This window comes from Enterobacter sp. Lyrl_3 (assembly GCF_051948675.1).
Taxonomy (GTDB): Bacteria; Pseudomonadota; Gammaproteobacteria; order Enterobacterales; family Enterobacteriaceae; genus Enterobacter; species Enterobacter cloacae.
This window is the reverse complement of record NZ_JAYJLI010000024.1, coordinates 1-40999: the sequence shown is the minus strand read 5'-3', so window position 1 is coordinate 40999 and position 40999 is coordinate 1. Positions and strand designations below refer to the sequence as shown.

The following is a 40999-nucleotide window of genomic DNA, read 5'->3' as shown; positions in this document are numbered from 1 at the left end:
TCAGGCTCTGCAGTCGTTGAAGAATGATATGCAACACTTCCTCTTCGTTAACGCGAAACTCATTATTCCAGAACCGTACGACTTCCCATCCGTTGGTATTTAAAAACTCGGTACGATGCGAGTCATACTCCTCTTTATCCTGATGTTGCCCCCCATCCAGCTCAACAATTAGCTTTGCCTTAAAGCAGGCAAAATCCACGATATACGCACCAATTGGCATCTGACGGCGAAACTTATACCCAAAGAAGCGACGACCTCTGAGCAAATACCAGAGGCGTATCTCTTCGGGTGTCATTTGTTTGCGGAGTTGTTTTGATTTTTCCATCCCCACACTCTGCCAGCCTTTCCCTTAGCTGGCAGAACAGGATGCAAAATCCTGAATCAGCCTTCAGATTCTTCGGCGAGGAACAGCTCAAGAAGGGAGTTTAAGAACAGTTTGCCGTGCTCGGTGATCTGCCAGTATTCCTCACATTCCGTGAGATACCCCTGTGCCAGCGCCTCGTCAATGTGTGGGCGAATCACGGTTTCCGGCAACCCGGTATAAAGGGCAAACTCTTTACGCGGCGCGGCTTCCAGCAGGCGGAAGCGGTTCATAAAGAACTCAAACGGCTTATCCACCGCCTCGACATCGTGCTGACGTTCGAGATAACGACCTTCCATATACCCGCGCGGATGGCGCGTTTTTGCGGTACGCAGGATACGCCCGTCAGGGAACGTCACTTTACCGTGCGCGCCGCAGCCAATGCCCAGATAGTCGCCAAAGCGCCAGTAGTTCAGGTTGTGTTGGCACTGGTAGCCCGGCTTCGCATAGGCCGACGTTTCGTACTGCTGATAGCCTGCGGCGGTCAACAGTTGATGGCCCTGTTCGAAGATATCCCACAGCGCATCGTCATTCGGCAGCACCGGCGGACGAGAGCCAAACAGCGTATTGGGCTCGATGGTCAGCTGATACCACGAAAGATGCGGCGGGTTCAGGGCAATCGCCTGACGCAAATCGTCCAGCGCCTCTTCCAGCGACTGATCCGGCAGGCCGTGCATCAGGTCGAGGTTAAAACTGCGCAGACCCAGCCCAGTAGCCAGCTTTGCCGCCCGCTTCGCCTCTTCCGGGCCGTGAATACGCCCCAGTCGTTTTAACTTCGGCTCGCTAAAGCTCTGCACGCCGATGGAAATCCGGTTCACGCCCGCCCGCTGATACTCGACAAAACGGTCGGCCTCAACGGTACCGGGGTTGGCTTCCATCGTAATTTCAGCATCCGCTGCCAGATTCAGGCGCGCACGCACGCCGTCCAGCAGTGACTGCATCGCCGGGCCTGACAGCAGGCTCGGCGTACCGCCACCAATAAAAATGGTCTTCACTTCACGTCCCTGTGCGTAAGGTACATCGGCATCCAGGTCGGCCAGCAGATGCGCAACGTAATCATCGTGCGGCACTTCACCTTTCAGCGCATGCGAGTTGAAATCGCAGTACGGGCATTTCTGCACGCACCAGGGGATATGAATATAAAGACTCAGAGGCGGCAAATTAGCCATTACGCAGGGCTTCCAGTAACAGTTTCAGGGCGCGTCCTCGGTGGGAAATCGCGCTTTTCTCTTCGCGGGTCAGTTCCGCAGCGGTTTTGCCCTCAGTCGGGACAAAGAAAATCGGATCGTAGCCAAAGCCGCCGTTACCGGCTGCTTCACGGGTAATCACCCCCGGCCAGCTGCCGTGGCAGACGACAGGCGTGGGGTCTTCAGCGTGGCGCATATAGACCAGCACGCAGTGGAACTGCGCGGTACGCTGTTCGTCTGGCACATCCTTCAGGGCGACAAGCAGCTTTTCCAGATTCTGCTGGTCGGTGGCGTCCACGCCTGAATAGCGGGCAGAGTAAATGCCCGGAGCACCGCCCAGAAAATCAACCGCCAGACCGGAATCATCGGCAATCGCGGGCAGGCCGGTGACCTGTGCGGTATGGCGTGCTTTCAGGATCGCGTTTTCGATAAACGTCAGGCCGGTCTCTTCGGCGGACTCCACGCCAAGCTCGGTCTGCGCCACCACATCCAGCCCAAAATCATTTAATAGCGAGGCCAGCTCGCGCACTTTACCGGCGTTGCCGGTAGCGAGAACAACTTTCTGCATCGTTTTATCCTGTTAAATCAGAGCCGCGACTTCCGTCGGGATGGATTGCGGATTAAGGATTTTTACCTGTTTATGCCGCCCAAGTTCACCCTTTTCTATGATGACCTGGCTTTTAGCAACGCGAAACTGTTTTGCCAGATATTTGGTCAGATGCGCATTTGCCTGGCCATCTACCGGTGGGGCGGTGATGGCGACTTTTAACTCGTCGCCATGCAGTCCAACAATATTGTCACGGCTGGCTTTCGGCTGAATATACAGCCGTAAAACCAGCCCATCAGTGCAGGTGCTTACTGCACTCATAGCGCCATCCACAGCCCCGGCAGCAGCATATCGCCCGTGGACTGTAACAGCTCGGCAATGCCCATATTAACGACATACAGCAGCAGAACCAGGATCATCGGGGAAAAGTCGATGCCGCCCATTGACGGGAGCAGGTTGCGGATAGGGCGCAGCAGCGGTTCGGCCAGCTGAATCAATGCATATTCCACCGGGCTACGGCCCTGGCTGACCCAACTCATGATGGCCATGACCAGCAGCACCCAGAAGATCAGCAGACCGATGGTTTTAATCAGGATCAGGACGGCAGCAATCCAGATGATCGGCTGGAAGGTGATGACCATAAACAGCACAATCGCTTTGATAACGCTCAGAATAAACGCTACCAGCAGAGATGCGCTGTCAATGGGGCCCATCGCCGGAATAATACGGCGCAGCGGCCCCACAACAGGTTGGGTGATTTTCACGACAAACTGCGAGAACGGGTTATAAAAATCACAGCGGGCCCACTGCATCCAGACGCGCAGCAAAAGCGCCATCGTATACAGCTCAATGACCGTTGAGAGCAGGAAAGTCAACGTCTTCATGGCGTTCCTCAGGTTTCCTTATTATTGGGTGTAGTCGCGCGCACCGAATATTGCCGTGCCGATGCGCACCATAGTGCTGCCTGCCGCGATGGCGGCTTCCATATCATCCGACATGCCCAGAGAAAGCGTGTCTACCGTTTCATAGCGCGCTTTAAGCGCCTCAAATGCTACAGCCATTTGCTGTGCCACGGCAAACTGCCTTTCATAACTTGACTCAGGCGCCGGGATTGCCATCAAACCGCGCAGGGTTAAGCGCGGCAGCGCGGCCACTTCAGCCGCCAGCGCATCCAGCTCGCTCAGCGCAATGCCGGACTTGCTGTTTTCATCACTGATGTTGATTTGAATCAGCACGTTAAGCGCGGGCATCTCCGCCGGGCGCTGATCGTTCAGACGTGTGGCAATGCGCAGACGGTCGATGGTATGGCACCAGTCAAAGTGCTCTGCCACCAGACGGCTTTTATTCGACTGCAGTGGGCCAATAAAGTGCCATTGCAGGCCGGTATTCCCCTGCTCCTGGAAGTAGCGAATTTTATCCACGCCTTCCTGCACGTAGTTTTCACCAAATGCACGCTGGCCTGCATCAATCGCTTCTGCGATGGCGCTCGCAGGCTTGGTTTTGCTCACTGCAAGTAACGTAATTTCTTCTGAAGCACGGCCGCAACGTGTTGCTGCGGCTGAGATTTTGTCCCGGACCTGTGCCAGGTTATGCGCAATGTTGTTCATTTTCCGAGGAGTAATGTATGGATGTGGAAGAAATTGTGGCCCTTAGTGTAAAGCATAATGTCTCCGATCTACACCTGTGCAGTGATTCGCCACCGCGCTGGCGCAGAGTAGGCCGCCTTGAACCGGCTCCCTTTCCCTCTCCCGATGTGGATGCGTTACTGAAAACGTGGCTCAACGATGAGCAGCAGGGGGCATGGTGGGCAAGCGGGCAGGTGGATTTTGCCGTGACACTTACGGGAAACCAGCGCCTGCGCGCAAGCGCCTTTAAACAGATGAAGGGCAACTCCATCACGCTACGCCTGTTGCCCCGGGCCTGTCCGCAGCTCTCCGCCCTGGGGGTACCCCGGGCTATCCCGGAACTCTTATCCCACGACAGTGGGCTGATACTGGTGACGGGGGCAACCGGCAGCGGCAAATCTACCACCCTTGCGGCAATGGTGGATTTTCTTAATCACCAGACGGATGGGCATATTCTGACGCTGGAAGATCCGGTGGAGTTTGTCTATCAGAGCGAACGTTGCCTGATTCAGCAGCGGGAGATAGGCCTGCACAGTCCCTCATTTGCCGAGGCGCTGCGCGCTGCGTTGCGTGAAGATCCGGATGTCATCCTGCTGGGAGAACTGCGCGACAGCGAAACGATCCGCCTGGCGCTGACGGCCGCTGAAACCGGGCATCTGGTGCTGGCGACGCTGCACACGCGCGGTGCCTCTCAGGCGATTGAACGGCTGGTCGATACGTTCCCGGCGCAGGAGAAAGACCCGGTGCGTAATCAGCTGGCCGGCAGCCTGCGGGCGGTGCTGGCGCAAAGACTGCTTCCCGACCTGCAGGGTGGGCGCGTCGCGCTGTATGAACTGCTGGTGAATACGCCAGCGGCAGCGAACCTTATCCGCGAAGGTAAAACGTGGCAGTTGCCCGGGATTATTCAAACCGGTCAGCAGGCGGGGATGCAGAACTTTGACCAGAGCCTGGCAGAGCGACGGGCGCAGGGGCGGTTGTAGGCCCCGGCGCTCAGTAACCCTGTTCGAAATAGCTTTCGAGGATAATGACGGCAGAAGCCGAATCGACGCTGCCTTTGTTGAGTGCGCGGAAACCCCCGTGCTCAAACAGGCCGGCACGCGCTTCGACGGTACTCAATCGTTCGTCGTGGAGTTTCACGGAAACGCCAAAGCGACCGTGGATTTTATTGGCAAACTTACGCGCGCGGGCGGTAAGCGGCTGTTCAGTGCCATCCATGTTCAGCGGCAGACCGACAATCACATCGTCTGGCTGCCACTCTTTGAGCAGACGCTCAATGAGGTTCCAGTCTGGTGTGCCGTCGTTCGCCTTAAGGGCCGTGAGCGGGCGAGCGGTGCCGGTGATACGCTGGCCGACGGCGACGCCAATGCTTTTCGTGCCAAAGTCGAAGGCCAGAAGTGTGCCGCTCATTACGCGTGCCCCGCTACGCCTGGCATGGTCAGAATATCAATGCCAATCAGTTTCGCCGCATCACGCCAGCGATCGGCGATAGGGGTTTTAAACAGGATATTCATATCCGCAGGTGCGGTGAGCCAGGCGTTATCCAGGATCTCCTGTTCAAGCTGACCCTTCTCCCAGGAGGCGTAACCCAGAGCCACCAGCACTTCGGAAGGCTGCTCTGCGGTGCCCAGCGTTTCCAGCACATCGCGGGAGGTGGTGATTACCGTGTTGTCAGAGATACGAATACTGGAAGAGAAAATGGGCGGCGTATGCAGGATAAACCCGCGATCCTCTGCAAGGGGGCCACCCAGCATTACCGGTTTATCAAGACGGATTTCCGGCAGGCGCGCTTCAGCTGTAATTTTCAGCTTTTCCAGAATCCCTTCAACCTGCAGGTTTTCCAGCGGTTTGTTGATGATAATGCCCATCGCGCCGTCTTCATTGTATTCACAAATATAAACCACGGAGCGGCGGAAAATCGGGTCCTGGAGAGCAGGCATGGCAATAAGAAAGTGATGCTGTAAATTCATTGTCAGAGGTACTGTTTCCTGGTTTAAAAAGCGACAGCCCCAGTATGCGGACAAACCGGGGTGCTGTCACTAATAGTATTGGTAAGTTATTTCTGGAGACGTTTTTCGATGGCGTCCATCAGCATTCCGGTGATCGAGACCGGGAATTCCGCTTCAATTTCACGAATGCAGGTCGGGCTGGTGACGTTCACTTCGGTCAGACGATCGCCAATGATATCCAGGCCAACAAAGATCAGGCCTTTGGCTTTCAGCGTTGGGCCGACGCGGCGGGCAATTTCCCAGTCGCTTTCGGTTAACGGACGCGGTTCGCCACGGCCACCGGCCGCCAGATTGCCACGGGTTTCGCCCCCCTGCGGGATACGTGCCAGGCAGTAAGGCACGGGTTCGCCATCCACGATCAGGACGCGTTTATCGCCGTCTTTAATCGCGGGCAGATAGTTCTGTGCCATGCAGTAACGCGTACCCAGTTCGGTCAGCGTTTCGGCAATCACGCCGATATTCGGGTCGCCTTCTTTTACGCGGAAAATAGACGCACCGCCCATGCCGTCCAGCGGCTTCATGATGATATCACCGTGCTTCTGCCAGAATGCCTTAAGCTGTGTTTTGCTGCGGGTCACCAGCGTTTCCGGCGTCAGATCGGAGAACCAGGCGGTATAGAGCTTCTCGTTGCAGTCGCGCAGGCTCTGCGGCTTATTGACGATAAGCGTCCCTTTTTCTTCTGCGCGCTCAAGGATATAGGTGCAGTAGATGTATTCGGTGTCGAACGGAGGATCTTTACGCATCAGGATGACGTTGAGATCGGCGAGCGCAATATCCTGCTCGCTGCCGAATTCGTACCATTTGTCGTAATTCTGCTCGACGTTAACGATGCGGGTGCGCGCGCGGGCTTCACCGTTGATCAGATAAAGATCGTTCATCTCCATATAGTGGAGCTCATAGCCACGTCGCTGCGCTTCCAGCAGCATGGCGAAGCTGGAATCTTTCTTGATGTTAATGTTTGCGATGGGGTCCATCACGATGCCGAGCTTGATCATGTTCTTCTCCGTTAATGGGTCAACCCAGATCGCCAAACCGCACCTGTAGCGCGGTGATGGCTGTGAGTGCCGTTGTCTCAGTGCGCAGAACGCGAGGTCCCAACAGAATATCAGTAAACTGGTAACGCGCCGTCATGGCAATTTCATCTGCCGACAGGCCGCCTTCCGGGCCAATCAGCAGGCGTACACGCTCAACGGGCAGCGGCAACGTATTGATGCTGGCGCTGGCGCGCGGATGGAGATTGAGCTTGAGCCCGCTCTCCTCTTCTGCACACCAGTCTTCCAGGTCCATCGCCGGGCGGATCTCCGGAATACGGTTGCGGCCACTCTGTTCGCAGGCAGCAATGGCAATTTTCTGCCACTGCTGGATCTTCTTGTTCAGACGTTCCGCGTCCAGTTTAACGCCACAGCGCTCAGAAAAAAGTGGCGTAATGAGGCTTACACCCAGTTCAATGGATTTCTGAATGGTGAACTCCATCTTTTCCCCGCGCGACATCACCTGGCCCAGATGAATGTGCAGCGGCGATTCACGGTCATCGATTTCGCCGCGTAGCACATTGACGTGCACGCTTTTTTTATCCGCCCGCGTAATTTCCGCGTCGAAAACCTGGTTGGAGCCGTCAAACAGCTGAATCGCCTGGCCTGCCCCCATGCGCAGCACGCGGCCAACGTGGTTGGCGGCATCGTCAGACAGGGCGATTTCGCGGCCAGCGGTAATCAGTTCAGGGTGATAGATGCGAGGAATACGCATAGTCAAAAATTCCATGTGTCATGCTGTGTAAGCGAATTGCCGCTAGTGTAGGTTAGCTCTTTTGCGCCTGGCAAGCCCGCTGGACGTAAGGGTTATGATTCCCCTGGACCCTGGCGATGCGTTCGTCGCGCTGACATTCCCACTCGGTGACCGGGTATTGTTTATTCCAGGCGTTAAACAGTTGGGTTTGCTGGCGGGAAAGGTTGAGGTTGTAACGATCGCGCATATAGAAGTACGTGCGGGCAATGCTGCCGCGTGCCCGGGCGGGTGGCTCAGCGACTTTCTCTTTAAAATCAACCTTCATACCGCACTGGCCATACTGACCTTCGCCACCGTTCCACTGGCTGTACATAAAGTTGCCGCGATCGCCATTGACTTCGCCAACCGCCGGCTGCAGGTTGTGCATATCGCTTTCCATCTGACGATAGACCGGATCTTTGGCGCAGTTTTTACGTCCGCCATCCTGCCAGCACTGGCGCTGATGGCCAAACTGCCATGCCGGAACCACATGTTCCCACTCGATGCGGCTGGCGCGGTTTTCGTTTTTACGCACCTTATAGCCGCAGGATTCAAGGTCAACGATCCCTTTTTTACCCTGCCAGTTAATTTTGCAGCCACAGTAGAAATCGCCCGGCACGTCGGCGTTGACCTTCACGCCTGCCGCTTTGGCCTGGGAAAAACTGTTGATACCGTCGGCCAGAGCCTGGCCGGAGAGGGCCGTTGTCAAAAAGGCAACCGCGAGAGAGAAATTACGGGACATCTTACACTCCGTGTCAAAACGAGCCCGCAACGTAGCGAAAGTTGTTCCGGTATGCAATCAGCCAGATCAGGAAAGTTCCTGAAAGTTCAGTTGGTTATTCTGCGACCAGTGGCTCGCCGCACTTCACGCAGCGGTAGGTTGCCTCGCCGCGTACCACACGATTATGGCGACGAACGGTGAGCTGATGCTGTTGGCACTGGCAGCGGTAGGGGAAGGTATTACGGCGTACCGATTCCAGTTCAAACTGATGAGTACGGCGTGCCGGAACGCCGAGTACCGCCTCCATCATCCATTTCCACTCTTTGCCGTGCGGAGCCACGCGGCCGAAGTGTTTCCATACCAGAAGGTGTGCCAGTTCGTGCGGTACCACCTCCTCGATAAACGCCTGCTGGTTTTCCATCATCAGAACCGGGTTCAGGCGGATCTCATAGGATTCCAGCCAGGCGGTACCCGCCGCGGTTCCTCGCTGGTGGTAGACGAGTTTCGGCTCCGGATAATTACGGCCGAGCTTCAGGTTGGCCTGGGCGAGTTTTTCCCGCAAGCTGCGCATAACGGCTTGCTGAATGGCGATGGGGAGACGGGGTGCTTTCATAGGGGCAGAGCATAAAGCGCGAAGCGGGGAGGCGCAAGAGGCGCCTCCCGCAAGAGGATTAGTCGTGTGCGCCGATTTCGCGCAGCGGACGACCTTTCATCAGGTTACGTTCAATGTGTTCCAGTGAAACGTGTTTGGTTTCAGGAACCAGCCAGACGGTGAGAACAATAAAGAACAGGTTCAGACCGGCGTAGACCCAGAAGGTGTTCGCATTACCCAGCGTGTTGAGCATGGTGAGGAACGTGGCACCGACGATCATATTGGCAATCCAGTTGGTCGCGGTAGAGCAGGTGATACCGAAATCACGCCCTTTCAGCGGCTGGATTTCAGAGCACAGAACCCAAATCAGCGGACCGGCACTCATTGCAAACCCGACGATAAACATCAGCAGCATACCTACCGCCAGGTACTGCGCGGTTGGAGAGTGAATGCCCATATGCATCATGGTACCGAGAATCCCCATACCGGCGGCCATCACCAGGAAGCCCAGAGTCAGCGTTGGCTTACGTCCCCAGCGGTCGACCAGACCGATGGCGATGAAAGTCGCCAGCACGTTGGTCAGCCCCACGATCACGGTGCCCCACATCTGCTCGGTGGTATTGGTATAACCTGCCAGTTCAAAGATTTTTGGCGCGTAATACATGATGACGTTCATCCCGGTGAACTGCTGCATTACCTGTAACAGCACGCCAAGGAATACCGCGCGGCGGAAGTTGCTGTTCTCTTTGAACAGCGCCCAGCCAGACTGTTTCACCTTCAGGCTTTCGCGGATCTCTTCCAGCTCGTTCTTCGCCTCTGCGCTGGTATCTCGCAGGCGCAAAAGTACCCGTTCAGCATCGTGGAAGCGGCGTTTGGCGGCAAACCAGCGCGGGCTGTCCGGCAGGAAGAAGACGCCAATCAGCAGCAGAACGGCTGGAATGATGATCACGCCCAGCATCCAGCGCCATGCGCCGCTGTAGCTGAACGCAGTATCGGAAAGATAAGCACCCAAAATACCGATGGTGATCATCAGCTGGTACATCGAAATCATACTGCCGCGAATTTTCTCCGGCGCGATTTCTGACAGGTAAAGCGGCGCGGTATAAGACGCGACGCCCACGGCCAGCCCCAACAGCACGCGGGAAAGAATAAGCACTTCAACGTTAGGGGCGGCGGCAGAGAAGAGGGAACCGGCAACGAAGAGGATCGCGCCAATCATCAGGCTCTTTTTACGTCCCAGTTTGAAAGAGAGCCAGCCGCTGCCGACGGCCCCGACGGCCGCGCCAAACATCATTGAGCTGACCACCCATTCCTGGGTATGTGCATTAATCTGGAATTCGTCTGCGATGAAGGGAAGAGCGCCGGCAATCACGCCGATATCCAGGCCAAAGAGTAATCCTGCCAGGGCGGCAAGGAAGCAGACGAAGAAAGTCATCGCCTTGTTGGACGTACGCCCCTGTTTATTATTGTCAGGCATTATGCCCTCCAGTTGGGTTATCAGTTTTATCGATGTTAAGGGTAGGTGAGCGACCCGTAAAAATATGTGAGACAAATCACAATGGTGTAATCGGTTACACTAAGCTGCAACCGTAAAAATAATTAAAGCTTTGAAAATATAGAGGTAAATTAATTGATGTGCATCGCGTTTGTTTGAATTTCAGACTTAACTGAAAGGAAATGTAACAGCAGAAGAAAGGCGATCATGCAAAGAGAATATTCTGAAAGCGGGGTATAGAAAGTGAGGTGTAAGCGGTTCCAAACATTGCCGCCACCCGACATAAAAAAGGCCAGCACAAAGGCTGGCCTGTTTAAGCAGCGGGTAGTCGATTACTTCAAACCGGCAGCTTCACGCAGCAGAGCGGCTTTGTCGGTTTTTTCCCATGGGAAATGTTCGCGACCAAAGTGACCGTATGCAGCGGTTTCTTTGTAGATTGGGTGCAGCAGATCCAGCATCTGAATCAGGCCGTATGGACGCAGGTCGAAGAACTCGCGCACCAGCAGGGTCAGCTGTTCTGAAGGCACTTTTTCAGTACCGAAGGTTTCAACCATGATGGAGGTTGGCTCTGCCACGCCGATGGCGTAGGAAACCTGGATCTCACAGCGGTCAGCCAGGCCTGCAGCAACGATGTTTTTCGCCACATAGCGTGCAGCGTAAGCAGCAGAACGGTCCACTTTTGATGGATCTTTACCGGAGAATGCACCGCCACCGTGACGCGCCATGCCGCCGTAGGTATCAACGATGATTTTACGACCGGTCAGACCGCAGTCACCCATTGGGCCGCCAATCACAAAGCGTCCGGTTGGGTTGATGAAGTATTTGGTTGCGCTGCTCAGCCATTCGGTTGGCAGAACAGGCTTGATGATCTCTTCCATCACTGCTTCCTGCAGGGATTTCTGATCGATATCTTCGGCATGCTGGGTAGACAGAACCACCGCGTCAATGCCGACGATTTTGCCGTCGTCGTACTGGAAGGTCACCTGGCTTTTTGCATCCGGGCGCAGCCATGGCAGGGTGCCGTTTTTACGCACTTCAGCCTGGCGCTGCACCAGACGGTGCGCGTAGGTCACCGGTGCTGGCATCAGCACGTCGGTTTCGTTGGTTGCATAGCCGAACATCAGGCCCTGGTCGCCCGCGCCCTGTTCCAGCGGATCGGCACGGTCAACGCCCTGGTTGATGTCTGGAGACTGTTTACCAATTGCGCTCAGAACCGCGCAGGAATTGGCATCAAAGCCCATATCAGAATGTACATAACCGATCTCACGTACCGTGTTACGGGTGATCTCTTCGATATCAACCCATGCGCTGGTGGTGATCTCACCGCCAACCAGAACCATGCCGGTTTTGACATAGGTTTCACACGCTACGCGCGCTTTCGGATCCTGAGTCAGGATCGCATCCAGCACCGCATCGGAGATTTGGTCAGCAATTTTATCAGGATGTCCTTCTGATACGGACTCGGACGTAAACAGGTGTTTTGCCATGTTTTATTTCACCTAAGAGGAATTTGGTTAGCTCAAGCTGCTGTGTGGAATAGCCAAAGGAGATAATTCTACCAAGGCCGCAGGTTTTTTGACACTGGCAGTATGAGTGTTAATCAGTATAGATGGATTAACATCTGGATGGCTATTTTAGGTCACTTCTTCGCCCGATTTCCAGTTTTTTTTGACAACGCTCTCACTGAGTTGAATTCATTACTGGAAATTTTTCCTGACGCTCCTGGCAACCCGCGTATTTATCTTTTGCTTTTTACCCCTGTTCTCGGTATAAAACGCGGCGCGCGGCTCATACCAAAAAAGCGCTCGATGAACTCATCGTGTCGCCACTTCCAGCCGGGTTAAGCAGTGAACTTTTAGCTTTGGCTTGTGGTCCGTTTCAGCAGAGGCGGCCGTGGAGGTGATACGAGATAATGAACCATCGTTTTCCGCTAATTCAGCGCAGCCGTTCTGGCGCGCATTTGATTCCCGCAACCCGCATTTCTAGTCTGCAAACCTGCCGATGTTATACCCATCTCGGCGCTTCTCAGGATTCCAGAGCCGGTCACGCTTTGTGAAAACTGAACAAGGGCGCTCTTGTTAATACAAGAGTTTTCTCGTGGTTTCGCCGAACCTTGTCATACAGAGTTCGGATACGTGTTTTACAATGATATGAATAAGAAACCGGTCGCACGGTCTGGATTTCAGCATACTCTGCTGGGAAACGGAGCCGTTTATGGGTTGTTATCGCCGTATAACGCTGCGATAGTAGTCAACTGTTTTACACTTAATACAAAGAGTTGAGGTTCGCTATGTCTGACGACATGTCTTCTTTTTCGCCTTCGTCAGCGGGCGAACAGGGTGTACTACGTTCCATGCAGGAGGTTGCGATGAGCTCCCAGGAAGCCAGCAAGATGCTGCGCACTTACAATATTGCCTGGTGGGGCAATAACTACTACGACGTCAACGAGCTGGGCCACATCAGCGTCTGCCCGGACCCGGACGTCCCTGAAGCGCGCGTGGATCTCGCCAAACTGGTGAAAGCACGTGAGGCGCAGGGCCAGCGTTTGCCTGCACTGTTCTGCTTCCCGCAGATCCTGCAACACCGTCTGCGTTCTATTAACGCCGCGTTCAAGCGTGCGCGTGAATCTTACGGTTACAAAGGCGACTACTTCCTGGTTTACCCCATCAAGGTGAACCAGCACCGCCGCGTCATTGAATCCCTGATCCACTCCGGCGAACCGCTGGGCCTGGAAGCGGGTTCAAAAGCAGAGCTGATGGCCGTACTGGCGCATGCGGGCATGACCCGTTCAGTGATCGTCTGTAACGGCTATAAAGACCGTGAATACATTCGTCTGGCGCTGATTGGCGAGAAGATGGGCCATAAGGTCTATCTGGTTATCGAGAAGATGACAGAAATCGCCATCGTACTGGAAGAAGCCGAGCGCCTGAACGTGGTGCCACGTCTTGGCGTGCGTGCGCGTCTGGCCTCGCAGGGGTCCGGTAAATGGCAGTCCTCTGGCGGCGAAAAATCTAAATTCGGTCTGGCGGCAAACCAGGTACTACAGCTGGTGGAAATTCTGCGCGAGCGCGGTCGTCTGGACAGCATTCAACTGCTGCACTTCCACCTCGGTTCGCAGATGGCCAACATTCGTGATATCGCCACCGGCGTGCGTGAGTCAGCGCGTTTCTACGTTGAGCTGCACAAGCTCGGCGTCAATATTCAGTGCTTTGACGTGGGTGGCGGCCTGGGCGTGGACTATGAAGGTACCCGCTCGCAGTCCGACTGCTCCGTGAACTACGGCCTGAACGAATACGCGAACAACATTATCTGGGCGATTGGCGATGCCTGTGAAGAGCACGGCCTGCCGCACCCGACGGTGATCACCGAGTCTGGCCGCGCGGTGACCGCGCACCATACGGTGCTGGTCTCTAACATCATCGGCGTTGAGCGCAGCGAAATCACCGAAGCGACGCCTCCGCAAGACGATGCCCCGCGTTCGCTGCAAAGCATGTGGGAAACCTGGCAGGAGATGCATGAGCCAGGCACGCGCCGTTCACTGCGCGAATGGCTGCACGACAGCCAGATGGACCTGCATGATATTCACGTCGGCTACTCTTCAGGCACCTTTAGCCTGCAGGAGCGCGCGTGGGCCGAACAGCTTTATCTGAACATGTGCCATGAAGTGCAGAAACAGCTGGACCCGAGCAACCGTGCGCACCGTCCGATTATCGACGAATTGCAGGAACGTATGGCGGACAAGATTTACGTCAACTTCTCGCTGTTCCAGTCGATGCCGGATGCCTGGGGTATCGATCAGTTGTTCCCGGTTCTGCCGCTGGAAGGGCTGAACCACGCCCCGGAACGTCGTGCGGTGCTGCTGGACATCACCTGTGACTCCGACGGTGCCATCGACCACTATGTTGACGGCGACGGTATCGCAACGACCATGCCAATGCCGGAATACGACCCGGAGAACCCGCCAATGCTGGGCTTCTTTATGGTCGGCGCGTATCAGGAGATCCTTGGCAACATGCATAACCTGTTCGGTGATACCGAAGCGGTTGACGTGTTTGTCTTCCCTGACGGCAGCGTGGAAGTGGAGCTGTCTGACGAAGGTGACACCGTGGCGGACATGCTGGAATACGTGCAGCTGGATCCGAAAACCCTGCTGACGCAATTCCGCGATCAGGTGAAAAACACCGGTCTGGATGACGCGCTGCAGCAGCAGTTCCTGGAAGAGTTTGAAGCGGGTCTGTACGGTTACACGTACCTGGAAGACGAGTAGGTTGACCTCCCTCTCCCTGTGGGAGAGGGCCGGGGTGAGGGGCAAAGGCCGCACAATGCCCTATACTCACTTGAACCCGTATGAATTAACGGCGATAATTCGCCCCAATAAGCGATTTACGAATCAATCCCTTCCTCGTCGGGTTTAACGACGCGGAGGGGATTTTTTTTCATCTGTTTTTAACGCATCGACTTTAAAAGAGGTCAGGACATGAGCACTTTAGGTCATCAGTACGACAACTCTCTGGTATCTAACGCGTTTGGTTTTTTACGCCTTCCGATGAACTTCCAGCCGTACGACAGCGATGCTGACTGGGTGATCACCGGCGTGCCGTTTGATATGGCCACATCAGGCCGTGCGGGCGGTCGTCACGGCCCGGCGGCGATCCGTCAGGTTTCCACCAACCTGGCCTGGGAGCATAACCGCTTCCCGTGGAACTTCGACATGCGCGAACGCCTGAACGTGGTGGACTGCGGCGACCTGGTGTATGCCTTCGGTGACGCCCGTGAAATGAGCGAAAAGCTGCAGGCCCACGCCGAGAAGCTGCTGGCTGCCGGTAAACGCATGCTCTCCTTCGGTGGCGACCACTTCGTGACCCTGCCGCTGCTGCGCGCCCACGCGAAGCACTTCGGTAAAATGGCGCTGGTGCACTTCGATGCGCATACCGACACCTACGCGAACGGCTGCGAATTCGACCACGGCACCATGTTCTACACCGCGCCGAATGAAGGTCTGATCGATCCTAACCACTCCGTGCAGATCGGTATCCGTACCGAGTTTGACAAAGACAACGGCTTCACCGTGCTGGACGCCTGTCAGGTGAACGATCGCGGCGTGGATGACATCATCGCGCAGGTTAAGCAGATCGTCGGTGATATGCCGGTGTACCTGACCTTCGACATCGACTGTCTGGATCCGGCGTTTGCGCCGGGCACCGGTACGCCGGTGATCGGCGGGCTGACCTCAGACCGCGCCATCAAACTGGTGCGCGGCCTGAAGGATCTGAACATTGTCGGAATGGACGTGGTGGAAGTGGCGCCTGCCTATGACCAGTCCGAGATCACCGCGCTGGCCGCGGCGACCCTGGCACTGGAAATGCTCTATATCCAGGCTGCGAAAAAAGGCGAATAAACCTTACGCGCTGATTGCTGCTGCGCGACGCATGCGCAGCAGCAACATTCCCCCCGCCAGCAGGGTGATAATCTGCGACACCACCAGCACGGAAAAGCCAGAGCTGACCGACCCCACCGATCTCATCACCATCCCCATCAGCAGTGGAATAAAGGCGGCACAAATATTGCCGATCCCATTAATGATGCCGTACGCGCTTCCCACCGCCTCCCGCGCGGCGTGATGTTGGATCACCGCCGGAATGGCCGCGCCCTGAAGTCCCCAGAAGACGTTAGCCGACAGCATAAACAGCGCCAGCCAGGCAGGCTGATGGCTGAGCATCAGCGCGATCACGGACAACGCCGTCAGCGCCCCGCCCGCGACAAACAGCAGCGGTGCCTGTTCCGGCCGTATTTTATCGAGCAGTACCCCGCCAAGGAATTTTGAGCCCAGGCTCAACAGGAAGGGGATGGCCGCGAGCATGCCCGTGGCGTGCAGCGAGAAGTGATGTTCGTCGCGTAGCCACGCCGGGAGCCAGGCGCTGCTCCCCCAGAGATAGCTCAGCGTGGCGATTTCAACCAGCAGGATCCAGCCCAACAGCGGGGTTTGCCACGCAAGCATCACTGTCTCTGCGAGCCCCCGTTTGTGCATTTTTACTGTACCGCGCGGTGCCGGTAGGAAACGCCAGATCAGGCCGCCACCGAGCACCAGGTTGATTGCCGCCAGCGCATAAAACGATCCGGCCCAGCCCAGATGGGCCATCAGCCAGGTCACCAGCGGAAAGCCCACGGCCAGACCGAGTGAGACGCCCAGTGCGGTCACGGCGTTGGGTTTGCCAACCTCTTCCGCACGAAAGTTATCGCTGATAAAGCGAGTTTTGAGTGAAAAGAGCGGTCCCTCAGCGATCCCCAGAATCACACGGGCGATGAGCATTCCCATTAGCGATCCGAGTAAGGGAGAAATGGCGCAGACCAGAGCCCAAATCGCAATGCTGCTTAATAATCCATGTCGATAATGCAGTTTGCTTTCGATAACCGGTGTTAATAATAAAGCCGATAATCCATAACCCAGAAGAAAGCAGGTCATTAACATTCCTTGTAACATTCTGTTTTCATTTAACTGGAAATGTTCGGCAAATTCCGGGTTTAAAATCATCACCGAGATATTTACCCGGTCAATGTAGGAAATAATAATGAGAAATAACAGTGCAATTGTGCCTTGCCATCTTGCCGTCATATTGCCCGCCTTATGCGTTCTCGCATTTATATTTTTATCAATGTGATTGTCACGGATGTAAAATGGTTCACCAGTGAAACTTGTTGTTTTTAAAAATGTATTTTTAAATGTGTTTCACAGGTGAAACACGGTGCTTTTTCAGTTGTTTATTTTTAAGGAAGAAAAAGAAAAGAAGTCAATGTTTTTTATTTGCGCTTTGAGTTCATCACTAAAACGTATTCATTCACGCCTTAATAATGAAAATTTCATATCGCTGCATTTTTTCGTGATCCCTTGCACACTTAGCTTATTAATTGTCGATTGATTAACAAATTCGTCACATTGACGCTTGACGAAACATTCATCGCTTTTATATTGACCGTATTAAATAAGAAACAGAGTTTCATATATGAAACAAAGGCCTGGAGGATCGTGATGAGCTGGATAGGCGTATGTGACGCAGAACAAGTACAGGAAGATTTCCCTTTTAGCGGCAACGTTGAAGGTAAAGAGATCGGCGTTTATTTAATCGACGGCGAATATTACGCGCTGGAAGACGTATGCCCGCACGCCTATGCGCTGCTGAGTCAGGGCTTTGTCGAGGACGGCAAAGTGGAATGCCCGCTGCACGAGGCGGTGTTCGACGTCAAAACCGGCCAGTGCCTGCAAGGCCCCGGCGGCCGAAACCTCAACCGCTACCCGGTTCGGGTATTTGAAAACCAAATCCAGATTACTTTTGTCGAGGAGACCGTGGCATGAGCGACATCCTGAACTTCAACCCGGCGCTGCCCGAAAGCCGCCAGTTTACGCCCCCGGCAGAGGGCGGGAACGGCGCCATTCATAAACCGGGTGAGTATCAGAACCTGATCTGGCAGACCCGCAGCCGGGTGCCGGAAAACTGGGAAATGAGCCTTATCGCCACGCTGGAAGATCTCTTTGAGCAGGGCGTTGAAACCTTGCCGGAGCTGGTCAACGGGCTGAATGCGGTGCGCATGCATGACCAGCAGGGCGAGCCGTGGAGCGACGCTAGCTTCCAGGCATTCTTACAGGTTAACGGCTACTGAGGACGACGCGATGACAACTACCGTACAAAACTATCTCGATAAAGGTCTGCGTGGCCTCTGGTATCCGGTGCTGGCGAGCTGGGAAGTGCAGTCTGCGCCCGTGGGCATTACTCGTCTGGGCGAACAGATTGTGGTCTGGCGCAATAAAGATGGTCAGGTGCAGGCGCTGGAAGACCGCTGTCCGCACCGCGGTGCGCGTCTGTCGATGGGCTGGAACCTCGGCGACCGCATCGCCTGCTGGTATCACGGCGTGGAAGTGGCGGGAAACGGTGAAGTGAAAGACGTGCCCGCCGTGGACAAATGTCCGCTGGTCGGCCAGCAGTGCGTGCGCAGCTATCAGGTGCAGGAGGCGCACGGTGCCATCTTCCTGTGGTTTGGCGTCACCGCCGATCAGCAGCCGGACGAGCTGACCTTCCCGGATGAACTCGCCGACACGGAACATTTCAGCAACTTCCTCTGCACCGCAGCCTGGAAATGTAACTACCAGTACGCGCTGGAAAACGTGATGGATCCGATGCACGGTACGTATCTTCACTCCTCCTCGCACTCGATGGCGGAAGGGGATCGCAAGGCCGACATGGTCCTGCAGCCGACGAAGACCGGCTTTATCTTCGAGAAAAAAGGGCAGAGCGGCGTCAACTTCGACTGGGTGGAGCTGGGCAATAGTGGCACCTGCTGGATGCGACTCTCCATTCCCTATAAGAAGCGTTTCGGACCGGGTGGCCACTTCTTCATCGTTGGCATGGTGGTGCCGGAAGATAACGACAACTGCCGCGTCTTCTTCTGGCGTATCCGCCGCGTACAGGGTTGGCAGCGCGATATGTGGCGCTTCATGTACCGTAACCGCCTGGAAAAACTGCACTGGGAGGTGCTGGAGCAGGACCGCGTGGTGCTGGAAAGCCTGGCGCCAAACGCCCGCGACCATGAATACCTGTACCAGCACGATGTCGGCCTCTCGCGCCTGCGCCGCATGATGCAAAAGGCCGCTAAAGAGCAACTGGCGATGCGTGAAGCGCAGCAGGGAGCGGCCTGATGAATGCGCTGCTGAGCGGAAAACGCATTGTGGTGACCGGCGCCGCGCGCGGGCTGGGCTATCACTTCGCCAGCGCCTGCGCGGAGCAGGGCGCCGCGGTGGTGATGTGCGACATTCTTGAAGGCGAGCTGGCCGAAAGCGCACACGCTCTGCGGGCACAGGGTTTTACGATCGAATCGCACGTTATCGATCTCGCCGATCCGGCCTCCATTGAGCAGGTGTTCAATGCGATTGGCGAGCAGGGGCAGATTGACGGGCTGGTAAATAACGCGGCGATGGCGACCGGCGTGGGCGGCAAAAACATGCTCGATTACGACCCGGATCTGTGGGACCGGGTGATGCGCGTCAACGTCAAAGGCACCTGGCTGGTGACGCGCGCCGCCGTGCCGCTGCTGCGCGATGGCGCAGGGATCGTGAACGTGGCGTCCGACACAGCACTTTGGGGCGCGCCGCGCCTGATGGCCTACGTCGCCAGCAAAGGGGCCGTGATTGCCATGACCCGCTCAATGGCGCGCGAGCTTGGTGAAAAGCGTATTCGAATCAACGCCATCGCGCCGGGGCTGACCCGCGTCGAGGCAACGGAATATGTTCCCGCCGAACGACACCAACTCTACGAAAACGGCCGGGCGTTAACGGGGGCACAGCAGCCGGAAGATGTCACCGGCAGCGTGGTCTGGCTGTTAAGCGATCTGTCGCGGTTTATCACCGGGCAGTTGATCCCGGTCAACGGCGGTTTTGTCTTTAACTAAGGTAGGGCGATGATGGCAAACGATCAGGAAGTGAAGTATCTGGTGCCGGGGCTGGAGCGTGGCCTGCAGTTGCTGTTGGCCTTTGGCGAGCAGCATCGCGAACTGACCTTTGCCGAGCTGCACCGGCTGGTGGATATGCCGAAGGCCACCGCCTACCGCGTGGTGCAGACCCTGGAGTATATGGGCTTTCTGGAGCGCAACACCCGTACCAATACCTTCTCGCTCGGCATGAACGTGCTGCGTCTGGGTTTTGAGTACATCGCCTCGCTGGATGTGGCGCAGGTGGGTCAGCCGGTGATTGAACAACTGCGCGACGTGAGCCAGTGCAGCAGTCATCTGGCGATCCGCGACGGTCGCGACATCATCTACATCGCCCGCGTCAGCGCCGCCGGGTCACGCATCAACCAGGTCAGCATTGGTACCCGTTTGCCGGTGCACTGCACCTCGCTTGGCCGCATGTTGTTGACCGATATTTCCCGCGCCGATTTCGAACAGCTGTTCCCGCAGGAGCGCCTGCCGGGCAACACACCGGGTCAGCTTCACGACCGTGAAGCCCTGTGGCAGATGGTGCAGCAGGATAAAACCCGCGGATACGTGATCGGTGAATCCTTCTTCCGCCACGGTATCTCCTCCATCGTTTATCCGGTGTTTGACCGAAGCCATCGCGTGGCGGCGGTAGTGAGCATTCTGGTGCCGTCGGAAGAGATCCCACAAGCCGACCGCGAGCGACTGCAAAACGAGGTTCGTCTGGCGGCGGACAAAATTTCTGGCTTCTTAGGGTATTTATCACAGGCCAGTTAAACCAGTGAGTTAACGTCAGGCGCTTTGCTGCGTCGGGCATGTTTTACGCCCAATTTGGGCCAGATGAGGCAACGAACGATGAGTGTAACCGGAATTGAAAAGCTGGAATTTGGCGTTGAAGACCTGACGTACTGCGCCAAATTTATGCGTGATTTTGGCCTGACGGGCGATGCCAGCGGCCAGCGTTTTACCACCCTGAGCGGCGCGCGCGTGGAACTTAACCCGATCGACAGCCCCGACCTGCCCCCGGCGTTTGAAGCGGGCAACACCCTGCGCCGCATGACGTGGGCGGTTGCCGCACAGTCCGATCTGGATGCGCTGCGTCCGAAGCTTGCGCAGCAGCCCGGCTTTCGCGAAGTGGGTGATGCCCTGGAGTGTCTTGACCCGAACGGCATGACGCTGCGTGTGCAGGTCAGCCAGCAGACCGACGTGGAACTGAATGTTGAGCCGATCAACCAGTGGGGCGACGCTCGCCGTATCGACACCCCCAGCCCGGTTTACGATCGCGCCCAGCCCATTAACGTGGGGCACGTGGTGTTCTTCGTGGAGGAGCTCGCGGCGGTGGAGACATTTTACCGCGAGGTGCTCGGCTTCCAGGTCTCTGACCGCTACATCAACCGCGCCGTGTTTCTGCGCTGCGGCGTGCGCGGGGGTCATCACAACCTGTTCCTGCTGCAGCTGCCGAACCGCAAGCGCGGCCTGAACCACGTGGCCTTTACCGTGCGCGATATTCACGAAGTGATCGGCGGCGGGATTGCGATGAACAAAAACGCCTGGAGCACGTTTATCGGACCCGGCCGCCATCCGGTGTCGTCAGCCTACTTCTGGTACGTCAACAGCCCGACCGGCGGGGCGTTCGAGTATTACACCAATGACGACTACCTGACGGAAAACTGGCAGCCGCGCGAGCTGGAGCATTCGCTGGTCTCCTTTACCGAGTGGGCGGTGGAAGGCGGGATCGATCACGACACGCGCCGCCAGCAGAAAAAACCGGAGGCGGTATGACGTCGCGCATTGTCATTATTGGTGGCGGTCAGGCGGGAGGCTGGGCGGCGAAAACCCTGCGCGACGAGGGCTTTGACGGTGAGATCTGCGTGGTGGCGGAAGAGGCGTGGGATTTCTATGAACGTCCGCCGCTGTCGAAGGCGGCTCTGCTGGAGACGGACGCGACGCTTCCGCGACTCTTTACTGAAGAGGCTCAGCAGGCGCTGAATCTGACCTGGTACCGTCCGCTGCGCGCGGAGCAGATTGACCGCAACGCAAAAACGGTGCGTTTAAGCAACGGCGAACATCTTAGTTACAACATACTTTTAATTGCTACCGGAGGGCGGGCGCGCCTGCCGGGCGAGGCATGGTCTGTGCATCCGCAGGTCTACACCCTCCGCCACTGGCAGGACGCGCAGCGCCTGAAGCGTCGGCTTGTGGAAAGTCAAAAGCTGGCGATTGTGGGCGGCGGGTGGATAGGCCTGGAGATTGCCGCTTCTGCGCGCAAAAGCGGCGTCGCGGTCACCCTGTTCGAGCAGCAGCCTGCGCTGTGCATGCGCTCGGTGAGCGGCGAGGTATCGCAGCGCTTAGAGACCATTCACCGTGAGCAGGGCGTGGAGATCCGAACCGGCTGCGGCGCGCTGGAGCTGGAGGACGATAACGGCCTGCCGGTCATTCACTGTGATGGCAAACGTGAAACCTTTGATGCGGTGGTGGTAGGGATCGGCGTCGATCTCAATCTGGAACTGGCGCGCGACGCGGGGCTGCAAACCGAACGCGGGATCGTGGTGGATGCCCAGGGCCGCACGTCGGATCCGTCCATCTTCGCTGCCGGGGATGTGGCACAGCATCATCATTACGGCTTGTGTATTCAGTCCTGGGCCTTCGCCCAGAATCAGGCGGTGGCGGCGGCAAAAGCGATGCTTAACCCCGATGCGGCAGGCTATGACGACGCGCCGTGGCTATGGTCGGATCAATACCAGCACAACATTCAGATCCTCGGCATTCCGCAGCCGGGCAGCCGCACCATAGTGCGTGAAGACGCGCTGTACTTCTCGCTGGACGAAAACGGGCGCCTGACGCAGCTGGTGGCGTTCAACGATGCGCGCACCGTCAAGCTGGCGAAGCGCTGGATGGCGGCCGGGCGGGATTTATCAGATGTGCCGCTCGCCGACCCGACTTTTTCACTGATGTCATTGCGATAGCTAACCCGCACCCGTAGGGGGAGACATGACCACATTAGAGACCAACACCGCGCCCGTTGAGGCGAGCGGTGAGGGGACCCGCACGCCTGAAAAAGCGGTGCGCTGGGCCATCCCGCTGTCGCTGCTGGCCTGCGTGCTGCTGGCGTTTTTCGACAAAATCAGCATTGCCGCGCTGTTTTCTGACGGCCACTTCCAGCAGGCGATGGGCATCGATTTTGACACCACGCGCCTCGGCATTCTGATGAGCGCCTTCCTGTTGAGCTACGGCTTTTCATCGGTCTTTCTCAGTGGGCTGGGGGACAAAATCGCCCCGCTGCGCCTGCTCACCGGGATGATGGTGGTGTGGTGCGTGCTGATGGTGGCGATGGGCTTTACCCATAACTACACGCTGATGATCGTGCTGCGCATTCTGCTGGGCGTGGCGGAGGGGCCGCTGTTCCCGCTGGCCTTCGCCATTGTGCGCCACAACTTCCCACAGCATCTGCAGGCGCGCGCCACCATGCTGTGGCTGCTGGGCACGCCGGTAGGGGCGGCGATTGGCTTCCCGCTCTCACTCTGGCTGCTGAACACCTTCGGCTGGCAGAGCACCTTCTTCGTGATGGCGATGCTGACCGTACCGGTGCTGATCTTCGTGCGCGTCGGTCTGCGCGGGATCCGTCTGGAGGCGAAAAGCGGTACGTCACAGACCTCCCGGGACGAACGGCGTGCCGCACGGCGCGAGCTGTTTGTCAGCCCGCACTTCTGGATCATCTGCATCTTTAACATCGCTTTCCTGACCTACCTGTGGGGCATTAACGGCTGGCTGCCGGGCTACCTGATCAAGGGGAAGGGCATTCATCTGGAGCATGCGGGCTGGCTGTCGTCGATGCCGTTCATCGCCATGCTGGCGGGGGAAGTGATTGGCGCATGGCTCTCTGACCGGGTCGATAAGCGTGCGGCGGCCTGCTTTATCTCCATGGCGGGGGCCGCTGTCGGGCTCACGGCCGTAATGCACCTCGATACCCCGCTGACCATCATTGCGGCGATGAGCTTCAGCACATTCATGTGGGGCACCGGGGCTCCCAACATTTTCGCCCTGCTGGCAAAGGCCACCCATCCACGGGTGAGCGCCACGGCGGGCGGCATTTTCAACGGGCTGGGAAACTTTGCGGGCGCGCTGTCGCCAGCGGTGATGGGCGCGCTTATCGCCTTCACCCACAGCATGGATTCCGGGCTGATTTTTCTGGCGGTGATGGCGGCGGTGGGCTGCGTCCTGTTACTGCCGCTGCTGAGACGTTACTGAGGAGAGTGTCATGACTGATTCAACCGTAACCAACCCATCTGGCATCAAACCTGACCACCTGACGATGGAAGAGTGGGTCGAGTCCCGTATTGCGCGCTTTGAGGGCCGCAAATACGACTGGAACGCGCTGAAGTTCCAGGCCGATTTTGACCCGAAATACCGCCGCGCGCAGATGCGCTATATCGGCACCGGCGCTACCGGCGTGGCGAGCGACACCAACACCGTACAGGCGGAGCATTTTACCTTTTCCACCATGGTACTGCCGTCGAAGTGCGAAGGGCCGCTGCACCTGCACGACGATGTGGAAGAGGTGTTCTTCATGCTCAAAGGGCAGATCACGCTGATGATCCAGGACGGCGATAACTACACCGAAACCGTGCTGCGCGAGCGTGACCTGATCTCCGTGCCGCCGGGGATCTATCGCGGGCTGTTTAACCACGGCGAAGAAGAGGCGCTGATGTGCGTCATGCTGGGCACCAACAAGCCGGAAATTCCGACCTACCCGGCGGACCATCCGCTCTCGAAAGTGAAGCGGAACTAAGGGGGCATGATGACGGGTTTTCGTGAACAGGGAAGCGGCATTCCGCTGATGCTGCTGCACGGGATCAGCTCTGGCGCAGCCTCCTGGCACAAGCAGATGGCGCTGAACGGTTTTCGCGTGCTGGCGTGGGACATGCCCGGTTATGGCGAAAGCCCGATGCTGGCCGCGGAACGGGCGAACGCGGGGGATTACGCCGATGCGCTGGCGGCGATGCTTGACCGGGCTGGCGTGTGGCAGGCGGTGCTGGTGGGCCATTCACTCGGGGCACTGGTTGCCAGCGCCTTTGCGGCGAAATATCCGGATCGTGTGCTGCATCTGGTGCTGGCGGACGCCGCGCAAGGTTACGGCCAGGCCGCGCCGGAGCAGCGCGAGCAGGTCTGGCGCAGTCGCGAGCAGCAGATGGCACTCGGCGGCGAAATCCTCGCGCAGACCCGCGCCGCAAAACTGCTGCGTCCCGGCGCGCGTGAAGAGGATATCGCCACCGTGGCAGCGGGCATGCGCAGGCTTCGCCCCGAGGGCTACCTCGCCGCCGCGTGGATGCTGGCGCACGACGATATTCATGGCTGGCTGAAGCGCTATTCAGGCAACTTTGAAGTGTGGTGCGGCGAGCAGGATGCGATCACGCAACCCGAGCTGGTGCAGGGGCTGGCGCTGCGCTACGGCATGCCGTTTATCGCCATTGCCCAGGCGGGACATGCCAGCTATCTCGATAACGACGCGTTTTTTAACCAACAGCTTTTACGTATTAACGAAGAGGTGCGCGATGAATGCACAAATTGACGGACGCGTAGCGGTCGTCACCGGCGGTTCTTCTGGTATTGGCTTTGAAACGCTACGCCTGCTGCTGGGCGAGGGGGCAAAAGTGGCCTTCTGTGGCCGCGATCCGGATCGCCTCGCCAGCGCCCATGCCGCGCTGCATAACGAATACCCCGACGGGGAGGTTTTCTCTTATCGCTGCGACGTGCTTAACGCTGACGAGATGCAGGCTTTCGCGGATGCCGTGCAGGTGCGCTTTGGTGCCGTGGACATGCTGATCAACAACGCCGGGCAGGGATACGTGGCGCACTTTCATGACACCCCGCGCGAGGCGTGGCTGCATGAAGCCGAACTTAAACTGTTTGGCGTGATCAACCCGGTGCAGGCGTTTCAGCCTTTGCTGGCGCAGTCCGACATCGCTTCCATCACCTGCGTGAACTCCCTGCTGGCGCTGCAGCCGGAGGAGCACATGATTGCCACCTCTGCCGCCCGCGCCGCGCTGTTGAATATGACGCTGACGCTCTCAAAAGAGCTGGTGGGCAAAGGCATCCGCGTGAATTCGATATTGCTTGGCATGGTGGAGTCCGGGCAGTGGCAGCGTCGCTTTGAAAACCGGACAGACAAAAGCCAGAGCTGGCCGGAGTGGACGGCGGAGATCGCCCGCAAACGCGGTATTCCGATGGCGCGTCTCGGCAAGCCGCAGGAGCCCGCGCAGGCGCTGCTGTTCCTCGCCTCGCCGCTGGCTTCGTTTACCACCGGTGCGGCACTGGACGTTTCCGGCGGCTTTTGCCGCCATCTGTAAGGACACATCATGAAAAAGATTATGTTGATTGGTTTTGGCGCCATGGCGCAGGCGGTGATTGAACGCCTGCCCGCTGGCGTGGCTATCGGCTGGATTGTGGCGCGCGAGGTCCATCATGCGGCGATTCACGCGCAGCTTGGTGATGCGGTAGTGGCATTGACCTCACCGCTGGAATGCGCGCAAACGCCCGACCTGGTGCTGGAGTGCGCCAGCCAGCAGGCGGTAGCGCAGTACGGTGAGGATATTTTACGTCGCGGCTGGCATCTGGCGGTTATTTCGACCGGCGCACTGGCGGACAGCGCGCTCGAACAGCGCCTGCTCAACGCCGGCGGCAGACTGACGTTGCTCTCCGGGGCGGTAGCCGGTATCGACGGGCTGGCGGCGGCGAAAGAGGGCGGGCTGGCGCGCGTGACCTACCAGTCGCGTAAAAGCCCGGCCAGCTGGCGCGGCAGCTATGCCGAGCAGCTTATCGATCTTAATTCGGTATCTGCTGCGCAGGTCTTTTTTGAAGGCAGCGCCCGCGAGGCGGCACGACTGTTTCCGGCCAACGCCAACGTGGCGGCCACCGTGGCACTCGGCGGCGTGGGAATGGACGACACGCGCGTACAGCTTATGGTCGACCCGTCAACGAAACGTAACACCCACACGCTGCACGTTGAAGGCGCGTTTGGTGAATTCCATCTGGAGCTAAGCGGCCTGCCGCTTGCCTCTAACCCGAAAACCTCCACCCTGGCGGCACTCAGCGCGGTACGCGCCTGCCGCGAGCTGGCCATGAGCTGAGGAGTGACGATGGACGATCTGAAGATATTTATCGGCGGCCAGTGGCGACACGGTGGCGGCAACCCGATGCAGAGCTATTTCCCGGCAGACGGGTCGATCAACGCGACGTTGAATGCGGCCAGTCCCGATGATCTGCATGACGCGATCGAGGCCGGCGAGCGCGCGTGGCGCGATCCCGCCTGGCGTCACAGCCTGCCGCATACACGGGCGAAGATCCTGCACAAGGTGGCAGATCTCATTGAATCCCGCGTCGACGAGCTGGCGCAGATGCAGAGCCGCGATAACGGCAAGCCGCTGGCGGAGGCCCGCGGGCTGGTAATGAGCGCGGCGGGAACGGCGCGCTACTTTGCCGCCGCCTGCGAGCTGCTGGAAGGGGAACTTCCGACGCCGCGCCAGCCGGATTTACTGACCCTGAGCCGCTATGAGCCGCTCGGCGTGGTGGCGGCCATCACGCCGTGGAACTCGCCGATTGCCAGCGAGATGCAGAAGGTCGCTCCGGCCATTGCCGCGGGTAACGCGGTGATCCTCAAGCCCGCCGAAGCCACGCCGCTGATGGCGCTGGAGCTGGCGCGGATATTTGAACAGGCCGGGCTGCCCGCCGGGCTGCTGAGCGTGCTACCGGGCAAAGGCTCGGTGATTGGCGATGCGCTGGCACGCCACCCTAAGGTACGCAAAATTTCCTTTACCGGCGGTACCACCACGGGCCGTCACCTGGCGCACGTGGCGGCGGAAAAACTGATCCCGGCATCGCTGGAGCTGGGCGGAAAATCGCCGACTATCGTGCTGGAGGATGCGGATATCGAGCAGGCCGCGCGCGGGATCTGCTACGGCATTTTCAGCTCGGCGGGGCAGGCGTGCATCGCCGGTTCGCGGCTGTTTATCCACGAAAGCCTTTACGCCCCGCTGATGGCGCGGCTGCTGGAGTTAACCCGCGGTCTGCGCGTCGGACATCCGTTTACCGACGGTATCCACGTTGGGCCGCTGATCAATGAAAAACATCGTCAGAGCGTACAAGCGTACGTTGAGCTGGCAAAGCGTGAAGGGGGCCGCGTGCTGTGCGGTGGGGAGATCCCGGCCGATCCCACGCTGGCAAGCGGCAGCTTCTTCCTGCCAACGATTATCGAAGGGCTGAGCAACAGCGCCCGTGTCTGCCAGGAGGAGATCTTTGGCCCGGTGCTGGTGGCGATGCCGTTTCGCGATGAAACCTCGCTTATCCGCGAGGCCAACGACTCGGTTTACGGCCTGGCCGCCGGGATCTGGACACGCGATACCGGACGCGCACTGCGCTTAAGTGAGCAGCTTGAGGCCGGCACGGTGTGGATCAACACCTACAAAGTGTTTGCGATTTCGACCCCGTTCGGGGGCTTTAAAGAGAGCGGTCTGGGCCGCGAGAAGGGCATTCAGGGGCTGAAAGCCTGGATGCAGCAAAAGAGCATTTATCTGGCGACGGGTAACAGCGTCAACCACTGGTGCGACTGAGAAAGGGTGAGCAATGAGCGAAATGATAACCGTCGGCGACGCCATCGCCAGAACGCTGGAGCAGTATCAGGTTGAGGCCATCTACGGCGTCATCTCCATTCACAACCTGCCCATCGCGGATGCAGTAGGGCAGCGCGGCAACATCCGCTTTGTACCGGCACGCGGCGAAGCGGGGTCTGTCACCATGGCTGATGCCCACGGACGTTTTTCCGGCCTTGGCGTGGCGCTGACCAGCACCGGCGCGGGCGCGGGTAACGCCGTAGGCGCGCTGGTGGAGGCGATGAACGCCTGCACGCCGCTGCTGCACCTGACCGGGCAGGTAGAAAAAGCCTGGCTGGATGCCGACACCGGGTTTATCCATGAAACCCGCGACCAGCTGACTTTCCTGAAGGCCAGCTCAAAACGGGCGTATCGCATCAGCAATGCCAGTCAGGCGATAGCGATTTTGCATAAAGCGATTCAGGAGGCGCAGACACCGCCGTGCGGGCCGGTCTCCGTGGAGATCCCGATTGATATTCAGGGGGCGAAAATTCCGCTGTCGCTGGTGACCGCACCGGTGAAACCGGCGTCGGTTTCGCCGGTAGATGCCGGGAGTGTTAATGCGCTTTGGGCGCAACTCAAGCAGGCGAAACAGCCGCTGCTTTGGCTGGGCGGCGGTGCGCTGGGCTGCGCGGACGCAGTGAAAAAGCTGGCGGATGCAGGTATCACCGTGATCTCCAGCACTCACGCGCGCGGCGTGCTGCCGGACAGCCATCGCGCCAGCCTGCGGGCATTTCACAACTCGCCATCGGTTGAAGCGCTGATCGCGCAGTGTGACTTTACGCTGATCGCCGGTTCACGTCTGCGCAGCAATGAGACCCGTTCATGGACGCTCGAACTGCCTTCTCCGCGCGTACAGATCGATATCGACCCGGCGGCGGCAAGCCGTAACTATCTGATGGATAACACGCTGGTAGCCGACTGCTCAGCGTTGCTGAGCGCGCTGGCTGAAAAAGCACAGGGGCGTGAATGGGGGAATGCTCAGTGGGATGGTCTGGTTCAGGAGGCGGTGACACAGGCCGAACGTGGGCTGCGTGAACAGTGCGGCGCCTATGCGCAACTCAACGATGCCATAGAGAAAGCGCTACCTGAAGATGGCCTGCTGGTGCGCGATATTACCGTTTCCGGTAGCTTGTGGGGCAGCCGACTGTTCCGCGCCAGGGGGCCGCTGATGAATATTCACTCTCTGGCCGGGGCAATTGGCATGGGCCTGCCGATGGCGATTGGCACCGCGATTGCCAACCCACAACGCAAAGTGGTGGGGTTGGTGGGGGACGGCGGTCTGAGCCTGAATCTGGGCGAACTGGCGACGCTGGCGCAGGAGAAGGCCAACGTGACGTTGCTTATCATGAATGACGGCGGCTACGGCGTTATGCGCGGTATACAGGACAAGTATTTCGGTGGCCGTCAGTACTATAACGAGCTGCATACGCCGGACTTTACCCTGTTGGCACAGGCGATTGGCCTGCAGGCATGGAGCGTTGAGCGGGCAGAGGATTTTGATGCGGTGATGACGGAAGCGCTGGCGATGCCGGGACCGTCGGTAGTGGAAGTGCGGATGGGACAAATTGGCGCGCTGAAGTTTGCCGGGCCCCCACAGAAGACGCTTTACTAGCTGTTTTTCCCTCACCCCGGCCCTCTCCCTTTGGGAGAGGGTTAGGGTGAGGGGACAAACTCAGAACACGTTAAACGGGTATTCCACGTAAGCGCGGATCTCATCCCCGCCCACGTTGTAATCGCTGGCGTTGCTGGAGACGCGCAGTACGGAATAACGCAGTTTCAGCTTCAGATCTTTCGCCGGGCCGTCCTGCACCTGATACTGGATCTGGTTAAACCATTCATGCTCTTTGCCGTTACTGGTTTCAGCGGTTTTAATGTTGTCGCCACGCACGTAGGCGGTGGTCCAGCTCAGACCCGGCAAACCGAGACCGCCAAAGTCCAGCCCGTAAGACGCCTGCCATGAACGTTCGTCTTCACCATTAAAATCAGACCAGTAGGAGTTCGCCAGCCAGATGGTGTTGCCGCCGTCACCAACACCGCCCTGGTCGCGGTAGCCGCCATAGTTGTAGCCGGTGCTTCCGCTGCTCTGCTGGTACGCCACTTTGAACGTATGGATATCCCAGATGTAGCTCGCCGCCAGGCTCCAGATGGTGTTGCTGCGGCCCGTGTCGAGGCTGTCTGCGTAGCCCTGATCCAGACGCGAGTTGTAGCCGTTAAAATCGAGTACCAGCTGCTGGCCAGTGCTGAACGGCTGTTTGAAATTCATGCCCAGATATTGCTTGTTCATCACCTCTTCATTATGGGAGGCGTACAGCGCGCCGCTGAACTGGTCATTGAACTGGTAGTTCGCCCCGCCGAAGGAGAAACCCTTGAGGCCGCTGTCGTGGCGATCGTCACTTTTACGCTGCTCGTCGGTGAAATAACCGGCGTTGATTTCCAGACCGTCGATCTCTTTAGAAGTCAGCATGGTGCCGGTGTAGCTTTCAAACAGCAGGCGGGAGCTGTCGGCGTTAATGATTGGCAGCTCGGGACGCTGATTACCGTAGCTGAGTACGGTATTCGAGATGCGCATTTTGGCGGTCGCGCCAAATTTTGCCAGATCGGATTTTGCGCGTCCGTCGTCTTCCTGTTTAAAGAAGTCAATGCCACCTGCGCCGCTCTTACCGCGGCCACCGTCCAGACGCACGCCATACTGCGCAATGCCGTCCACGCCAAAGCCAACCACTCCTTCGGTATAACCTGATTCAAAGGTGGCGATGATACCCTGACCCCATTCTGCTTTATCCTGCTGGCCCTGATGATAATCACGGCTGATATACGCATTGCGTAAAAACAGATCTAAATGGCTGTCATTAATAAAACCCTGGCTGTCTGATTGTTGGCTTGCAACGGCAGGTAATGTGACAAATATGCTTAACGCAACTAACGATAATTCTTTTTTCACGGAGGGAACGTCTCTGTCTTAATATATTAATTTGAATTACTGCGGATTCGATAATTACCCGAAAAGTAACCGATTGCAATAATTATGTGACCAGACATTTCAATGGTGAAGGGCAGGTGTGACGGGGCTTTTGTGGGTGTTACCGATATGTGCGGTTAAGTTAGCAATTCATGCGAAATAAAAAGGAGGCAAATTTGCCTCCTTCCAAAATTATTTAATTCCGTCTGCGGCCATACGGTCGCGAATATGTTGTGCACGCGCTTCTGAGGCCGGGTGATCGTCAAACATGGAGCTTTGACGTCCGGCTTCCAGTTTAGCCAGCTTTTCAAAACTGGTGGCTAAACCTGCTGGATTGATACCGCGTTTGCGCAACAGATCGTAGGAGTAGTCATCCGCTTCGGACTCCTGACGTTGAGAGAACTGGGAGTTAACCAGCTTTTCGCCCACATCGCCAAGCTGTGACTGGGACAGGCTGCCCACAATACCGCCCGCAGAAGCCGCCGCCGCGCGGATGGCGTTAGTGCCTAAGGCGACCTGCATCCCTTTCTTCACGTGGCCGAGGGCAACGTGGCCCATTTCATGGCCGATCACCGCTTCCACTTCGTTGTCGGTCATCATGTCCATTAACCCGCTGTAAACGCGGATACAGCCGTTCGCCATGGCAAAGGCGTTCACGTCTTTCGCGACGTACACTTTATAGTTCACCGGCTGACCGGTAATGTTATCGCCAAGCGCAGAGGCAATTTTATTCAGACGCTGCGTGTAGGGACTGTTGGCCGGGGCAATCGTAGCCTTTCCATCCATATCTTTACAGGCCTGGTCGCTCAGGGCTTTAACCTGCGCGTCGCTCAGGGAATAGGCCTGAAAAGCTTCTGCGCCTGAGGACATCAGGCCGTTAGAATCCATATTCTGACAACCGCTCAGCAGGAACGTTGTACCCAGGGCCAGCACTAATGCACGCATTTTCATGAGGTTGCTTCCGTACTCGTTAATCTGAATAAAATCCGAAAAGTACACCGACAGCGAAGCCGGGGTCGGGCTAAGTATAAGGAATATCGACGGGCCCGGGCGAGCAGATTGCGCAACATGCGAGCATGATCCAGAGATTTCTTAAGCGGCAAAAGAATGCTCCATGTACATGGCATGCCGCTTGGGTTACATTGTTGGCACTTTTTTCCGGCGTAGCCCAAAACGCGCTGTCGTCAAGGGCATGGCCTTTAACAGTCCGATCTGGAGTTAAAATGTCCTCACGTAAAGAGCTTGCTAATGCTATTCGTGCGCTGAGCATGGACGCAGTACAGAAAGCCAAATCTGGCCACCCAGGGGCCCCTATGGGTATGGCTGATATCGCCGAAGTCCTGTGGCGTGATTTCCTGAACCACAACCCGCAGAACCCGGCATGGGCTGACCGCGACCGTTTCGTGCTGTCTAACGGCCACGGCTCAATGCTGATCTACAGCCTGCTGCACCTCACTGGCTACGATCTGCCTATCGAAGAGCTGAAAAACTTCCGTCAGCTGCACTCCAAAACCCCGGGTCACCCGGAAGTGGGTTACACCGCAGGTGTTGAAACCACGACCGGCCCACTGGGTCAGGGTATTGCGAACGCGGTGGGTATGGCGATTGCTGAGAAGACTCTGGCGGCGCAGTTCAACCGTCCTGGTCACGACATTGTTGACCACTTCACCTACGCGTTCATGGGCGACGGCTGCATGATGGAAGGCATTTCTCACGAAGTGTGCTCCCTGGCAGGTACCCTGAAGCTGGGCAAACTGGTTGCGTTCTACGACGACAACGGTATCTCCATCGACGGTCATGTTGAAGGCTGGTTCACTGATGACACTGCGGCACGTTTCGAAGCCTACGGCTGGCACGTTGTGCGTGGCGTTGATGGCCACGATGCTGACTCGATTAAACGTGCAGTAGAAGAAGCGCGTGCGGTCACTGACAAACCATCCCTGCTGATGTGCAAAACCATCATCGGTTTCGGTTCTCCGAACAAAGCGGGCACCCACGATTCCCACGGTGCGCCACTGGGCGACGCGGAAATCGCGCTGACCCGTGAAGCGTTGGGCTGGAAACACCCTGCATTCGAAATCCCATCTGAAATCTATGCCCAGTGGGATGCCAAAGAAGCGGGTCAGGCGAAAGAAGCGGCCTGGAACGAGAAGTTCGCGGCTTACGCTAAAGCCTTCCCACAGGAAGCGGCTGAATTCACCCGTCGTATGAAAGGTGAAATGCCGTCTGACTTCGACGCGAAAGCGAACGAGTTCATCGCTAAACTGCAGGCGAACCCATCTAAAATCGCCAGCCGTAAAGCGTCTCAGAATGCGATCGAAGCGTTCGGTCCATGGCTTCCAGAATTCCTCGGCGGCTCCGCTGACCTGGCACCGTCTAACCTGACCCTGTGGTCTGGCTCTAAGCCAATCAACGAAGATGCGGCCGGTAACTACATCCATTATGGTGTACGTGAATTCGGTATGACCGCTATCGCGAACGGTATCTCCCTGCACGGTGGTTTCCTGCCGTACACCTCTACCTTCCTGATGTTCGTGGAATATGCCCGTAACGCCGTGCGTATGGCTGCGCTGATGAAACAGCGTCAGGTGATGGTTTATACCCACGACTCCATTGGTCTGGGCGAAGATGGTCCAACTCACCAGCCGGTAGAGCAGGTTGCTTCTCTGCGTGTCACCCCGAACATGAGCACATGGCGTCCATGTGACCAGGTGGAATCTGCAGTGGCATGGAAATACGGCGTTGAGCGTCAGGACGGTCCAACCGCGCTGATCCTCTCCCGTCAGAACCTGGCGCAGCAGGATCGTACCGAAGAGCAGCTGGCGAACATCGCGCGCGGTGGCTACGTGCTGAAGGATTGCGCGGGACAGCCAGAGCTGATCTTCATCGCAACCGGTTCTGAAGTTGAGCTGGCTGTTGCAGCCTGGGACAAACTGACTGCCGAAGGCGTTAAAGCGCGCGTGGTTTCCATGCCGTCTACCGATGCGTTCGACAAGCAGGATGCTGCTTACCGTGAATCCGTACTGCCTAAAGCCGTTTCCGCACGCGTGGCGGTTGAAGCGGGTATCGCTGACTACTGGTTCAAATACGTGGGCCTGAACGGCGCTATCGTCGGTATGACCACCTTCGGTGAATCTGCTCCGGCAGAGCAGCTGTTCGAAGAGTTCGGCTTCACCGTTGAGAACGTTGTCGCTAAGGCGAAAGAACTGCTGTAATTGCCGTTTTGCCCGGTGGCGCTTACGCTTACCGGGCCTACAAATGGCTCGAAAGTAGGCCGGGTAAGCGTTAGCGCGCCACCCGGCTTTTTTGTAGGCACTATTCCTCAGACATGTAACTGCTCTGTAAATTATTCCATCCAAAATGTGACGCAAGTCATATAGCTCGCTTATTCATCTGGACAGACATTCCTTTTATTCCCCGATTCGCTTATTCTTGCTGAAGCGTTTCAGTCGATTAAATGTTCGACAATTGACCAATCAATCGCAGTTTGTGATAGCAAAGATTCCCCTTCGGGCGTAGCTGGATTACTCTTTCAGCCACCTCGAACTCAGGGATAGCTTTGCAGGAGATCTATGACCGTACGCGTAGCGATTAATGGCTTCGGTCGCATCGGGCGCAACGTGGTTCGTGCTTTATATGAATCCGGGCGTCGGGCGGAAATTACCGTGGTGGCAATCAATGAACTGGCGGATGCTGCGGGCATGGCGCATTTATTGAAATATGACACCAGCCACGGACGCTTTGCCTGGGACGTGCGCCAGGAAAGGGATCAGCTGTTTGTCGGTGACGATACGATCCGCGTACTGCATGAGCGCAGTATTGCCGCGCTACCGTGGCGTGAACTGGGTGTGGATGTGGTGCTTGACTGCACCGGCGTATATGGCAACCGCGAACACGGCGAAGCGCATCTCACCGCCGGCGCGAAAAAAGTCCTGTTCTCTCATCCCGGCAGTAACGACCTCGACGCAACGGTCGTTTTCGGCGTCAATCAGCATGAGCTGCAAGCCGAACACCGTATTGTCTCCAACGCCTCCTGCACCACCAACTGCATTATTCCGGTCATTAAACTGTTAGACGATGCATATGGCATTGAATCCGGCACCGTGACCACGATTCACTCCGCCATGCACGATCAGCAGGTCATTGACGCCTACCACCCGGATTTACGACGCACGCGTGCTGCGAGCCAGTCAATCATCCCGGTGGACACAAAACTGGCTGCCGGGATCACCCGAATTTTCCCGCAGTTTAATGACCGTTTCGAAGCGATTGCCGTGCGTGTACCGACGATAAACGTCACCGCAATTGACCTCAGCGTGACGGTGAAAAAACCGGTAAAAGCCTGTGAAGTCAACCTGTTGCTGCAAAAAGCGGCACAGGGGGCATTTCATGGTATAGTTGACTATACGGAATTACCGTTGGTCTCAGTGGATTTTAACCACGACCCGCACAGCGCCATTGTTGATGGCACGCAAACGCGCGTCAGTGGCGCACACCTTATCAAGACGCTGGTCTGGTGTGATAACGAATGGGGCTTTGCTAACCGAATGCTCGACACCACGTTAGCAATGGCTGCCAAAGGTTTCAGGTAAGACGCATCGTGCGTCTGCAAAACTTTAAGAATCAACGAGAGGATTCACCATGTCTGTAATTAAGATGACCGATCTGGATCTGGCTGGTAAACGCGTTTTCATCCGTGCGGATCTGAACGTGCCAGTTAAAGATGGCAAAGTGACCAGTGACGCGCGTATCCGTGCATCTCTGCCAACCATCGAACTGGCTCTGAAGCAGGGTGCGAAAGTGATGGTGACCTCCCACCTGGGTCGTCCAACTGAAGGCGAGTACAACGAAGAGTTCTCTCTGCTGCCGGTTGTTAATTACCTGAAAGACAAACTGTCCAGCCCGGTTCGCCTGGTGAAAGATTACCTGGATGGCGTGGAAGTGGCTGCCGGTGAGCTGGTGGTGCTGGAAAACGTTCGCTTCAACAAAGGCGAGAAGAAAGACGACGAAGCACTCTCCAAAAAATACGCGGCGCTGTGCGACGTATTCGTAATGGATGCATTCGGTACTGCGCACCGTGCGCAGGCGTCTACCCACGGTATCGGTAAATTCGCAGACGTTGCGTGCGCTGGTCCTCTGCTGGCTGCGGAACTGGATGCGCTGGGTAAAGCACTGAAAGAGCCTGCTCGTCCAATGGTTGCCATCGTGGGTGGTTCTAAAGTTTCTACCAAACTGACCGTTCTGGATTCCCTGTCTAAAATCGCTGACCAGCTGATCGTTGGCGGTGGTATCGCGAACACCTTCGTTGCCGCTCAGGGCCACAACGTTGGTAAATCCCTGTATGAAGCAGACCTGGTTGACGAAGCCAAACGCCTGCTGGGCACCTGTGATATCCCGGTTCCAACCGATGTTCGCGTTGCCACTGAGTTCTCCGAAACGGCGACTGCTACCCTGAAATCTGTAAACGACATCAAAGATGAAGAGCAGATTCTGGACCTGGGTGACGTTTCTGCACAGAAACTGGCTGAAATCCTGAAAAACGCAAAAACTATCCTGTGGAACGGTCCTGTTGGCGTGTTCGAATTCCCGAACTTCCGTAAAGGGACTGAAATTGTTGCTAACGCTATCGCAGACAGCGAAGCGTTCTCTATCGCAGGCGGTGGTGACACCCTGGCAGCAATCGACCTGTTCGGTATCGCTGACAAAATCTCCTACATCTCCACTGGTGGCGGCGCATTCCTCGAATTCGTGGAAGGCAAAGTTCTGCCAGCAGTAGCAATGCTCGAAGAGCGCGCTAAGAAGTAAGCCATTCAAGGGCAGGGAAACCTGCCCAATTTTCAGCGCGCTTTAAGAGCTCGCACCTTTTCTAACGGCCGAAGATACAGGACTAAGCAACATGTCTAAAATTTTTGATTTCGTAAAACCTGGCGTGATCACTGGTGATGACGTTCAGAAAGTGTTCCAGGTAGCTAAAGAAAACAACTTTGCTCTGCCAGCAGTTAACTGCGTGGGTACTGACTCCATCAACGCCGTACTGGAAACCGCTGCAAAAGTTAAAGCACCGGTTATCGTACAGTTCTCTAACGGCGGCGCTGCGTTCATTGCAGGTAAAGGCGTGAAAACTGACATTCCTCAGGGTGCTGCAATCCTGGGCGCTATCTCTGGTGCGCACCACGTACACCAGATGGCTGAACACTACGGTGTTCCAGTTATCCTGCACACTGACCACTGCGCGAAGAAACTGCTGCCGTGGATCGACGGTCTGCTGGACGCGGGTGAAAAACACTTCGCGGCTACCGGTAAGCCACTGTTCTCTTCTCACATGATCGACCTGTCTGAAGAGTCTCTGGAAGAGAACATCGAGATCTGCTCCAAATACCTGGCGCGCATGTCCAAAATGGGCATGACCCTGGAAATCGAACTGGGTTGCACCGGCGGTGAAGAAGACGGCGTGGACAACAGCCACATGGACGCTTCTGCTCTGTACACTCAGCCAGAAGACGTTGATTACGCTTACACCGAGCTGAGCAAAATCAGCCCACGCTTCACCATTGCAGCGTCCTTCGGTAACGTACACGGCGTTTACAAACCAGGTAACGTGGTTCTGACCCCAACCATCCTGCGTGACTCTCAGGAATACGTGTCCAAGAAACACAACCTGCCGCACAACAGCCTGAACTTCGTCTTCCACGGCGGTTCCGGTTCTTCTGCTCAGGAAATCAAAGACTCCGTAAGCTACGGCGTAGTGAAAATGAACATCGATACCGACACCCAGTGGGCAACCTGGGACGGTATCCTGCAGTACTACAAAGCGAACGAAGCTTACCTGCAGGGCCAGCTGGGCAACCCGAAAGGCGAAGACCAGCCGAACAAGAAATACTACGATCCACGCGTATGGCTGCGCGCAGCGCAGACGTCCATGGTGACCCGTCTGGAGCAGGCATTCAAAGAGCTGAACGCGATCGACGTTCTGTAATTTGAGCTGCTGACAGCATCAGGAGGCCCGCAAACGCGGGCCTTTTTTTATGCTTTTTCAAGACCCTGTCAGAGCGGTTTTTGTGATCTGTTTGGCAAAACTTGCGCTTTTTGTTTACCCTTTACGGACCTGCCTGTCTCCATGGGGGATGGATTTGTGTTTTGGTTTAACAAAAGGAAGAATAAATGGAACAACTCGATGTTGTAGACAGCATCAATAACGCCGGTAACTGGCTGGTGCGCAACCAGGCGCTGCTGCTCAGCTACGCCGTGAATATCGTCGCGGCGATTGCCATCATCATCGTCGGGATGATCGTGGCGCGTATTGTATCGAATGCGGTCAACCGGGTGATGGTAGCGCGACACATTGACGCTACGGTGGCTGACTTTCTCTCTGCGCTGGTGCGCTATGGCATCATCGCGTTTACGCTGATTGCTGCACTGGGGCGCGTGGGGGTACAAACGGCATCCGTCATAGCCGTGCTTGGTGCCGCGGGTCTGGCTATTGGTCTGGCGTTACAGGGCTCGCTCTCAAACCTGGCTGCAGGCGTTCTGCTGGTCACCTTCCGTCCATTCCGCTCGGGTGAATACGTTGACCTTGGCGGCATTGCCGGTACCGTACTGCAGGTACAAATTTTCTCTACCACTCTGCGTACCGTTGACGGGCGTATCGTTGTGGTCCCGAACGGGAAAATCATCGCGGGCAACATTATTAACTTTTCTCGCGAGCCGGTTCGCCGTAACGAGTTAATTATCAGCGTGGCGTATGATTCCGATATTGATCAGGTGAAATCGCTGATTGCTAACATCATCGCCTCCGACGATCGTATTCTGAAAGACAAAGAGCAGACCGTGCGCCTGCATGAGCTGGGTGCTTCCTCTATTAACTTCGTGGTGCGTATCTGGAGCAAAAGCAGCGATCTGCAAAACGTGTACTGGGACGTGCTGGAGCGCATTAAGCGCGAGTTTGACGCCAACGGCATCAGCTTCCCGTATCCGCAGATGGACGTAAACGTCAAAAAAGTAAAAGAAGCCGAATAACGTCACCCGTAGGCCCGGTAAGCGCTAGCGCCACCGGGCTTTTATTTTATTAGCTATGCTAATATCCAATTAATATTATCAATTTCCTCTAATGTTCTTCTCGCAGTATAGTCTGCTCCAAAGACAACTCAGCGAGATTAATGTCATGTTATCGTATTATTTTCAGGGTCTTGCGTTAGGCGCAGCCATGATCCTTCCCCTTGGTCCGCAAAATGCGTTTGTCATGAACCAGGGGATTCGCCGCCAGTATCATCTGATGATTGCCCTGCTGTGCGCGGTAAGCGATTTACTGCTGATTTGTGCCGGGATTTTTGGCGGGAGTGCGCTGCTGATGCAGTCACCCTGGCTGCTGGCGCTGGTGACCTGGGGCGGGGTCGCCTTCCTGCTGTGGTACGGATTCGGTGCGTTAAAAACGGCAATGAGCAGTAACCTGGAGCTGGCGAGCGCCGAAGTGATGAAGCAGGGGCGCTGGAAGATCATCGTCACCATGCTGGCGGTAACGTGGCTTAACCCGCACGTCTATCTCGACACGTTTGTGGTGCTCGGGAGCCTGGGTGGGCAACTGGACGTTGAGCCGAAGCGCTGGTTTGCCTTGGGCACGGTGAGCGCCTCCTTCCTATGGTTCTTTGGCCTCGCCATTCTGGCGGCGTGGCTGGCACCCCGTTTGCGTACCGCCAAAGCCCAGCGGATCATCAACACGCTGGTGGGCGTGGTGATGTGGGTCATTGCCTTTCAGCTGGCGAAAGAGGGGATTCATCATGTTCAGGGATTGTTCAACTAAGCGTTGTCTTATGGACAACTGAGCAGGACCCGCTAAGCTTGCTGGCATGCGCCCTGTTGTTAGGGCACTCTTCGCAACATGGAGGAATGACAGTGAAGTGTAACGTGATGGCCCTGGCGGCATTAGTAAGTTTGGGTGCGGTGTCTGTTCAGGCGAATGAATTGCCAAATGGTCCGCACATCGTCACTTCCGGCACCGCCAGCGTGGATGCGGTACCGGATGTTGCGACGCTGGCAATTGAAGTCAACGTGGCCGCGAAGGATGCCGCTTCCGCCAAGAAGCAGGCTGACGATCGTGTTGCGCAATATCTCTCTTTCCTGGAGCAGAACGGTGTTGCCAAAAAAGACATCAGCTCTGCGAACCTGCGTACTCAGCCTGATTACGACTACCAGAACGGCAAAAGTATCCTGAAAGGCTATCGCGCTGTGCGTAGCGTTGAAGTGACCGTCCGCCAGCTGGATAAGCTGAACTCCCTTCTGGATGGCGCGCTGAAGGCGGGTCTGAACGAAATTCGTTCCGTCTCACTGGGCGTTGCGCAACCGGAGAAATACAAAGACGAAGCGCGTAAAGCGGCAATTGACGATGCGATGCATCAGGCGCAGCAGCTGGCCGCTGGCTTTAAGAGTAAGCTCGGCCCGGTGTATAGCGTGCGTTACCACGTCTCTAACTATCAGCCAAGCCCGATGGTACGGATGATGAAAGCCGATGCGGCGCCGGTATCTGCTCAGGAAAGTTATGAGCAGCCGACCATTCAGTTCGACGATCAGGTTGATGTGGTGTTCCAGCTGGAGCCGACGCAAACTCAGCAAACTGAGACGGCTAAGGCGCAGTAATT

At 56.8% G+C, this 40999-nt stretch carries 43 protein-coding genes; 26 read left to right on the top strand and 17 right to left on the bottom strand.

Annotated elements, in window-relative coordinates:
* The 6 genes from VF709_RS23190 to VF709_RS23165 all read right to left on the bottom strand — a co-directional run.
* A partial coding sequence (locus VF709_RS23190) for an endonuclease domain-containing protein (protein WP_440232357.1) occupies positions 1-325 on the bottom strand: 325 nt, incomplete at its 3' end.
* A gap of 56 nt (positions 326-381) precedes the next feature.
* A complete protein-coding gene (gene hemW, locus VF709_RS23185) occupies positions 382-1530 on the bottom strand; it encodes a radical SAM family heme chaperone HemW (protein ID WP_149896625.1) in 1149 nt (382 codons plus the stop codon).
* On the bottom strand, positions 1523-2116 hold the full coding sequence (locus tag VF709_RS23180) for an XTP/dITP diphosphatase (RefSeq protein WP_058678489.1): 594 nt from the start codon (positions 2114-2116) through the stop codon (positions 1523-1525). The genes hemW and VF709_RS23180 overlap by 8 nt, the downstream gene beginning before the upstream one ends.
* Positions 2117-2128: 12 nt before the next feature.
* Complete coding sequence (gene yggU / locus VF709_RS23175) at positions 2129-2416, bottom strand: DUF167 family protein YggU (protein ID WP_020687057.1); 288 nt, start codon at positions 2414-2416, stop codon at positions 2129-2131.
* The gene (locus tag VF709_RS23170) at positions 2413-2979 is read right to left on the bottom strand and encodes a YggT family protein (protein WP_013098667.1); all 567 of its coding nucleotides are present in this window, start codon (positions 2977-2979) and stop codon (positions 2413-2415) included. Before VF709_RS23170 ends, yggU begins: the two co-directional genes overlap by 4 nt.
* Before the next feature lie 21 nt (positions 2980-3000).
* Positions 3001-3702 carry a YggS family pyridoxal phosphate-dependent enzyme gene (locus VF709_RS23165; RefSeq protein ID WP_020687058.1) on the bottom strand — a complete coding sequence of 234 codons (702 nt, stop codon included), beginning with the start codon at positions 3700-3702 and terminating at the stop codon, positions 3001-3003.
* A 17-nt stretch (positions 3703-3719) separates the two neighbouring features.
* On the opposite strand from VF709_RS23165, the gene VF709_RS23160 reads away from it, so the two are divergent.
* Complete coding sequence (locus tag VF709_RS23160) at positions 3720-4700, top strand: type IV pilus twitching motility protein PilT (RefSeq protein WP_029883139.1); 981 nt, start codon at positions 3720-3722, stop codon at positions 4698-4700.
* A 10-nt stretch (positions 4701-4710) separates the two neighbouring features.
* On the opposite strand, the gene ruvX is transcribed toward VF709_RS23160, so the two are convergent.
* The 8 genes from ruvX to metK all read right to left on the bottom strand — a co-directional run bounded on the left by ruvX (position 4711) and on the right by metK (position 11785).
* Positions 4711-5127, bottom strand: coding sequence for a Holliday junction resolvase RuvX (ruvX, locus tag VF709_RS23155; protein ID WP_006811925.1), 417 nt, complete (start codon positions 5125-5127; stop codon positions 4711-4713).
* Positions 5127-5687, bottom strand: coding sequence for a YqgE/AlgH family protein (locus tag VF709_RS23150; protein WP_013098664.1), 561 nt, complete (start codon positions 5685-5687; stop codon positions 5127-5129). The genes ruvX and VF709_RS23150 overlap by 1 nt, the downstream gene beginning before the upstream one ends.
* Before the next feature lie 86 nt (positions 5688-5773).
* The gene (gshB, locus tag VF709_RS23145) at positions 5774-6721 is read right to left on the bottom strand and encodes a glutathione synthase (protein ID WP_023620782.1); all 948 of its coding nucleotides are present in this window, start codon (positions 6719-6721) and stop codon (positions 5774-5776) included.
* Positions 6722-6740: 19 nt separating this feature from the next.
* The gene (gene rsmE, locus VF709_RS23140) at positions 6741-7472 is read right to left on the bottom strand and encodes a 16S rRNA (uracil(1498)-N(3))-methyltransferase (protein WP_013098662.1); all 732 of its coding nucleotides are present in this window, start codon (positions 7470-7472) and stop codon (positions 6741-6743) included.
* A 52-nt stretch (positions 7473-7524) separates the two neighbouring features.
* Positions 7525-8232, bottom strand: coding sequence for a deoxyribonuclease I (gene endA, locus VF709_RS23135; RefSeq protein ID WP_013098661.1), 708 nt, complete (start codon positions 8230-8232; stop codon positions 7525-7527).
* 94 nt (positions 8233-8326) lie between these two features.
* Entirely contained in the window at positions 8327-8824 is a 498-nt protein-coding gene (locus VF709_RS23130) for a SprT family zinc-dependent metalloprotease (RefSeq protein ID WP_028027997.1), read from the bottom strand.
* Positions 8825-8882: 58 nt separating this feature from the next.
* Positions 8883-10280, bottom strand: a complete 1398-nt coding sequence (galP, locus tag VF709_RS23125) for a galactose/proton symporter (protein ID WP_020687062.1) — start codon at positions 10278-10280, stop codon at positions 8883-8885.
* Between the two features lie 350 nt (positions 10281-10630).
* Entirely contained in the window at positions 10631-11785 is a 1155-nt protein-coding gene (gene metK, locus VF709_RS23120) for a methionine adenosyltransferase (RefSeq protein WP_013098658.1), read from the bottom strand.
* 425 nt (positions 11786-12210) lie between these two features.
* On the opposite strand from metK, the gene VF709_RS23115 reads away from it, so the two are divergent.
* The 4 genes from VF709_RS23115 to speB all read left to right on the top strand — a co-directional run bounded on the left by VF709_RS23115 (position 12211) and on the right by speB (position 15696).
* Positions 12211-12354, top strand: a complete 144-nt coding sequence (locus VF709_RS23115; RefSeq protein ID WP_418250466.1) for a hypothetical protein — start codon at positions 12211-12213, stop codon at positions 12352-12354.
* Between the two features lie 94 nt (positions 12355-12448).
* Positions 12449-12580 (top strand): acid stress response protein YqgB, encoded by a 132-nt coding sequence (gene yqgB / locus VF709_RS23110; RefSeq protein ID WP_127312443.1) that lies wholly within the window; start codon positions 12449-12451, stop codon positions 12578-12580.
* Positions 12581-12588: 8 nt separating this feature from the next.
* The gene (gene speA / locus VF709_RS23105) at positions 12589-14565 is read left to right on the top strand and encodes a biosynthetic arginine decarboxylase (protein ID WP_014833212.1); all 1977 of its coding nucleotides are present in this window, start codon (positions 12589-12591) and stop codon (positions 14563-14565) included.
* 210 nt (positions 14566-14775) lie between these two features.
* Positions 14776-15696 (top strand): agmatinase, encoded by a 921-nt coding sequence (gene speB, locus VF709_RS23100; RefSeq protein ID WP_002434404.1) that lies wholly within the window; start codon positions 14776-14778, stop codon positions 15694-15696.
* A gap of 3 nt (positions 15697-15699) precedes the next feature.
* On the opposite strand, the gene VF709_RS23095 is transcribed toward speB, so the two are convergent.
* On the bottom strand, positions 15700-16911 hold the full coding sequence (locus tag VF709_RS23095; RefSeq protein WP_440232356.1) for an MFS transporter: 1212 nt from the start codon (positions 16909-16911) through the stop codon (positions 15700-15702).
* A gap of 414 nt (positions 16912-17325) precedes the next feature.
* On the opposite strand from VF709_RS23095, the gene VF709_RS23090 reads away from it, so the two are divergent.
* The 14 genes from VF709_RS23090 (at position 17326) to VF709_RS23025 (ending at position 30020) form a co-directional block, all read left to right on the top strand.
* Positions 17326-17649: a Rieske (2Fe-2S) protein gene (locus VF709_RS23090; protein ID WP_038983552.1), complete on the top strand. Its 324-nt coding sequence runs from the start codon at positions 17326-17328 to the stop codon at positions 17647-17649.
* Positions 17646-17954, top strand: coding sequence for a recombinase-like helix-turn-helix domain-containing protein (locus VF709_RS23085; protein WP_020687064.1), 309 nt, complete (start codon positions 17646-17648; stop codon positions 17952-17954). Before VF709_RS23090 ends, VF709_RS23085 begins: the two co-directional genes overlap by 4 nt.
* Before the next feature lie 10 nt (positions 17955-17964).
* Positions 17965-18987 (top strand): aromatic ring-hydroxylating oxygenase subunit alpha, encoded by a 1023-nt coding sequence (locus tag VF709_RS23080; protein WP_013098652.1) that lies wholly within the window; start codon positions 17965-17967, stop codon positions 18985-18987.
* Positions 18987-19736, top strand: coding sequence for an SDR family oxidoreductase (locus VF709_RS23075; RefSeq protein ID WP_013098651.1), 750 nt, complete (start codon positions 18987-18989; stop codon positions 19734-19736). The genes VF709_RS23080 and VF709_RS23075 overlap by 1 nt, the downstream gene beginning before the upstream one ends.
* A gap of 12 nt (positions 19737-19748) precedes the next feature.
* The gene (locus tag VF709_RS23070; RefSeq protein ID WP_095439887.1) at positions 19749-20537 is read left to right on the top strand and encodes an IclR family transcriptional regulator; all 789 of its coding nucleotides are present in this window, start codon (positions 19749-19751) and stop codon (positions 20535-20537) included.
* 78 nt (positions 20538-20615) lie between these two features.
* A complete protein-coding gene (locus VF709_RS23065) occupies positions 20616-21542 on the top strand; it encodes a VOC family protein (RefSeq protein WP_149896624.1) in 927 nt (308 codons plus the stop codon).
* The gene (locus VF709_RS23060; RefSeq protein WP_047024502.1) at positions 21539-22726 is read left to right on the top strand and encodes an NAD(P)/FAD-dependent oxidoreductase; all 1188 of its coding nucleotides are present in this window, start codon (positions 21539-21541) and stop codon (positions 22724-22726) included. The genes VF709_RS23065 and VF709_RS23060 overlap by 4 nt, the downstream gene beginning before the upstream one ends.
* A gap of 25 nt (positions 22727-22751) precedes the next feature.
* Positions 22752-24008, top strand: coding sequence for an MFS transporter (locus VF709_RS23055; RefSeq protein ID WP_014833205.1), 1257 nt, complete (start codon positions 22752-22754; stop codon positions 24006-24008).
* A gap of 10 nt (positions 24009-24018) precedes the next feature.
* Positions 24019-24549, top strand: coding sequence for a cupin domain-containing protein (locus VF709_RS23050; protein WP_013098646.1), 531 nt, complete (start codon positions 24019-24021; stop codon positions 24547-24549).
* Between the two features lie 9 nt (positions 24550-24558).
* The gene (locus tag VF709_RS23045) at positions 24559-25329 is read left to right on the top strand and encodes an alpha/beta fold hydrolase (RefSeq protein ID WP_029883146.1); all 771 of its coding nucleotides are present in this window, start codon (positions 24559-24561) and stop codon (positions 25327-25329) included.
* Entirely contained in the window at positions 25313-26107 is a 795-nt protein-coding gene (locus VF709_RS23040) for an SDR family oxidoreductase (protein WP_013098644.1), read from the top strand. The genes VF709_RS23045 and VF709_RS23040 overlap by 17 nt, the downstream gene beginning before the upstream one ends.
* A gap of 9 nt (positions 26108-26116) precedes the next feature.
* Positions 26117-26887, top strand: a complete 771-nt coding sequence (locus VF709_RS23035) for an aspartate dehydrogenase (RefSeq protein ID WP_038983560.1) — start codon at positions 26117-26119, stop codon at positions 26885-26887.
* A gap of 9 nt (positions 26888-26896) precedes the next feature.
* Positions 26897-28366: an aldehyde dehydrogenase gene (locus tag VF709_RS23030; RefSeq protein WP_149896623.1), complete on the top strand. Its 1470-nt coding sequence runs from the start codon at positions 26897-26899 to the stop codon at positions 28364-28366.
* A gap of 13 nt (positions 28367-28379) precedes the next feature.
* The gene (locus tag VF709_RS23025) at positions 28380-30020 is read left to right on the top strand and encodes a thiamine pyrophosphate-binding protein (protein WP_023621589.1); all 1641 of its coding nucleotides are present in this window, start codon (positions 28380-28382) and stop codon (positions 30018-30020) included.
* 60 nt (positions 30021-30080) lie between these two features.
* Here VF709_RS23025 and VF709_RS23020 read toward each other — a convergent pair whose 3' ends face one another.
* Together VF709_RS23020 and VF709_RS23015 are read right to left on the bottom strand one after the other, a co-directional pair.
* Entirely contained in the window at positions 30081-31349 is a 1269-nt protein-coding gene (locus VF709_RS23020) for an OprD family outer membrane porin (protein WP_102751605.1), read from the bottom strand.
* 210 nt (positions 31350-31559) lie between these two features.
* Positions 31560-32318 carry a M48 family metallopeptidase gene (locus tag VF709_RS23015; protein ID WP_440232355.1) on the bottom strand — a complete coding sequence of 253 codons (759 nt, stop codon included), beginning with the start codon at positions 32316-32318 and terminating at the stop codon, positions 31560-31562.
* Positions 32319-32590: 272 nt separating this feature from the next.
* Between VF709_RS23015 and tkt the strand changes: the two genes are divergently transcribed.
* From tkt to VF709_RS22980, 7 genes are all read left to right on the top strand, one after another.
* Positions 32591-34582, top strand: coding sequence for a transketolase (gene tkt, locus VF709_RS23010; RefSeq protein ID WP_038420542.1), 1992 nt, complete (start codon positions 32591-32593; stop codon positions 34580-34582).
* Between the two features lie 357 nt (positions 34583-34939).
* Positions 34940-35959, top strand: a complete 1020-nt coding sequence (gene epd, locus VF709_RS23005; RefSeq protein ID WP_014833195.1) for an erythrose-4-phosphate dehydrogenase — start codon at positions 34940-34942, stop codon at positions 35957-35959.
* Positions 35960-36008: 49 nt separating this feature from the next.
* A complete protein-coding gene (pgk, locus tag VF709_RS23000; RefSeq protein ID WP_013098635.1) occupies positions 36009-37172 on the top strand; it encodes a phosphoglycerate kinase in 1164 nt (387 codons plus the stop codon).
* 91 nt (positions 37173-37263) lie between these two features.
* Positions 37264-38343, top strand: coding sequence for a class II fructose-bisphosphate aldolase (fbaA, locus tag VF709_RS22995; RefSeq protein WP_013098634.1), 1080 nt, complete (start codon positions 37264-37266; stop codon positions 38341-38343).
* Between the two features lie 185 nt (positions 38344-38528).
* Positions 38529-39383 (top strand): small-conductance mechanosensitive channel MscS, encoded by an 855-nt coding sequence (locus tag VF709_RS22990; protein ID WP_013098633.1) that lies wholly within the window; start codon positions 38529-38531, stop codon positions 39381-39383.
* A 145-nt stretch (positions 39384-39528) separates the two neighbouring features.
* Positions 39529-40164, top strand: a complete 636-nt coding sequence (gene argO, locus VF709_RS22985; protein ID WP_013098632.1) for an arginine exporter ArgO — start codon at positions 39529-39531, stop codon at positions 40162-40164.
* Positions 40165-40256: 92 nt separating this feature from the next.
* Complete coding sequence (locus VF709_RS22980; RefSeq protein WP_149896622.1) at positions 40257-40997, top strand: oxidative stress defense protein; 741 nt, start codon at positions 40257-40259, stop codon at positions 40995-40997.
* Positions 40998-40999: the final 2 nt, after the last annotated feature.

Excerpts from the sequence above, each read along its gene's own strand:
- hemW (WP_149896625.1), bottom strand. The coding sequence starts at position 1,530 with ATGGCTAATTTGCCGCCTCTGAGTCTTTATATTCATATCCCCTGGTGC.
- VF709_RS23180 (WP_058678489.1), bottom strand. The coding sequence starts at position 2,116 with ATGCAGAAAGTTGTTCTCGCTACCGGCAACGCCGGTAAAGTGCGCGAG.
- yggU (WP_020687057.1), bottom strand. The coding sequence starts at position 2,416 with ATGAGTGCAGTAAGCACCTGCACTGATGGGCTGGTTTTACGGCTGTAT.
- VF709_RS23170 (WP_013098667.1), bottom strand. The coding sequence starts at position 2,979 with ATGAAGACGTTGACTTTCCTGCTCTCAACGGTCATTGAGCTGTATACG.
- VF709_RS23165 (WP_020687058.1), bottom strand. The coding sequence starts at position 3,702 with ATGAACAACATTGCGCATAACCTGGCACAGGTCCGGGACAAAATCTCA.
- VF709_RS23160 (WP_029883139.1), top strand. The coding sequence starts at position 3,720 with ATGGATGTGGAAGAAATTGTGGCCCTTAGTGTAAAGCATAATGTCTCC.
- ruvX (WP_006811925.1), bottom strand. The coding sequence starts at position 5,127 with ATGAGCGGCACACTTCTGGCCTTCGACTTTGGCACGAAAAGCATTGGC.
- VF709_RS23150 (WP_013098664.1), bottom strand. The coding sequence starts at position 5,687 with ATGAATTTACAGCATCACTTTCTTATTGCCATGCCTGCTCTCCAGGAC.
- gshB (WP_023620782.1), bottom strand. The coding sequence starts at position 6,721 with ATGATCAAGCTCGGCATCGTGATGGACCCCATCGCAAACATTAACATC.
- rsmE (WP_013098662.1), bottom strand. The coding sequence starts at position 7,472 with ATGCGTATTCCTCGCATCTATCACCCTGAACTGATTACCGCTGGCCGC.
- endA (WP_013098661.1), bottom strand. The coding sequence starts at position 8,232 with ATGTCCCGTAATTTCTCTCTCGCGGTTGCCTTTTTGACAACGGCCCTC.
- VF709_RS23130 (WP_028027997.1), bottom strand. The coding sequence starts at position 8,824 with ATGAAAGCACCCCGTCTCCCCATCGCCATTCAGCAAGCCGTTATGCGC.
- galP (WP_020687062.1), bottom strand. The coding sequence starts at position 10,280 with ATGCCTGACAATAATAAACAGGGGCGTACGTCCAACAAGGCGATGACT.
- metK (WP_013098658.1), bottom strand. The coding sequence starts at position 11,785 with ATGGCAAAACACCTGTTTACGTCCGAGTCCGTATCAGAAGGACATCCT.
- VF709_RS23115 (WP_418250466.1), top strand. The coding sequence starts at position 12,211 with ATGAACCATCGTTTTCCGCTAATTCAGCGCAGCCGTTCTGGCGCGCAT.
- yqgB (WP_127312443.1), top strand. The coding sequence starts at position 12,449 with ATGAATAAGAAACCGGTCGCACGGTCTGGATTTCAGCATACTCTGCTG.
- speA (WP_014833212.1), top strand. The coding sequence starts at position 12,589 with ATGTCTGACGACATGTCTTCTTTTTCGCCTTCGTCAGCGGGCGAACAG.
- speB (WP_002434404.1), top strand. The coding sequence starts at position 14,776 with ATGAGCACTTTAGGTCATCAGTACGACAACTCTCTGGTATCTAACGCG.
- VF709_RS23095 (WP_440232356.1), bottom strand. The coding sequence starts at position 16,911 with ATGACGGCAAGATGGCAAGGCACAATTGCACTGTTATTTCTCATTATT.
- VF709_RS23090 (WP_038983552.1), top strand. The coding sequence starts at position 17,326 with ATGAGCTGGATAGGCGTATGTGACGCAGAACAAGTACAGGAAGATTTC.
- VF709_RS23085 (WP_020687064.1), top strand. The coding sequence starts at position 17,646 with ATGAGCGACATCCTGAACTTCAACCCGGCGCTGCCCGAAAGCCGCCAG.
- VF709_RS23080 (WP_013098652.1), top strand. The coding sequence starts at position 17,965 with ATGACAACTACCGTACAAAACTATCTCGATAAAGGTCTGCGTGGCCTC.
- VF709_RS23075 (WP_013098651.1), top strand. The coding sequence starts at position 18,987 with ATGAATGCGCTGCTGAGCGGAAAACGCATTGTGGTGACCGGCGCCGCG.
- VF709_RS23070 (WP_095439887.1), top strand. The coding sequence starts at position 19,749 with ATGGCAAACGATCAGGAAGTGAAGTATCTGGTGCCGGGGCTGGAGCGT.
- VF709_RS23065 (WP_149896624.1), top strand. The coding sequence starts at position 20,616 with ATGAGTGTAACCGGAATTGAAAAGCTGGAATTTGGCGTTGAAGACCTG.
- VF709_RS23060 (WP_047024502.1), top strand. The coding sequence starts at position 21,539 with ATGACGTCGCGCATTGTCATTATTGGTGGCGGTCAGGCGGGAGGCTGG.
- VF709_RS23055 (WP_014833205.1), top strand. The coding sequence starts at position 22,752 with ATGACCACATTAGAGACCAACACCGCGCCCGTTGAGGCGAGCGGTGAG.
- VF709_RS23050 (WP_013098646.1), top strand. The coding sequence starts at position 24,019 with ATGACTGATTCAACCGTAACCAACCCATCTGGCATCAAACCTGACCAC.
- VF709_RS23045 (WP_029883146.1), top strand. The coding sequence starts at position 24,559 with ATGACGGGTTTTCGTGAACAGGGAAGCGGCATTCCGCTGATGCTGCTG.
- VF709_RS23040 (WP_013098644.1), top strand. The coding sequence starts at position 25,313 with ATGAATGCACAAATTGACGGACGCGTAGCGGTCGTCACCGGCGGTTCT.
- VF709_RS23035 (WP_038983560.1), top strand. The coding sequence starts at position 26,117 with ATGAAAAAGATTATGTTGATTGGTTTTGGCGCCATGGCGCAGGCGGTG.
- VF709_RS23030 (WP_149896623.1), top strand. The coding sequence starts at position 26,897 with ATGGACGATCTGAAGATATTTATCGGCGGCCAGTGGCGACACGGTGGC.
- VF709_RS23025 (WP_023621589.1), top strand. The coding sequence starts at position 28,380 with ATGAGCGAAATGATAACCGTCGGCGACGCCATCGCCAGAACGCTGGAG.
- VF709_RS23015 (WP_440232355.1), bottom strand. The coding sequence starts at position 32,318 with ATGAAAATGCGTGCATTAGTGCTGGCCCTGGGTACAACGTTCCTGCTG.
- tkt (WP_038420542.1), top strand. The coding sequence starts at position 32,591 with ATGTCCTCACGTAAAGAGCTTGCTAATGCTATTCGTGCGCTGAGCATG.
- epd (WP_014833195.1), top strand. The coding sequence starts at position 34,940 with ATGACCGTACGCGTAGCGATTAATGGCTTCGGTCGCATCGGGCGCAAC.
- pgk (WP_013098635.1), top strand. The coding sequence starts at position 36,009 with ATGTCTGTAATTAAGATGACCGATCTGGATCTGGCTGGTAAACGCGTT.
- fbaA (WP_013098634.1), top strand. The coding sequence starts at position 37,264 with ATGTCTAAAATTTTTGATTTCGTAAAACCTGGCGTGATCACTGGTGAT.
- VF709_RS22990 (WP_013098633.1), top strand. The coding sequence starts at position 38,529 with ATGGAACAACTCGATGTTGTAGACAGCATCAATAACGCCGGTAACTGG.
- argO (WP_013098632.1), top strand. The coding sequence starts at position 39,529 with ATGTTATCGTATTATTTTCAGGGTCTTGCGTTAGGCGCAGCCATGATC.